At 40.2% G+C, this 57,671-nt stretch carries 47 protein-coding genes and 1 pseudogene (1 of these 48 only partly in view); 25 read left to right on the forward strand and 23 right to left on the reverse strand.

The genetic code is table 11. The features are described 5' to 3' along the window. Positions 1-269: 269 nt before the first annotated feature. From C2M25_RS02100 to C2M25_RS02110, 3 genes are all read left to right on the forward strand, one after another. Positions 270-1,379 (forward strand): arginase family protein, encoded by a 1,110-nt coding sequence (locus C2M25_RS02100; protein WP_063703628.1) that lies wholly within the window; start codon positions 270-272, stop codon positions 1,377-1,379. 124 nt (positions 1,380-1,503) lie between these two features. Beyond that, positions 1,504-2,196, forward strand: a complete 693-nt coding sequence (locus C2M25_RS02105) for a substrate-binding periplasmic protein (protein ID WP_105180275.1) — start codon at positions 1,504-1,506, stop codon at positions 2,194-2,196. A gap of 139 nt (positions 2,197-2,335) precedes the next feature. Next, the gene (locus tag C2M25_RS02110) at positions 2,336-3,622 is read left to right on the forward strand and encodes a hemolysin family protein (protein WP_063703632.1); all 1,287 of its coding nucleotides are present in this window, start codon (positions 2,336-2,338) and stop codon (positions 3,620-3,622) included. Positions 3,623-3,651: 29 nt separating this feature from the next. Here the strand turns inward: C2M25_RS02110 and iadA are convergent, their stop codons facing one another. The 3 genes and pseudogenes from iadA to C2M25_RS02125 all read right to left on the reverse strand — a co-directional run bounded on the left by iadA (position 3,652) and on the right by C2M25_RS02125 (position 9,313). Next, on the reverse strand, positions 3,652-4,818 hold the full coding sequence (iadA, locus tag C2M25_RS02115) for a beta-aspartyl-peptidase (RefSeq protein ID WP_105180276.1): 1,167 nt from the start codon (positions 4,816-4,818) through the stop codon (positions 3,652-3,654). 11 nt (positions 4,819-4,829) lie between these two features. Continuing rightward, a complete protein-coding gene (yfcC, locus tag C2M25_RS02120) occupies positions 4,830-6,239 on the reverse strand; it encodes a putative basic amino acid antiporter YfcC (RefSeq protein ID WP_105180277.1) in 1,410 nt (469 codons plus the stop codon). Positions 6,240-6,385: 146 nt separating this feature from the next. After that, positions 6,386-9,313: pseudogene (locus tag C2M25_RS02125) on the reverse strand (TonB-dependent receptor domain-containing protein). A 343-nt stretch (positions 9,314-9,656) separates the two neighbouring features. Between C2M25_RS02125 and C2M25_RS02130 the strand changes: the two are divergent. The 7 genes from C2M25_RS02130 (at position 9,657) to C2M25_RS02160 (ending at position 19,679) form a co-directional block, all read left to right on the forward strand. Beyond that, complete coding sequence (locus C2M25_RS02130; RefSeq protein WP_105180324.1) at positions 9,657-11,351, forward strand: cyanophycinase; 1,695 nt, start codon at positions 9,657-9,659, stop codon at positions 11,349-11,351. A gap of 86 nt (positions 11,352-11,437) precedes the next feature. Beyond that, positions 11,438-11,881, forward strand: a complete 444-nt coding sequence (locus tag C2M25_RS02135) for a hypothetical protein (protein WP_105173392.1) — start codon at positions 11,438-11,440, stop codon at positions 11,879-11,881. Between the two features lie 40 nt (positions 11,882-11,921). Then, on the forward strand, positions 11,922-13,010 hold the full coding sequence (locus tag C2M25_RS02140) for a 6-phosphofructokinase (RefSeq protein ID WP_105173391.1): 1,089 nt from the start codon (positions 11,922-11,924) through the stop codon (positions 13,008-13,010). 213 nt (positions 13,011-13,223) lie between these two features. Next, on the forward strand, positions 13,224-14,387 hold the full coding sequence (locus C2M25_RS02145; RefSeq protein WP_063703647.1) for an efflux RND transporter periplasmic adaptor subunit: 1,164 nt from the start codon (positions 13,224-13,226) through the stop codon (positions 14,385-14,387). 12 nt (positions 14,388-14,399) lie between these two features. Further along, positions 14,400-17,531, forward strand: coding sequence for an efflux RND transporter permease subunit (locus C2M25_RS02150; protein WP_105180278.1), 3,132 nt, complete (start codon positions 14,400-14,402; stop codon positions 17,529-17,531). Further along, complete coding sequence (locus C2M25_RS02155) at positions 17,531-18,934, forward strand: efflux transporter outer membrane subunit (RefSeq protein WP_105180279.1); 1,404 nt, start codon at positions 17,531-17,533, stop codon at positions 18,932-18,934. Before C2M25_RS02150 ends, C2M25_RS02155 begins: the two co-directional genes overlap by 1 nt. Positions 18,935-19,061: 127 nt before the next feature. Next, positions 19,062-19,679, forward strand: coding sequence for a TetR/AcrR family transcriptional regulator (locus C2M25_RS02160; protein WP_105180280.1), 618 nt, complete (start codon positions 19,062-19,064; stop codon positions 19,677-19,679). Positions 19,680-19,687: 8 nt separating this feature from the next. Here C2M25_RS02160 and C2M25_RS02165 read toward each other — a convergent pair whose 3' ends face one another. From C2M25_RS02165 to C2M25_RS02190, 6 genes are all read right to left on the reverse strand, one after another. Then, the gene (locus tag C2M25_RS02165; RefSeq protein WP_105180281.1) at positions 19,688-20,785 is read right to left on the reverse strand and encodes a HupE/UreJ family protein; all 1,098 of its coding nucleotides are present in this window, start codon (positions 20,783-20,785) and stop codon (positions 19,688-19,690) included. A gap of 8 nt (positions 20,786-20,793) precedes the next feature. Further along, entirely contained in the window at positions 20,794-21,786 is a 993-nt protein-coding gene (locus tag C2M25_RS02170) for a tetratricopeptide repeat protein (protein ID WP_105180282.1), read from the reverse strand. A 39-nt stretch (positions 21,787-21,825) separates the two neighbouring features. Then, entirely contained in the window at positions 21,826-22,344 is a 519-nt protein-coding gene (locus tag C2M25_RS02175; RefSeq protein ID WP_105180283.1) for an Ig-like domain-containing protein, read from the reverse strand. Positions 22,345-22,358: 14 nt separating this feature from the next. Next, entirely contained in the window at positions 22,359-23,951 is a 1,593-nt protein-coding gene (locus C2M25_RS02180) for a DUF4331 domain-containing protein (protein WP_105180284.1), read from the reverse strand. Positions 23,952-24,071: 120 nt separating this feature from the next. Then, entirely contained in the window at positions 24,072-24,758 is a 687-nt protein-coding gene (locus tag C2M25_RS02185) for an anti-sigma factor (RefSeq protein ID WP_105180285.1), read from the reverse strand. Then, positions 24,755-25,285 (reverse strand): sigma-70 family RNA polymerase sigma factor, encoded by a 531-nt coding sequence (locus tag C2M25_RS02190; RefSeq protein WP_105180286.1) that lies wholly within the window; start codon positions 25,283-25,285, stop codon positions 24,755-24,757. Before C2M25_RS02190 ends, C2M25_RS02185 begins: the two co-directional genes overlap by 4 nt. Positions 25,286-25,616: 331 nt before the next feature. Between C2M25_RS02190 and C2M25_RS02195 the strand changes: the two genes are divergently transcribed. After that, positions 25,617-27,236: a diacylglycerol kinase family protein gene (locus C2M25_RS02195; protein WP_105180287.1), complete on the forward strand. Its 1,620-nt coding sequence runs from the start codon at positions 25,617-25,619 to the stop codon at positions 27,234-27,236. 3 nt (positions 27,237-27,239) lie between these two features. Here C2M25_RS02195 and C2M25_RS02200 read toward each other — a convergent pair whose 3' ends face one another. Continuing rightward, positions 27,240-27,506, reverse strand: coding sequence for a VF530 family DNA-binding protein (locus C2M25_RS02200; RefSeq protein ID WP_105180288.1), 267 nt, complete (start codon positions 27,504-27,506; stop codon positions 27,240-27,242). 57 nt (positions 27,507-27,563) lie between these two features. Continuing rightward, positions 27,564-27,863, reverse strand: a complete 300-nt coding sequence (locus C2M25_RS02205; protein WP_105180289.1) for a DUF1496 domain-containing protein — start codon at positions 27,861-27,863, stop codon at positions 27,564-27,566. A gap of 95 nt (positions 27,864-27,958) precedes the next feature. On the opposite strand from C2M25_RS02205, the gene C2M25_RS02210 reads away from it, so the two are divergent. Then, the gene (locus C2M25_RS02210; RefSeq protein WP_105180290.1) at positions 27,959-28,189 is read left to right on the forward strand and encodes a TIGR02647 family protein; all 231 of its coding nucleotides are present in this window, start codon (positions 27,959-27,961) and stop codon (positions 28,187-28,189) included. Between the two features lie 57 nt (positions 28,190-28,246). Here the strand turns inward: C2M25_RS02210 and maiA are convergent, their stop codons facing one another. Next, positions 28,247-28,876: a maleylacetoacetate isomerase gene (gene maiA / locus C2M25_RS02215; protein ID WP_105180291.1), complete on the reverse strand. Its 630-nt coding sequence runs from the start codon at positions 28,874-28,876 to the stop codon at positions 28,247-28,249. Continuing rightward, on the reverse strand, positions 28,876-30,180 hold the full coding sequence (hmgA, locus tag C2M25_RS02220) for a homogentisate 1,2-dioxygenase (RefSeq protein WP_105180292.1): 1,305 nt from the start codon (positions 30,178-30,180) through the stop codon (positions 28,876-28,878). The genes maiA and hmgA overlap by 1 nt, the downstream gene beginning before the upstream one ends. Before the next feature lie 103 nt (positions 30,181-30,283). Here hmgA and C2M25_RS02225 point away from each other — a divergent pair, with 103 nt between their 5' ends. The 5 genes from C2M25_RS02225 to C2M25_RS02245 all read left to right on the forward strand — a co-directional run bounded on the left by C2M25_RS02225 (position 30,284) and on the right by C2M25_RS02245 (position 35,209). Continuing rightward, positions 30,284-30,739 carry a MarR family winged helix-turn-helix transcriptional regulator gene (locus C2M25_RS02225; protein ID WP_105180293.1) on the forward strand — a complete coding sequence of 152 codons (456 nt, stop codon included), beginning with the start codon at positions 30,284-30,286 and terminating at the stop codon, positions 30,737-30,739. A 96-nt stretch (positions 30,740-30,835) separates the two neighbouring features. Next, positions 30,836-31,648, forward strand: coding sequence for a hypothetical protein (locus C2M25_RS02230; RefSeq protein WP_105173378.1), 813 nt, complete (start codon positions 30,836-30,838; stop codon positions 31,646-31,648). Continuing rightward, entirely contained in the window at positions 31,648-32,688 is a 1,041-nt protein-coding gene (locus C2M25_RS02235; protein ID WP_063703675.1) for an extracellular solute-binding protein, read from the forward strand. Before C2M25_RS02230 ends, C2M25_RS02235 begins: the two co-directional genes overlap by 1 nt. Beyond that, positions 32,688-34,187: an ABC transporter permease gene (locus C2M25_RS02240; protein WP_105180294.1), complete on the forward strand. Its 1,500-nt coding sequence runs from the start codon at positions 32,688-32,690 to the stop codon at positions 34,185-34,187. Before C2M25_RS02235 ends, C2M25_RS02240 begins: the two co-directional genes overlap by 1 nt. A gap of 11 nt (positions 34,188-34,198) precedes the next feature. After that, a complete protein-coding gene (locus C2M25_RS02245; protein WP_105180295.1) occupies positions 34,199-35,209 on the forward strand; it encodes an ABC transporter ATP-binding protein in 1,011 nt (336 codons plus the stop codon). Positions 35,210-35,568: 359 nt separating this feature from the next. Here the strand turns inward: C2M25_RS02245 and C2M25_RS02250 are convergent, their stop codons facing one another. Together C2M25_RS02250 and C2M25_RS02255 are read right to left on the reverse strand one after the other, a co-directional pair. Beyond that, positions 35,569-38,685 carry a TonB-dependent receptor gene (locus tag C2M25_RS02250; RefSeq protein WP_105180296.1) on the reverse strand — a complete coding sequence of 1,039 codons (3,117 nt, stop codon included), beginning with the start codon at positions 38,683-38,685 and terminating at the stop codon, positions 35,569-35,571. 34 nt (positions 38,686-38,719) lie between these two features. Further along, the gene (locus C2M25_RS02255; RefSeq protein ID WP_105180297.1) at positions 38,720-39,583 is read right to left on the reverse strand and encodes a S1/P1 nuclease; all 864 of its coding nucleotides are present in this window, start codon (positions 39,581-39,583) and stop codon (positions 38,720-38,722) included. Positions 39,584-39,888: 305 nt separating this feature from the next. Between C2M25_RS02255 and C2M25_RS02260 the strand changes: the two genes are divergently transcribed. Then, entirely contained in the window at positions 39,889-40,659 is a 771-nt protein-coding gene (locus C2M25_RS02260; RefSeq protein WP_442792899.1) for a hypothetical protein, read from the forward strand. Positions 40,660-40,689: 30 nt separating this feature from the next. Further along, positions 40,690-41,637: a hypothetical protein gene (locus C2M25_RS02265; RefSeq protein ID WP_234003516.1), complete on the forward strand. Its 948-nt coding sequence runs from the start codon at positions 40,690-40,692 to the stop codon at positions 41,635-41,637. 68 nt (positions 41,638-41,705) lie between these two features. Here C2M25_RS02265 and ushA read toward each other — a convergent pair whose 3' ends face one another. Both ushA and C2M25_RS02275 read right to left on the reverse strand, forming a co-directional pair. Continuing rightward, entirely contained in the window at positions 41,706-43,319 is a 1,614-nt protein-coding gene (ushA, locus tag C2M25_RS02270; protein ID WP_105180298.1) for a bifunctional UDP-sugar hydrolase/5'-nucleotidase UshA, read from the reverse strand. Between the two features lie 75 nt (positions 43,320-43,394). Beyond that, positions 43,395-43,592, reverse strand: coding sequence for a hypothetical protein (locus C2M25_RS02275; RefSeq protein WP_063703692.1), 198 nt, complete (start codon positions 43,590-43,592; stop codon positions 43,395-43,397). Between the two features lie 247 nt (positions 43,593-43,839). On the opposite strand from C2M25_RS02275, the gene C2M25_RS02280 reads away from it, so the two are divergent. Then, entirely contained in the window at positions 43,840-44,577 is a 738-nt protein-coding gene (locus C2M25_RS02280) for a peptidylprolyl isomerase (protein ID WP_105180299.1), read from the forward strand. 314 nt (positions 44,578-44,891) lie between these two features. On the opposite strand, the gene C2M25_RS02285 is transcribed toward C2M25_RS02280, so the two are convergent. After that, positions 44,892-45,305 (reverse strand): MAPEG family protein, encoded by a 414-nt coding sequence (locus tag C2M25_RS02285; protein ID WP_105180300.1) that lies wholly within the window; start codon positions 45,303-45,305, stop codon positions 44,892-44,894. A 166-nt stretch (positions 45,306-45,471) separates the two neighbouring features. On the opposite strand from C2M25_RS02285, the gene C2M25_RS02290 reads away from it, so the two are divergent. Beyond that, a complete protein-coding gene (locus tag C2M25_RS02290) occupies positions 45,472-48,357 on the forward strand; it encodes an insulinase family protein (protein ID WP_105180301.1) in 2,886 nt (961 codons plus the stop codon). 49 nt (positions 48,358-48,406) lie between these two features. Here C2M25_RS02290 and C2M25_RS02295 read toward each other — a convergent pair whose 3' ends face one another. Further along, a complete protein-coding gene (locus C2M25_RS02295) occupies positions 48,407-49,789 on the reverse strand; it encodes a Na+/H+ antiporter NhaC family protein (RefSeq protein ID WP_105180302.1) in 1,383 nt (460 codons plus the stop codon). Positions 49,790-50,076: 287 nt separating this feature from the next. Here C2M25_RS02295 and C2M25_RS02300 point away from each other — a divergent pair, with 287 nt between their 5' ends. Both C2M25_RS02300 and C2M25_RS02305 read left to right on the forward strand, forming a co-directional pair. Then, positions 50,077-50,481 carry an NUDIX hydrolase gene (locus C2M25_RS02300; RefSeq protein WP_105180303.1) on the forward strand — a complete coding sequence of 135 codons (405 nt, stop codon included), beginning with the start codon at positions 50,077-50,079 and terminating at the stop codon, positions 50,479-50,481. Between the two features lie 3 nt (positions 50,482-50,484). Then, the gene (locus C2M25_RS02305; RefSeq protein ID WP_105180304.1) at positions 50,485-50,976 is read left to right on the forward strand and encodes a GNAT family N-acetyltransferase; all 492 of its coding nucleotides are present in this window, start codon (positions 50,485-50,487) and stop codon (positions 50,974-50,976) included. Here the strand turns inward: C2M25_RS02305 and C2M25_RS02310 are convergent. Genes C2M25_RS02310 through C2M25_RS02320 form a run of 3 tightly spaced genes read right to left on the reverse strand, consistent with a single transcriptional unit; the run spans position 50,959 to position 54,460 of the window. Next, a complete protein-coding gene (locus C2M25_RS02310) occupies positions 50,959-51,570 on the reverse strand; it encodes a PqiC family protein (protein WP_105180305.1) in 612 nt (203 codons plus the stop codon). The two genes, C2M25_RS02305 and C2M25_RS02310, sit on opposite strands and share 18 nt — an antisense overlap. Further along, complete coding sequence (pqiB, locus tag C2M25_RS02315; protein WP_105173366.1) at positions 51,570-53,225, reverse strand: intermembrane transport protein PqiB; 1,656 nt, start codon at positions 53,223-53,225, stop codon at positions 51,570-51,572. Before pqiB ends, C2M25_RS02310 begins: the two co-directional genes overlap by 1 nt. Next, complete coding sequence (locus tag C2M25_RS02320; protein WP_105180306.1) at positions 53,222-54,460, reverse strand: PqiA/YebS family transporter subunit; 1,239 nt, start codon at positions 54,458-54,460, stop codon at positions 53,222-53,224. The genes pqiB and C2M25_RS02320 overlap by 4 nt, the downstream gene beginning before the upstream one ends. A gap of 140 nt (positions 54,461-54,600) precedes the next feature. Between C2M25_RS02320 and C2M25_RS02325 the strand changes: the two genes are divergently transcribed. Beyond that, on the forward strand, positions 54,601-55,377 hold the full coding sequence (locus C2M25_RS02325; protein ID WP_234003517.1) for a substrate-binding periplasmic protein: 777 nt from the start codon (positions 54,601-54,603) through the stop codon (positions 55,375-55,377). Here the strand turns inward: C2M25_RS02325 and C2M25_RS02330 are convergent. Continuing rightward, positions 55,366-56,166, reverse strand: coding sequence for a thioesterase family protein (locus C2M25_RS02330; protein WP_105180307.1), 801 nt, complete (start codon positions 56,164-56,166; stop codon positions 55,366-55,368). The genes C2M25_RS02325 and C2M25_RS02330 overlap by 12 nt on opposite strands. A gap of 239 nt (positions 56,167-56,405) precedes the next feature. Between C2M25_RS02330 and dnaK the strand changes: the two genes are divergently transcribed. Beyond that, on the forward strand, positions 56,406-57,671 hold the 5' portion of the coding sequence (gene dnaK / locus C2M25_RS02335; RefSeq protein WP_063703719.1) for a molecular chaperone DnaK. Its footprint extends 654 nt past the window's final position; the window shows 1,266 of its 1,920 coding nt (coding positions 1-1,266); the start codon lies at positions 56,406-56,408; its stop codon lies off the right edge, out of view.

Raw genomic sequence — 57,671 nt, forward strand, 5'->3', positions numbered from 1 at the left:
ATATAAATCTAATGCGGCAACCGAGTGGGTTGCCGTAAAATTTGACTTTCTTTTCGCGCATGTTATACCTGCCAAAATACAGCGCTCTTATTTAACTAGAGCAGTTTAAATTCTTCTGCATTAAAATTATAACTCTTTAATATCAGTATGTTATATGTTTTGTTTGTTAGGTGTTTATTGAGACACAACGAACTAAACACAATACAATCCTGATTGCGTAAGTTTTTTGCTTACGCATGAATATGCAGACAATGATCAGCGGAGTAGAGATGAGTAACACACAAAAAGCATTCCACGAAAAACTAAGTCAGTGTCTTTGTCCTCCAGGAGATGGCGTATTTACTGTAAATACAGCAAAAGAGCGTAAAGATGCATTACGTACTAAATTATATGGTCAAACAGATAATGTTGATGTGCTGTGGAAAGAGTCTCTCAAAACACTGGCTGACTCTGAGCACAAAGCGGTGATTTTAGGTATTAGCTCTGACTGTGGTGGTGGTATTTTACGTGGTGCTAACTGGGGCCCACTATTTTTACGCTCTACTTTAATTGATCAGCAGCCACAAGCGCGTGCCTTTGATTTAGGCGATGTACGTGTGATCCCACATTTACTGCATGATAAATACCTTAACGATGCGACCATCACAAACTGTCAAAAAGCACTCTATGCTGATGAAAACAGCGAATACCATGTATCGCCTTTGTCTATCACTGAAGATGTATGTGATGGCTTTTATGCAAATTACCCAGAAAAGGGCATTTTCGGCATTGGTGGTGACCATTCAATAAGCTACCCGCTGACTAAAGCCTACTTAAAAGCAAAGCGTGATGCGGGCAAACGCACAGCCATCATTCATTTTGATGCTCATACCGATTTATTAGTAGAGCGTTTAGGTATCGATTTATGCTTTGGTTCGTGGTGTACACATATTCTTGAATACTTACCAGCACCACGTAACTTGATTCAATTTGGTATCCGCTCAAGTGGCAAACCAAAGCAACATTGGGAAGATACCTTTGGTGTTAAGCAACATTGGGCACACGAAATTATCGAGCGTGGTGCTAAAGCGGTTGCCGAAGAAGTCATTGCACAGCTTAAAGCTGATAACGTTGATGAGCTTTATGTGAGTTTTGACATTGATGCACTTGATGAAAGCTTTGCTTCAGCGACTGGCACACCAGAAGCAGGAGGTTTAACACCAGAGCATGCCTTAGACATTTTAGTTGCATTGGCTGACGAGTTCCCAATTACAGGTGCTGATATGATGGAAATTGCGCCATTTACGGACAGTTCATTAATTGGTCAAACAAGTTCTGAAACAACGCTAAGAGAAGGTGCTAAAATCTCAGCGTTTTTAATTAATGCAATGAATAAGTAATTGACTGTAGAGCGGAAACAGCCCGTTTTCGCTCATTCCTTTTCACTAAATAATATTTCAATATCCACAACTTCGAGCTATATTATTATAAAAAATAATTATAATTTATTTGGTATCGCTCACTATGCGCACAATTTTAGCCCTGTCATTGCTGCTTTTTCTGCATCCATGTTTTGCAGCAATTACTGTAGTGACCGAAAACTTCCCTAATTTTCAATACCTAGATGAAAACGGTGTATTAACCGGCAATGTGGTTGATAAAGTAAAATCAGGTTTAGCTAAAAGTGGCGTGGAATATGAGATTTCAGTAAACACTTGGTCAATTTCGTACAACGCAGCATTAAGAGACAGCAGTACCTGTATCTTTTCTATGGCAAGGCTTCCTGCGCGCGAGGATAAATTCTCTTGGGTAGCGCAAATTGGTGGTTTTTCGGCGTCATTCTATTCATTTAAATCTGATCAAGTAAAAATAGCTAACTTAGATGAAGCTAAAAAATACCGAATTGCAGTTTTAAAAAATAACTATTCACACATCTATTTAAAAGACAATGGCTTTGATGAGCGTAATCAGCTGATCTTACTTGATAGCTTTGACAACATTTACGATGTACTTAAAAGCAGACGCTCAAGCATTGATTTAGTCATCCTCAGTGATGAACAGTTTAAACATGAACGTGATGGCGATAAAACGCTTGAAGATTTAAAACCTATATTAAAACTGCCCGTTGGGACACCACAGTTATACTTTGCGTGTAATAAAAACATCAATCCCTCTATCCTTGAAAAGTTAATCAAAGGCTTTGCTGATAACGATTAAAAATAGCACTTGTTGAATGTTATAAAGCGGCTATAATCAGCTGCTTTTTGTCCATTCTCGCCAAACTCTAGCCAGCCTAAACGAGCAAAAAGTTGTTTGCATTCAACACTCTGAATGCGGTTAATTTTTAGGAGCTACAATGAGTGACTTACTCATTATTATGATTTTAATTTTGATTAGTGCGTTGTTTGCTATGAGTGAAATAGCCATAGCGGCATCACGTAAGATCAAATTACGAGTGATGGTGGACGAGGGCAATAAAAAAGCCCAAGCGGTGCTGACATTGCAAGAACAGCCTGGGGCTTTTTTTGCCATGATTCAAATTGCCCTCAACGCAATTGCCATTTTGGGTGGTATTGTTGGTGAGCAGGCTTTATCGCCTTATATTGAACAGATCCTAGGGATGATTTATCAAGGCCCATTACTGAGTCAAATCAGTTTTCTAATTTCGTTTTTTAGTATTACTTCGTTATTTATCTTATTTGCTGACTTATTACCAAAACGGTTAGCGATGATAATGCCAGAAGCTGTTGCAGTTAACGTGGTGTCTATTATGCGTTGGGTGACCTTTGCGTTAACTCCTTTTGTGGTCTTTTTTAATGGCATTACCAATTTGGTACTTAGAGCATTTAAAGTACCCGCAGAGCGAGAAGACATTGTTACGACAGAAGATATTGTCGCGATGATGGATGCAGGGGCAGAATACGGCAGCTTACAGCAACAAGAATATGAATTAATTGGGAATGTGTTCGACTTAGAAGCGCGTTTCTTATCAAGTGTGATGACGCCACGCGATCAAATTGTGTTTTTTGACGTAAAAGCCGATGCACAAGAAGTGGCGACTAAGATTATTGAGCACCCTCATAACCACTTTTTAGTGTGTGATGGTAGCTTAGATAAATTAATTGGCTCGGTTGAATCAAAAGATATCCTTCGCAAGGTGCTAAAAGGGCAAACCGCTGAAATAGATAACGAATTGATCAGCCGCGACATTTTTTATTTGCCAGAAACATTAAGCCTTTCTGAAGCGTTAAACACCTTTAAAAAAGCGGCAGAGCCGTTTGCCGTAGTGGTTAATGAATATGCGCTTATGGTGGGTATTGTTACTGTTAAAGATTTAATGAAAGGATTTATGGGTGATTTAATTACCCATCAGGGTGAAGAATTAATCATTAAACGTGACAATTCATCGTGGTTAGTTGACGGTTTAACCCCAGTTGTTGAGCTTGCCAAGGTACTCGAAATTGAAGAGTTCCCAGATCAATCTCATTATGAAACAGTCGCCGGGTTTTTAATTTACACCATGAAACGCCTGCCAAAACGTGCTGAGTTTATTAATTACGGTGGCTATAAGTTTGAAGTGGTCGATGTTGAAGGAGTGAAAGTCGAGCAACTACTCGTTACTCGTATTTCTGAATCTGTTTAGGTTAGTGTTTAAGGCTGCATATTGCGGCCTTATTCAAATGCCCCTTTAACAATTGCTTTGCCTTTACTCACCATATGAATACCCTTTGACCAGCATTCTGTTGGCGCAAGCGTTGTTTTATCAAGTAACACAAGATCGGCGTCTGCATTTTGCTTAATAACACCTTTATTAATACCCAGTACCTGTGCAGGGTTTGATGTAATCGCCATTAAAGCGTGTTCAATCGAAACGTTATACTTTTGCACCGCTTCTACAAATGAGCCATGCAATGTAGACTCTTTTCCGACTTCAAGACCAAGCAGATTAAAGCTTTTGTCAAAAATAGGAAGGCTTGCATGGCCATCAGAGCTCATGGTGAGCTTTGTAGGGTCGACTTTATTTTCAAGGCAATAGGCAAGTGCGTGTGCGGCAGAGTATTCGCCATGGGCAAGATCATACTCAGTTGTACTTGTTGTAAAATCGATAGTGCCACCGGCTTTGCAAAATTGTATGCCTGCATTTAGCAAATCAATATTACGATTCATGTGAGTTGGATAAAATTGTGCCAGCGAAATATCGGTAAGCTTATCAACTTCGTGTAGTAACGATAAATGCGTTTCAACAGGGCCAACATGGATGCTGACAGTGCCTTTTTTACCACTTAACATGCCAGCCACTTTTGCCTCTGCAGCCAGCTCTGCCAGCTGTTGTACTGTTGGTTGACTACTGCGATGATCAGATATGGCCACTTCACCCACACCAATAAACTCATCTATATACATTAAGTCGCTGGTGATTGAATCTGTGAGTGTTTTAGCAGGTAAATGATAGGAACCTGTATGGCAATAAACATTGAGCCCATGCTCTTTCAATGCCTTTGCTTTAGCAATAAGATTACTATGAGTTCGGCTACTTGAGTCAGTGCCAAGGGCTGCAATAACCGTTGTTGTGCCATATTGTGTTGCATCAGTAAGGTTCATTTCGGGTGTTCTGCTGGCAAATCCTGCTTCGCCACCTCCGCCAGTTATATGAACGAGTGAATCCACAAACCCCGGGGCCAAAATACAATGAGTGCCATCGACCGTAGTAATCCCTTGGTAAGTATCGATAGTGATTTCAGGCTGTATATCAACTATTTTTGTGCCAGCAATAAGAATATCTTGAATGCCTAAAGGAGAGGGGGCGAAAACGTCTGCGCCTTTTATAAGTGTTAACATAATAAATTCTTTTACTGATAGTTAATAAAATGTGCGAGAAAAATAAAGCAGCTAGCAAGGCCAAATAAAGCTAAAGTAAAACGCCAAATAAAACCAGCCCACTCACTCCAATCAAGTTTAACAATACCCAAACAGCCAATGAGGCTTGCTGAGGTTGGAATAAAAATATTCGTCAATCCATCTCCCAATTGAAACGCTAAAACCACAATTTGTCGCGAGATATTTAATAAATCACCGAGTGGTGACATGAGCGGCATCGTTATCGCTGCTTGACCAGAACCTGACGAAACAAAGAAATTAAAAATACTTTGAAATAATAGCATGCCCCATGCAGCGATATAATCGGGCACAACCGAAATACTGCTTGCGCTATAGTATAACAAGGTATTCAGGGTAGAAGGTGACGTTAAGTCGCTACCGCCAAGAATCAAAATAACCCCTTTAGCAAGTGCCACTAAAAGCGCTGCAGGTAAAAGCTCTTGCGCACCTACTTTAAATGCGTTTGCGCTCTCATTTGCCGTTTGTTTTTTGAATAGGCCGGCGATTACAGCACAAGCAATACCTAGGCAAAAGAATTGCGCTGCTAATTCAGGAATATAATACTGCCTCGCCATTACGCCCCAAATAACCCAAACAATGCCTGCAATAAAAGTTAGTAAGATTAGTTTATCTGCAGTATCTAAACTAATAGAGCTGTCTTGGTGTTGCTTAGTTTGTTGTTTTGTGGCTCGGATTGAATTGGCATATTTAATAGTAAATAGAAGGCCAAATGAGGTAAAAACAAGCCAAGCAAACATTCTGAAGCCAGCGCCAGAAAAGACAGGTATCTCTGCAATGGATTGGGCAATAGCGATGCTAAAGGGGTTCATCCACGACGTTGCAAAACCGATTTGTGTGGCAACATAGGTTGTTAACACGGTAACTTTTGCATCATAGCCAAGCTGTTTCATAATCGGAAATAACACGATACAAAAGGCAATCGCTTCTTCTCCCATGCCGAAAACAGCGCCGCCTAATGAGAACAGTATGAACAGCAGAGGGATAAATACCCATTCAATATGCTGTGTTTTATTAATCAATGCCATGATGCCATTATTAATAGCACCTGTTTTTAAGATAATACCAAATGCACCGCCAGTAATTAAAATAAACGCCATCACGCCAATTGCAGCGCCATACTTATCACCTGAGACTAAACCTTCAAATAAAACGTTAGCGAGGCCTATGTCTCCACCTTCTGCAAAAAGCGCTGGCGGGGTATGGTCAGAAACTGTTTGATATTGAGATAACTCAACACTATGACTGTCTTTTTCGGCATTAAAGACACCGGGGGTGATAAATAAACTGGCAAAATAGGCGATAACGGCGACGCACAACAAAATGATGCTGGCATCAGGCATCGCAAACTGTTTGTTTTTCATAAAATCACTTAAGTTAATTCGGGTTTTTAGATAAGCAAGGTATTGTATCCCTTGCTAATAAAGAAAAACACTGAGTGTAGTAAGATTGAGTCGTATTGTTTAATGAATTGCATATTGTGGGCGGTATTTAACCGCCCACAGTAGGTTTAAAAACGATAACTCAAACTTAATGTATAGCGACTACCGTAGGCATTATGGTTAATAGAATCAAATCCTCGACTTGAACCATACAGTTTAGGGGGTTCTTTATCGAAGATATTATCGATACGAGCACGGATTGATAATGCATCATTGATAAAATATCCAGCTGATATATCCCACACCAGCCAATCATCAACGTCGCGTTTTAACTCATCATTAAGCTCACCAAGCTCTTCTAACTCGTCTATTTCACGGCCTCGGAGCCCTTCAATATCATCCTCATAGCTACTGGTATAATTGGCGCCAAGGTTTAAATAATAACTATCGGCATCCCAATCGATAGAGAATCTGCCTATATTTTCAGGGTAACGATAAGTGCCGATTAGCTTTTCGATTGCATCTGAACCTGGTTTATTTCTCTCAAACTCTAAATAATGTGTACCATCGAAAGCGAGTGTTAAACTACCTTTTGCAAAAAGAAAACGATGATCGAACTTAAAGTCGATACCCGCTAAGGTTTGCGTGCCGGTATTTTCAAGAGGAATAACATGATCTCTAAATAGTGGCAGGAATAGCTCATCTTCTCGCGGATTAAACTCACTAATATAGTTTGTTAGGATCTCTGAGAGATTAGCGCCATCACTTTCAATATTAAGGACTGCATTATCGGTTACTTCACACAGCTGCTCTTCGTACGAAATACCTTGTTGGCCTTGTGGTACTAACCCACAATGACGAAGAGAAGCGTCCGTGATTGCTCTATCTAGCACTGCAGTCATATTGGTATCGATGACTTGTTCATGATCAAAATGCCAATAATCGACGGTTAGATTGGTATTTACAGACGGGCTCCATGCAAAGCCAATGCTAAGCGCTTCAGATTCCTCAGCTTTAAGTGCTTGATTACCAAGCTCTAGGCTGTTAACACTGATTTCTGAGCCATCACCCATACAGTATAAATCTGCAACAGCTTGGTTTGCACTGCAATCAAAGCTTGATTGTGTGGTACGTAATTTTACGCCAGCTTGAGTTAATGAAGGTGCTCTAAACGATGTTGACCAAGAGCTTCTAATGATCAGAGAATCTGATGGGCGATAACTTAAACCTATTTTAGGATTGAATGTTCCACCAAAATCATCGTAATGATCGTAACGACCAGCAAGTTGCAGTTCTAGCTGCTCAGTGACTGGCATGCTCAATTCTAAAAATGCAGCGTACTGGGTACGATCGGCCTCTGATAGACTCGAGCCAAATCCAAAAACATCGACTAAATACCCATTTTCAGGACGTGCTTGTGAGTCTAACGACGGAATATCTTTTAATTCTTCTCGGCGAGCTTCAATACCAAATGCAGCATAAAATGGGTAACTCATTAAACGTAAATAAATCGCCATTAAAGTTTAAATCCCAACCGTAGACTGTACTTTCACCGCTTCTACTTGGGTTTGCTTTTGCAAGCTCAAGCACGCATCATTATTAGCATCACCCTGTAAAAAAGGGTTGTAGAACGGCATTAGCTGACCTTGCGCACAATTAAGCTGTGTTCCATCATATGTAGCTAATGATCCGTTAGAGCATAATTCTCCGGTGATTGCTGCATGAAATTGGTAACGGTTGTAAATTCCATCAATTGCTTGTTGTTCTGACTTAGAACGAGAAAAGGTAACACCAGACTCCCAACTCCAATCACCAATGTAACCGGCTAGGCTACTGACTAAGCGAAAGTTTTTAGTTTCAACTTCAACAGTTCGTGGTGAATTAAAACGTGCATCAAATGCAAAACCATACACATCTCGACCAGCTTGAGTAGTAAATGGATCAATATAAAGCTGGTCCATCAGGTCGTTGCTGCCATCAGCGTTATCATAAATGAATAACGCATCTTCTATGATATACGGACCATCATCGTCGTTTATTTGATTGATTGGTGCAGGTGATGAATATGCCTTTGATTTAGTTTGGCTATAGAAGAAATCGGTATGCCAATCTAAATCAGCGAGGTTACTGTTAAACATAAAGCCAGTTGAAAGGCTTTCAAATGGGGTTTCAAGGTAATCATCTTGGTTAGCATAATAAGCACAAATTTGCTCACCATACTCAGTCGTGACAAGCTCTGTTTTACAGTTTGGCGCTGGTAGTTCATTGCCATCTCGGCTACTGTAGTAATAAATGTTCGGCGTGTTCTCAAGTTTCGGTAAGTATGAGTAACCATTCACTAAATTAGGTGTTGCGGTATAGCTTCTGTCGGTTGCTTTAAAGGCATTGCGGTCGTAAATATCAGCAAATACCGTTAAGTTACTTTCACCTATATTCGTGCCGTAGACCAAGTTAAGTTGCTTCTTACCTTCGTCATGACTGTCAAAACTATTGGTGTAAGAAGTGTTTACTTCAGCTCCTTGAAAGTCATCTTTGAGAATATAGTTAATAACACCGGCGACAGCATCAGCCCCATAAATTGCCGATGCACCAGTGGCTAAAATATCAATTCGCTCAATTGCAGCAAGTGGAATTGAGTTCACATCGACAAAGTTTTCAGTGCCTGCTGCGAATGAGCTAGGTGCTACACGTCGGCCATTAATGAGTGTTAATGTGGCAGAAGGCCCCATACCTCTGAGGCTAGCCGCTGATTGACCCGCTGGTGTTGAGGTTGATGTACCACCACTTTCAGATGTTGAAAAGGTACCTGAACCGCCTTTGAAAACGGATAAATCTTTTAACAACTCATGAATGGTGTTCGCTCCTGAGCGCTTGATTGCATCTTGGTCAAGCACGGTAAGCGGGATGGTTCCTTCTAAATCAACCCCTTTAATTCGTGATCCTGTTACTTCTACTCGTTCAATTTTTTCTGGTTGTTGGTCGTTTTGAGCATACACAGTTTGTACTGGACACAGCACAGCACTGATTGCTACAGCAATTGATAGCTGACGAAACATATTGATTTACCTTTGCCTTAAAAAACACACGGCAAAACCGTGACGTTTTGAATAATTGTTATAATTTTTTAGACAGGGCAGTAGGTTATAGACACAACTAGCCCCTCACAGGAAGTGAGGTGTGGCTACTCGTCAAACCACTCCGAAAGGTAGTGTGGAGAGTAGAAATATGTGCAAAGCGATAATGCGTTTTTCAACATAATTCCAATCCGTAAGGTCTTTTGACAAAGCTAGCGATACAGTGCTAGCTTACTCGCGTTTTTAAATGTTCCTTTTTTTTATAGCAAGCAACAAAAAGCTGCGCAAGCAATTTTCTAATATTTTTTTACAAGAGTGTAACAATATGAACATCCTTAAGGAGCAAAAGACTAAATATCAAACTTCAGCTTTTTCTTTGGTATTTGGTTTGTTTTTCGCGTCATTTGGCAGCAAAGTTTATGCAAATGATCAACAGCAAACGTTGGTCTTAGTCGGCGGTGCCTTGACCACTTGCTCAAGTATGAGCCCTAAAAATTGCCTTTCGAATAAACAGATCAGTGGTAAACAGAATAATCAATATCGATTAAATAATGATGCCTTAAGTGAAATTAAGACAAACTGGCCAACCAAGAATAAAAAAAATCGTCAGCAAACGCTCAAGGTTTTAGCACAAATTGCACGTCAAAACTCAGGTGTGATCACTAAAAGTGATATTTTATGGGCATGGCGTGATTTAGATAACAAGCTACTAAACGAACTCACTGATTCAGAATACAACTTTGTCATAGATTCACTTGAAGTTGCTGTATTAAATACAGATTCGACCCGTCAAAAAGAGCAGGTTAGTACAAGCGATAATAACGAAAGTGCAGCTAATGATATTTTAGACTTCGTTGCTGCTTCTTTAAAAACAACCACCAAATCACCAGCAATTTTGGCTGTTACAGCTTCAAGCAGAGACCCATATGAATCAGCTGACTTTTATGAAGGGTTATTAAACTTTAATGGTGTTGAATCAAGCTGGTTACCTCTTACTCCTGCCTTAGCAAAAGCGATAACCAGTAAGCAATGTGAGAGTTTGGATTCTTTACGTAGTGACTCCATGGGCGTTTTTAATCGTGAGACAATTTACCCTGATCGAACTAAGGCCGAAAAAGCGCTTTGTGATAAAGGGGTAGATCATTTAGTTGAGCTAATTGAAAATGCCACGGGGATTATGTTTAACGGGGGCGATCAAAGTTTAACCAGAAAAGTTCTTTTTGATGAAGAGGGTAAGCAATACCCTTGGACGCGTGCAATTTTACAAAGGCCATTACTTGTAGGTACTAGCGCAGGCACTGCGGTGCAAAGTGGTGGTAAAAATGCCTTTGGCTCAGTACCAATGATCACAAACGGCACAAGTTTAGCTGCAATGAGAGAAGGTGCGTTTGCGGTATCACCGCCAAGTGAACGTTGTGATAATGAATGTGGTGATAAGCTTTCAGCAGATTCACTCACTTATGAAAAACAAGGTGGACTAGGCAGTTTTCCGTACGGTGTTCTTGATACACACTTTAGCGAGCGTAACAGAACAATGCGTTTGGCTAGATTATTGGCAGATACAAAGCAAAAGCATGGTTTTGGCATTGATGAAACCACAGCACTTGTATCAATACGAGCAGGTAAAACCTCATTAATGACGGTGATTGGTAAAAGCGGTGTCGTGCATGTTCAATCAGACGCTAAAAACAGTGGAGCAATTAGTTATTGGCCTGCAGGTGCAGTTATTGATGTAACAAAGGATGGCTTTAATCTCGCTAAACGAACTGTTGATAATGCACTCCCTAATATTAAAATTCCGCCACTGCCTATGCAGCGTTTTGGCACTATTTTTTCAGATGCTAAATTGCGTTCGCTTGTACAAGCTATGTGTTTAACCCAAGAACAACAGGCAGTAGCCCAGCACGATGAGTTTTTATTGGATTTAAATGCCACTGACAATACTCATTATTACCGTGTAAATACGAGTAGTACAGGCTGTGCAGTAGAAAACCTAGCATTTAAAGTTAAGACCTTTTAGCAGTTAAGGTACTGAAAAAGTAGTGGATTATTTGTTCATTATTAGTTAGCGTAAAACTAATAATGAACAAACCATGGAATGGAGTTATGAAATATAACGTACTACTTTTATTTATTTTTGGCTGTTTATTTGCCTATTTATCTATACCAGTCATAGGTTATGGTGCAGCTATAGCGATACCTACAGTAGTACTTTCCCCGCTTTATGGATTGTCACCTAACTTTGCTTTATCAATGGTTGATATCGTTACTTTAGGTCTTCCTTTATTAGCGTTACTTTTGGTGTTTTTATTAATAAGTAAGTCGCTGTATCTCAAAGACAAAGCGTATTCATATTTTATATTGCTGACACCATTTTTAGCGCTGCATTTATATTTTGCTGTTAACACCTTTTCTGCAAATATTAATAACACCACTTTACTGACTAGTCTGCCTAAGTATGTATTACTAGTGCTATTTGTTGCGCTTTTTTCTACGCATAAAAAACCAGTTTTAGTTGATGTAAGTCATACGCGAAAGTTCAACATATAAGCTAATCTCTAATTAATCAGTGAACGAAGTTGGTAACACAATGAAAAAATTACTGCTATTAACAAGTGGGGGTGATTGCCCTGGGCTTAATGGGGTGATCAGAGCGGTGGTTAAAGCAGCCGAGCATGATGGTAATTGGCAGGTGTATGGTAGCCGAAGAGCTTACTGTGGTGTGCTTGAAAAGCCAAACGATATTATACACTTAACCAGTGAAGTGGTGGCTGGTATTCATGTTCGTGGTGGAACAATTCTAGAAACTGTTAATAAAGGGAATCCTACCGCATTTCCTGCTGAAATAGCTGGCGAACAAGTGTTTATTGACCGCTCTGATGAGCTGATCAGTACGATAAAGCAACTTGGTTTTGATGCGGTAATAAATATAGGTGGTGATGGTTCGCACAGAGTGTCTCAGCATTTATTTGAGCATGGCTTAAATATCGTAGGCGTACCAAAAACCATTGATAATGATTTATATGGCACTGATTACACAATTGGTTTTCAGACTGCCGTCGATACAGCTACCGAAGCCATTGATCGGTTAATACCAACAGCGCAAAGTCATAATCGGGTGATTGTGACAGAAGTAATGGGGCGCGATGCCGGTTGGATTTGTTTGCACTCTGCTATTGCTGCCGGTGCTGAGGTCGCACTTATTCCAGAAATTCCTTACGATATTGAAGCGATTAAAACCAAATTAACGTCACGTTTTGATAAAGGTCATGGATTTGCCAATATCGTCATTTCAGAAGGAGCTAAACCTATTGCTGGTGGTGTTGTTAGTAAACAATCAAATGAACGTGGCTACGAAAACCCTGTACTAGGTGGCATTGCTGAGCAACTTGCTTCGCAGATACGTGTTGCGCTTGATCTTGATGTAAGAGTCACTGTGTTAGGGCATATTCAGCGGGGTGGTACACCGAATGCGTTCGATAGGGTACTTGCAGCAGAGTTTGGTGTTCAGGCATTCGAGCTAGTAAAGAAAGGTCAGTTTGGTTTTATCCCTGTCAGTAAAGACGGTGAAATTAAACCAATCAGTTTAAAAGAAGCTACTTCAGAATATCGCGTCATTCCTTTAGATCATTCTTTAATAACAAGTGCCCGCGCTATGGGCATGTGTTTAGGCGAATAATCTGCGAATTGATATACTTTCAATTCGCATAACTAATAGTTTTAAAACAACTTTCTCAGTAATCTTCGCAATAATTCAATTAGCAATTTATGTATTGCACAAAATTCATGCGTTAAAGCAAGCTTTTTATTTAATGTAAAGTTCTTTAAAGATGGTTGATCTGTGCCTTTTTTAGTTTAGAATGATCGTTCACTCTAAACTAAGGAACTACACATGCAGCGCTCTCGCATTCCATTTTTTGCACTGTCAGCTTTGGCTGGTGCTGTTTTATTATCAGGCTGCGGCCAATCTGAATCGGCTCAAGGGCAAACGCAGGCAGCACAAGCTGTACCTGTTGGCGTTATTGAGATGCAAAGCAAACCTCTTACGCTAACTAAAGAATTGCCAGGCCGTGTGGCTGCTTCACGTATCGCGCAAATTCGCCCACAGGTTAACGGTATTATTCAATCACGTATGTTCGTTGAAGGTGCTGAAGTAGAAAAGGGCCAAGCCTTATATCAAATCGATCCATCTACTTTTGAAGCTGAAGTAGCGACTAGCAAAGCGGCTATCACAAAAGCACAAGCAAGTATTGCTAATGCAAAAGCAAAAGCTGAACGCTATAAAGAACTATTGAGTATCAAAGCAGTAAGCCAACAAGATTACGACGAAGCAGATGCAGCATACAAAGGTGCAAAAGCAGACTTACTAACAGCTCAAGCGCAGCTTAAAACTGCTGAAATCAATTTAAACTACAGCAAAGTGTTAGCACCAATTAGTGGTCAAATTGGTAAATCAGATGTCACTGCCGGTGCACTTGTTAGCGCTAATCAAGCTACAGCATTAGCAACCATTACTCAATTAGACCCTATTTATGTTGATTTAACCCAGTCGAGCAGTGAACTAACACGTTTAAAAAAAGCCATTGCTGCGGGTGAGCTTGATAAAGATGCTGCTTTACATTCAAAAGTTGAATTAAAGATGGAAGATGGCAGCACTTATCAACATAAAGGCACATTGCAATTTTCTGAAGTAACCGTTGATCCAAGCACAGGCTCAGTAACGTTACGTGCTGAATTTCCTAACCCTGAAAAATTACTACTGCCTGGTATGTATGTTCGTGCAGTGATTGTTGAAGGTGTGAAAAGTGATGCGATTTTAGCACCGCAACGTGGCGTAAGCAGAAACACCAAAGGTGAGCCTACTGCCATGGTTGTAAGCAAAGACAATACCGTAGAAGCACGCGTGCTTAAAACAGATCGTACTGTGGGCTCAAACTGGTTAGTGACAGATGGCCTTAACAGTGGCGATAAGCTAATTGTTGAAGGTTTACAGAAAATCCGCCCAGGTGCACCAGTCAATGCCATGCCTGCAGAATCAGCAGCTAATAGCCAGTAACGGAGAAACTTAATGTCACGATTTTTTATTGATCGGCCCATATTTGCATGGGTACTTGCTATCGTTGTGATGCTGGCAGGTATCTTAGCAATTAGAAGTTTGCCAGTTGCGCAGTATCCATCAATTGCACCACCTGCAATTAGTATTCAAGCCACATACCCTGGTGCGTCGGCCCGTACTCTTGAAGATACGGTTACACAGGTTATTGAACAAAAAATGAAAGGGCTAGATGGCTTGCTTTACATGTCATCAACCTCTGAGTCAAATGGCTCAGCGACGTTAACCTTAACATTTAGTGCAGATACAGACCCTGATATCGCACAGGTTCAAGTACAAAACAAACTGTCGCTTGCAACACCGTTATTACCTGAAGAAGTACAACGTCAAGGTGTCTCGGTTGCAAAATCTGCTCGAAACTTCTTAATGGTTGTAGGCTTTGTCTCTGAAGACGGCAGTATGAATAACATCGATATCGGTGATTATGTTTCATCAAACGTGCTTGATATTATTTCGCGTGTAAATGGTGTCGGTGAAGTACAGCTGTTTGGCTCTCAATATGCAATGCGTATTTGGTTAGACCCAGCTAAGTTACTTAAATACTCGTTAACTCCTGCAGATATTAGCGCTGCAATCAGTGCTCAAAATGCGCAAGTGTCGGCAGGTCAACTAGGTGCCTTGCCAGCAGTAAGTGGCCAACAATTAAATGCAACGGTGACTGCACAAAGCCGTTTACAAACACCTGAGCAATTTAGAAATATTTTTGTAAAAACCAATGCTGATGGTTCAGTTGTTCGCCTAAGTGACGTTGCGAATGTTGAATTAGGTGGTGAAAACTACGGTGTTGTTGCGCGCTTTAACGGCAAACCTGCATCGGGTTTAGGTGTTAAGCTTGCCAGTGGTGCCAACGCACTTGATACCGCAGACGGCGTAAAAGCCGCGCTTGCTGAACTTGAGCCTTTCTTCCCTGAAGGTTTAACTACGGTTGTTCCTTACGATACGACGCCATTCGTATCACTTTCAATTGAGAAAGTAGTAAGCACTCTAATTGAAGCTGTTGTACTGGTGTTCTTAGTAATGTACTTATTCTTACAGAACTTCAGAGCAACACTTATTCCGACCATTGCAGTACCTGTTGTATTGCTAGGTACGTTTGCCATTTTACAAGTGTTTGGTTTCTCAATTAATACCCTCACTATGTTTGCGATGGTACTTGCCATTGGTCTACTGGTAGATGATGCCATCGTTGTTGTTGAAAACGTTGAACGTGTAATGACTGAAGAAAACTTATCGCCATTACAAGCAACACGTAAATCGATGGATGAAATCAAAGGCGCACTTGTCGGTATTGCGATGGTGCTGTCGGCTGTATTTGTGCCTATGGCGTTCTTCCCAGGCTCTACAGGTGTAATTTACCGTCAGTTCTCAATCACTTTAGTAACAGCTATGAGTCTATCTGTGCTAGTTGCGTTGATTTTAACACCAGCGCTTTGTGCGACTATTTTAAAACCAAGTCATGTTCACAATAACAAGTCATTCATTGGTCGTTTCTTCCTTGGTTTTAATCGTGGTTTTGACAAAACAAACTCGGGTGCGCAAGGTTTTGTGTCTCGCATGATCAAACACAGTAAACGCTACTTACTTATTTACGGTTTAATCGTGGGTGGTATGGTGTTTATTTTCTCACAATTACCATCGGCATTTTTACCAGATGAAGACCAAGGTATTTTGTTTAACCAAGTGAGCTTACCTGCGGGTGCGACAACAGAGCAAACGTTAAAAGTTGTTGAAAAGATGGAACACCACTTCTTAGAAGATCAATCAGAAGCAGTTAAATCTATCTTTACGGTAACAGGTTTTAGCTTTGCAGGCTCTGGTCAAAATGCGGCAATCGGCTTTGTTGGCTTAAAACACTGGGATGAACGTCAACGCCATGATCTATCAGTCGGTGCAGTTGCGGGTAAAGCCATGGGTTACTTTTCAACCATTAAAGAAGCGTTCGTATTTGCTTTCCCACCACCTGCTGTTGTTGAACTTGGTACTGCAAACGGTTTCACCTTGTTCTTACAAGATAGGGTTGGCCTAGGTCACGAAAAACTACTTGAAGCACGTAACATGTTTTTAGGTATGGCTGCGCAGAACCCTGTGCTATCGGGTGTGCGCCCGAATGGTCAAGAAGATAAGCCAGAGCTTGAACTTGATATTGATTTAGCAAAAGCTGAAGCATTAGGTCTTACTCAAGCTGATATCAATAATACGTTATCGACAGCGTGGGGTAGTAGCTATGTAAATGACTTTATCGACCGTGGCCGTGTGAAAAAAGTGTACTTACAAGGCACACCTGAATCACGCATGGTGCCAGAAGACTTAGATGAATGGTATGTACGTAACGCAAGTGGTGACATGGTGCCATTTACGGCGTTTGCTCATTCGTATTGGACTTATGGCTCACCGCGTCTTGAGCGTTATAACGGCTTCTCAGCGATGGAAATCCAAGGTGCTGCTGCTCCAGGCTACAGTACTGGTCAAGCGATGGCTGAAGTTGAGAAAATGGTTAAGAAGTTACCACCGGGTGTATCGTTCGAATGGACAGGTATTTCATATGAAGAACGTTTAAGTGGTGGTCAAGCGCCATTACTTTATGCACTTTCATTATTGGTTGTATTCCTATGTTTAGCGGCGTTATATGAAAGCTGGTCAGTTCCTGCTGCAGTTATGCTCATTGTACCGCTTGGTGTATTTGGTGCGTCGATTGCGTCATTTGTATTTAATTTATCAAACGATATTTATCTCCAAGTGGGTCTATTAACCACCATAGGTCTGGCATCAAAAAATGCCATCTTAATTGTAGAGTTTGCTATTCATAAAATGGATGAAGGTATGAAACTTGTCGATGCCGCGGTAGCAGCTATTCGTCTACGTTTACGTCCAATCTTTATGACATCAATGGCATTTGTGTGTGGTGTACTACCACTGGCAATTGCATCAAGTGCAGGCTCAGGTGCACAAAACGCACTAGGTATTGCTGTTATTGGCGGTACTCTTGCGTCATCGACCATTGTGGTAATCTTTGTGCCGCTGTTCTTTGTACTGGTGCGCAGAGTATTCCCAGGCAAAACAAAATCAACTAATGAGGAGCAGGCATAATGAAAGCTAAACTTATCTCAGTGTCTGTTGCTGCACTTATGTTATCTGCATGTAATATGGCGCCAGATATGGAGCAACGTGAATTACCCGTTGCTCAAAACTATGATATCCAAGGTACAGCGGGCGATATCAATGCGCTGAATTGGCAGTCATTTTTCAGTAATGCGCAGCTGCAACAGCTGATTGCGCTAACGCTGGAAAACAACAAAGATATTAAAACTGCTGCACTGAATGTGCAGCAGGTAAGAGCAATGTATCAGATTGAAGATTCAGCGCTTTACCCAAGCATAGACCTAAATGCATCGGGTACTCGTCAGCGTCTTCCGGCAGATTTATCTGGTACTGGTCAAGCAACTATTTCTGAAAATTATTCAGCGACTGTTGGCTTAACCGCTTACGAAATTGATCTTTGGGGCAAAGTACGCAACCAATCAGAGCAAGCATTACAAAACCTATATTCTGCCGAGTACAGTTTAACCAGTGTGCGCATTAGTTTGATCTCCGAATTAGTGAATGCATGGCTTAACTATGCGACGGACAAAGAGCTTTTGGCACTTGCAAACGAGACTTTAAAGTCTCAGCAGGAGTCTTTAGAGCTAACTCGTAAGACATTTGCTCTAGGTGCTGCTTCTCAGTTAACGCTATCGCAACTTGAAAGCACAGTAGCAACCGCTAAGGTCGATATTGCAAACTATCAGCGTTTACTTAAGCGCGATAAAAATGCCCTCGATTTTCTAGTAGGTAAAACCGTCACTGCAGATTTATTACCAAGTGAAAGTATAGATGATGTACTGAACTTACCGGATGTGCCTGTGGGGTTGCCGTCAGAGTTACTGACGCAACGACCAGACATTAAGGCCGCTGAGCATGATTTACTGGCAGCTAATGCAAATATTGGTGTGGCAAAAGCGGCATTCTATCCGAGTATAAGTTTAACCGCCAATGCAGGAACGGCCTCTGCTGATTTGAGTAATCTTTTTGATTCGGGCTCAGGTACATGGAGTTTTGTACCATCGATTAACTTACCTATCTTTAATATGGGTCGTAATCAAGCCAATCTCGATGTTGCAAAGGCACAACAAGAAATGGCGCTTAATAGCTATGAGCAAACCATACAACAAGCATTTAAAGAAGTATCTGATGCCCTTGCTGATCGAGAAGGTTATATGCATCAGCTAGATGCACTCAGTGATTTGTACCAAAGTAATGAGTTATCTTTTACTTTATCAGATGCGCGTTTTCAAAAAGGAGCAGACAGTTACTTGCAAGTGTTGGATGCGCAACGAAATTGGTACAGTGCTGGGCAACAGTTAATTTTGGGTAAACAAGCGTATCTTGCTAGCCAAATTAATTTGTATAAAGCACTGGGTGGCGGCTGGAATGCGCAAAAAAATGTGCATTAAAACAGCAAAAGCATAATTTATTTAAGGTTTTGCAGGATCTTAGTTGTTTTGACTCTCCTGTGATATTAAGATCCTGTAAACCTTGTTTAAGTAAAAGTTAACCATTTCAAAAGAGCTTGGAGAAACCATGACGCAAAAAACGAAAAGACACAATGACCCTGCGCTTGCTGAGGCAAGACGTAATCAAGTGCTTTGTGCTGCAGCGGATTGTTTTCGACGTAAGGGCTATCATGGCGCGGGAATGGCTGAAATTTCTAAAACAGCAGGCATGAGTGCAGGCCATATCTATAATTATTTCGCTAGTAAAGAAGCGATTATAGAATCGATTGTTGAGCGTGATATGGAAGAAATGTTCTCAATCTTTAAAGAGTTTGCAGATAAGCCGGGCGATCGTGTCACCGTGTTGCTAGATGGACTCGATAGAGGTGTTGAGCGCCATACCGATTTAAATCAAGGTGCGCTTGATTTAGAAATGCTCGCAGAAGCTGCGCGCAATGAAAAAGTCGCTAACTTACTGCGTGAGTCAGATAGCCACGCCCGTGATTCTATGCGCGAATTGTTAGTTGGTGAAAGAGGGCCGTTACAAGGTACCGCACTTGAAGAAGTGAATGCCCGTATTGAAGTGATGTTTTCTGTGATGGGGGGGCTCTTGTTGCGTAAGATGTTAAACCCAGATCTTAATATCAATGAGTTACATAAAGCGTTGCGTCCAGCGATGAAAACCTTATTGTTACCCTTTGAATAAAGCGCTTATTAAAAGCGCTCTATAGACCATTGGATTGCCATAATGGCAATTAGCACTGAGCCTGCTGGCATAATAGCTTTTTTGTACCAGGAGTTATTTCTAAGTAGCATTAGTAGTGGTAAACAAATTGCTAAAATAACCAGTTGACCAATCTCAACCCCTAAATTAAAGGCTAAAATACTCATTAGCTGGTATTCATTTGATAAACCAAGCTCACCTAACACACTCGCAAACCCCATACCGTGTAATAGACCAAAACAGAATGTGATCCAGCCTAAGCGCACAATCATTGGCCAAATATTATTTATTGCAGCAAATAATACAGAAAGCGCGATACCTAATTCTACCCATCGGGTGTTTGGCGATATGATATTCATAGCAGTCGCTGTTAGGGTAATTGAGTGAGCAAGTGTAAAAGCGGTGATGATCCAAGCTGTATCAATTAGAATTTGTTTTTTAGACTCGACACGTTGCCACTGTCCTTGCTTACGAACTAACACACAGCCCAGCAATAGGGCAATTAAGAACAAAATATGATCGGTGCCCATCCAAATATGTAATATGCCTTGATGCACATATTCAATAAACGTTTCTGAATAGCTCGTTTCATCAAAACTAAAAATTTGAGTTTGTTCATTTAAAGTAAAAACCCGGCTTATATTTCCAATTGCAGAAATGGCTTTGTGATTCGCATCGACTTCGAACAATGCACTGTAATTTATAGAAAAGCTTTGGCTATTTGGGCAGCTAATTTGTATAGGGGTAACGATATATGATTCATTAAAATGTGAGTCAATCTTTAAATCACCCTCACTGTTAATTGCACATAATTCATTATTTTGCTGTGCGCTAATCTTTTCAACTAGGTATTGATGAATAGCTCCTTTTTGATTTTTAATTTCTTGCCAAGTGATCACGTCATCTGCATTTTTATCAAATTCGACAACGTGTTCTAAGTCCATCACAGCCACTTTCCATTGACCATTTAAAGTTAATTGTTCATTTTCGGACTTCGTTAATTCTAAGTATGCCGTACTAAGTTGATGAGCGTTTAGTTCAAAACTATAGACCAAAAGAATTAAAAAGACAGATGATAAGATTTTCATATATTTCCTCAATTAATGAGCCCTGTGAGTTCAAGCAGACGTTTATCGCTTTGTAGTTTCGCTTGTTGCCAATTTATTCGAGCCCAATACTTGGCCTTGGTCATATTCCTATTTATAGTTAAATAATACCAAGCTAAATCACTTGCGTGATAGGTGTCTTGTCTCAATTCTCTGAGTGTTACTCGCTTTGCCATCTGTTCTTGCCATTTAGTCGATTGGCTTTTAACTTTTTCAGCTTGTGCTAAACGCAGTAAAATAGCATCTTCAAGGTTGGCATTTTCAGATGTTAAAACGGCTAAAGTAGAAAGCACTGCCGAGCCATTTTTTTGAGCTAATTTTGCATCAGCCCAAAGAACCACTAGACTTACAGGTGCCGTTTTTAAATCAACGTTACTAAGATATGATAAAGCTTGTTCTGTGTAGCCTAATCGATATGCCATTTCAGCGAGTACATGACGAGTATTAATACTCATAGATGAAGAGCTCGCTATTTTTTGAAGCCCTTCATAGCTTTGTTTCAGTTCTCCATTTTGACTTTTAACATCTAGAGAACATGTCGATATTGTTTCAATGCTTGCCAAGCCAAACAATGATAAACACTGACCTAGCGCTTCATTAAATTTACCCTTTACCATCAATAAATTAGCTTTAAGTAAAATAGCATTAACGTGCTGAGGAGCTTGATCGGTTACATCACTGAGGATCCGAATTGCCTCGTCAAATTGATGTTCACGTTGTAATAGTCGTGCATAAAAGTAATGTATATCAGGATCATCGGACTGTGTAACTTTATGCTCTAAGTAACGCTTTAAAATACCTTGATTCCTTTCAGTGTTACCAACATGTTGGCTTTCTGAAAAAAGCTTGTTCAGCTGTGCTTTAGTAAAGTCGGTTTTGATCTTCTTGCTGGAAACGGCTATGACATCTGAATCTTTTGGAGTATAAGGTTCAGCATGAACAAAAACACTAATAACCATCGCAATGTAAAATAAATATTTCATGATTTCTCCAAAGAAAAGCCATCCGTGGCCAAGATTTAACTAATTCCCGTTCACTAAATCATCAAAATTTGCATCATTACCCGTATTTATAAATTCACGCCCATTGAGTCTTAAGGGCTGTGCGCTTGGGTCTTGATTAAATGCGGCCCGTCCTATGGTTGAAAAATCAACTTGCAATGTTTCTATGGTGATACTAACAGTCGCTGTAGCCTGACTATTAACGCCATCACTAACTGCAAATTGAAAACTATCCGAACCTACGGTCTCAGGGTTAGGTGTGTAGCTATAGCTGCCATCAGAATTTACATTTACGGTGCCTAAATTTGGTTCACTGACTAAACTGTACGTTAATTCATCGCCATCGGGGTCTGAGCCTTCAAGCATATCGTTAATAACGACTTCAGTTTGGGTTGTAACCATTGCATCAACAGCGCTTGGTGCATTATTGACAGGTTCAGGCTTCATCATATTTTTGTCATCTTTGTCATTATCACTACAAGCTGTTAATAATCCTGTGATAATAATGAGTGTGATGCTTGAGAGTTTTAAATTACGCATCATTAATTTCCTCATTACTTAGAGCCAGCAATCGGGGTAGCAAGATAAGGAAAACTGCTATCCATCATACTTGCATCAAGTGGTGCACCATCTGTAAATGGAACATTACCTACACTTGCATCCTCTGCTGTACACAAGCCAAGATCAGTATCTGTGCCATTCACTGGGATTGGGTAACATAAACGACCCATTACTACACGTAATGCAATGTCGACTACGTCATCTCCAGGTCGACGACCATTTGGGAAACCTGCTAAATCATCACCAGCTACACCAAAAGCTGATTGCTCATTTTGTGGAGTTGCAGCGATCGCTGTATTTAAACGCAGCATTTCAGATGGCGTAACAGTTGAAAGTTGATTAACACCAGGGAAACCCGTTAAAAATGCTGTAACTAAATCATTTCTTGGGAAGTTAGTAGGTGCCAATGTTTCAATATTGGCACCCAACGTTGAATTCACAGCATCTTTAAATAAGATATTTAAAAGCTCAGGTAGTGAAGGGTGGGTTACATAATCAGCAAATTGCGTATCATCAGATGGCGCTGATGTTGAAAATGTATCTTTGTCTTTCAAGCCAATAACTAACTCATTGACCAATGGGCTACCAAGGCGAGAAACCTGTGTTAACGCACCGCCATTTACTGCTGGTTTAGCAAATGATGCATTTGGGTTTAATATACGTGCTTGTGGCAAGCTTGCAGTTGTCCAACTACCAATTGTGCCATTACCTTCACCTGTTACACAGGCTTTTGGTACTTCGACAGCAATTGAAGTGACATTTTTCATTGCTAAATCATCATTATCGGCTGATTGAGTGATACCTCCAGGGAACCCTTCACCATCGCCTGCGCCAGGCGAACTGTCACCTTCGACTGGAACATAATTAACAAGGTCAAATGTTTTGCCTAGATTCACAACAAATGGGTCTTTTCTTTGACCTACAAACACTTTACCCATGCCATCACAACCTGGAAGTGCGACATTATAAATAAATTGATCAGCGTATTCTTGGTATGAAGCCATTGATGAGAATGTCTTATTACCAATGTAATCTAGTGGTTTATAAAAATCATTGCTGCTATTGGAGGTGTTAGTCAGCATGCTTTTTGTGCCAGAACGTTGTGGCCCAGAAATAACACTCACAGTATATGACTCACTGAAATTAACGGCAGAATTATTACCTGCAGAAACACCACCGACATTTTTTAGAGGAACTGCAACTGTTCTTTGATTACCTTCAGGTCCAACAGTAAGTGCTACACCCATATTATTGTTTGGCAACATACTTTTGAAATTAAATGCAAATGTCATGTCTTCAATAGCATCACCATCGTTATCAATATGGATGCTATAAGTAGCGTCTGGGTCCATAGCAAAGTAGTTAGGACCACCATAAGCATCTTGCAATGGGATGTAGTTAGCAATAAATGTTACGTAGTCACCTCGGCCTTCTTCGTAACTGTTAAATGCATAAAAGTCTGTCGAATCTAACGTTGGAAAGCGCGTAATATTTGGCGCTTCACGATGGCTAGATGCTTCAGATATAGAAGTAAATAAGGTACTACAAACTGCAATCGTAATTAGGGATGGTATTACTTTCTTCATGACTTTTTCCTTAGTTTTAATTTAAGTCATAATGAAAACGTTTACCTAATAAGATTGGATGCAAAAAAATTGAATTATATTTTAAAAAGTTTAAAAGCCGAGTTAAACACGGCTTTTATATTAAAGGATTACTAAATTTGTAGTGTAGAGTACTTCAGTTGGTGAGCCATTAGGGGAGCCACCTAATGGCTCTAAGCTGACTGCTAGAATAGAAATGTCGTCCGCATTAAATTGACTATTTTTTATCAGTTCTATGTTGCCACTTTTAGGTAGTAAACCTAATGAAATTGGTGCTTCTTGTCCTTTTAAAATCATCCAAAGCTCATAGTCTTTATCAGATCTTGGGCTAAGAACATTTGATGCTTTGACAGATAAGGTTTTATCTTTCACATCAATAAACCACAGTGGCTGCTCAGTTTCATTTTTAAATAATGCAATTTGTTGTGATCCAGTAGCAAGCTCTTGCTGTGGCTGCCAAATAATCAATGCTAAGACTATACATGCAGCTGAGGCAATTAATGACCATGCTTGGAGTAATGACCTATTTGTTTTCTTTGGTTTATTTATAGGGATAACATTAGGGTCAATGCGATTGATAATTTTTTCCCACACATGATCATCTGGTGGAACAGATTCAATTGAACTTGCAAGATTATTTAAATGTTGCTCCCACACCCAAGTTGCTTCTCTGGCACGTGTAGAGGTCAGCATTAAGCGAGCAAAACGGTCGCGTGCAGGACCTCGCAATGTACCTAGTACGTATTCGGCGGCTAACATGTCTATAAGCTTTTGGTTTTCATAATTCATAACGTTAAGCACCTCTGTAATTGCTGTAAACCACGTCTGATCCAGCTTTTAACTGTACCAAGAGGGGAAGCAATATGATCTACAAGCTCATGATGAGTCAGTCCTTTATAATAAGCTAAGTGAATAGCTTGCTTTTGTTGTGGATCAAGTTGTTCTATGCAATCTACTAATTTAGAGTCATCTTCATAGCTGATTTGAAGTGATGAACCATCCCCTAAGTCATGTTCATCTGTGAGGCTTTGCTCTTTACGTACTTTGTTGTGACGAATAAGGTCAAGGCTTCGATATCTCACTATGCTGATCATCCAGGACATAACAGCCCCTTTGGATACTTGATATTCACTAGCATTGTGCCAAATCTTAACAAATGAATCTTGCAAAACCTCTTCCGCTTGTGCTCGATTACCGAGCATCTTGAGGCTGATTGCAAATAGTTTGGCACTCGTATTTTGGTACAAATTTGCAAAGGCATTTTTATTACCTTTTGCTGTTGCACTCAAAAGCGCTAAAAGTTCATCGTTGTCCATATAATTCCTGTTATGTTATTAGTAACGCTTTAAAGGTGGTTTTAGATGCAAAAGAATTTTTAATAAAAAATAACCAGTGAATTTAAAACTCAAAGCATTTTTCTACTGGTTATCCTAGCAGTCTTGTTTAGGTTAGCAACCTACATGTAAATTATTTGTAAGTTAGTGTAAGTTATTCATAAAGTTGTGAAAAAATGTCCTAAACTTAAAGTGTAGGTTTTTAAGTGAACGCTAAGTTACTGATTTTAAATAGTCACCAAGTTTAAATAAGGCGGTTTTACTGGAGTGAAATTTGCAACGTACTATGTAATTAGAATAACAAGGAGTGATTATGTGGGCAGCATTTAGCTATCTTGCGCTGGCAATTATTTTTATAATCGTGGCAATTCGAGTTGAGCTCGTTTATTTTGCGCTATTTTTTTATTGGGCTGCATTGTCGCTACTACTAGTCAGTGGCGCTTATTTTTTTAACATTGCGCGAATTTTCAGAAAGCGTGAAAACGGTGTAATACCAATTTACATTCGTTGGGCGTTTATTCCCTTTTTACTTGGGGCTCAAATATACAATGCTTGGTCTCGTAAGCATGATAAAGTGCCTCCCTTACAACAAATAAATGAACATCTGTTTTTAGCTTGCAGGCTCTTTCCATCAGATATTGACACCATGAAAGAGTTAGGGATTACAGCAATCTTAGATGTTACCTGTGAGTTTGATGGCCTTGAATGGTCATCGACCCAAGAAAATATTCGCTATTTAAATATTCCCGTTTTAGACCACAGTGTGCCAACTCGTGCGCAATTACATCAAGCAATTAACTGGATCCACCATCAAGTAAAGGCTGATAGACGTGTTGTTGTACATTGCGCATTAGGTCGCGGACGTTCAGTGTTTGTTATGGCTGCATACTTACTAAGCCAAGATAAAGATGCAGATGTTCATACTGTTTTGGAGCAAATCAAAGAAACTCGAGAAACTGCTAATTTAAACAAGCGCCAACTTCGTCACTTAATAAAACGTCATCGTCGAGGCGATTTACTAATTAAAAACAAAGCTGTATTAATTGCTAATCCAGTCTCTGGTACAAAGCTGTGGCAAGAAAAGAAAAAGCAGATAACCGCAAGGTTAAGTGAATATTATGATTTAACAGTACACACTACAACGGAAGATGTGGACGGTATTCAATTAGCTAAAGAGGCTATAGAAACAAATCCCGATGTTGTTATCGCATGTGGTGGTGACGGTACAGTGACAGAAGTAGCCAGTGTGTTAGTCAATACCGACTGTAAGTTAGGCATTATTCCTTTAGGCACTGCTAATGCATTAGCTCATGTATTAATGGGGCTCCAATCTAAGTTAATCCCAGTCGAACAAGCTTGTGAACTTATTATTGAGGGACAGGCAAGTCGGATCGATACCGCTTTGTGTAATGGCGAGCGAATGCTGTTATTAGCAGGAATTGGGTTTGAGCAGAAAATGATTGAAAAGGCGCATCGAGATGCTAAAAATGAGTCCGGCCAACTAGCTTATTTACAAGGATTTTGGCAGGCACTAAGCGAACATGAAGCGCAAGATTATACAGTTACATTAGACGACAATGAACCTCAGTCTATAAATACCAATAGTTTAATCATTGCAAATGCAGCGCCGTTTACTACATTGTTGGCTCAATCAGCAGGTCAGCCAGATCATAATGATGGTTTACTTGATGTTAATTGGTTAACGCCTAACTCAGAGGCGAAAGCCAGTACGTTAAGTATTGCTGAATTAGTATTTTCAAGCATAACGCAAACAAGCTTTGCCATTAATAGCCATCATACAAATGCTAAACGAGTTTCAGTAAGTGCAGAAAAAGACATAAGTTATGTGATTGATGGTGAGATTAAAACAGCAGAAAAGCTGGTGGTAGAGGTATCACCGAAGTCACTTTCGGTGATAATGGCCGAAACCTAACAGTTATTTTTTAATACTTTTCCATTCAAAAGGTGCGTCATCATCGGCCTTTTGAGAGGAGAAAGTATCAATGTATAGTTGTTCAACTTTTTCACGGGCCCAAGGTGTTTTACGTAAAAATTTTAAGCTTGATTTAACACTTGGGTCATTTTGAAAACAGCGCACATCAACATGCTCAGCTAGGCCTTCCCAGCCAAGTTTTTCTTCAAGTTGGGTTACGATGTCGGCAAGCTTGATGCCGTGCAAAGGGTTATTTGGTTGATTGTCCATGCTTAATCTTTGGTTATTTCTAAACTGAGTAATAGTAACGTATCTAGCGTCTTTAAGCTAATTGACGTTTATACTCTTGTCTCGTTTTGGATAGACAATATCGCCGTTTTTATCCAGTCTTAACCATGCTAAGTCGCTGTTTGAAAAATTTGGCTGTTTGGCTGCACAAATTAACGTTATATCGCCAACAGCAATATAAGCGCCTTCGGTGTAACGCTTATTTTCATACCAACACACTTTGTGGTTGTTAAGTGCTTCTTGGCCATCTAGCACAACTAATGCTTTATCCTTTGCTAAAACGAACTGTGAAAACAATAAAATAAACAAGGTAGTTAAGATTAAAATCTTTCTAAACAAAATACACCTCTCATTGTGCAGTTTTTTGTATCTACACTAAGCTTATGACTGTATTCTATAAAAGCACAATGACGTGATAATAAAAAGGTGAACACATGCAATTTAATAAAAATATGATTGACGAATTAACCCTGCTTGCTAAGTTTCCCCGCGACTCACAAATGCAAGGCATTAAAATCCACTCTGATGCAGAAGAAACAGTAAAAAATGCTGCAAAACGTCTTTATGACAAAGGCATTACTGATAGCCCTGATGGCGGCTATTTAACGGATTTAGGGCTAGATTTGATCAATCACGTGAGTGTTATTAATTCCGCACTGAGATAAAAATTAGATAATAAAAAGGCCCAAAATGATTGGGCCTTTAGTTTTAATAACAACGAATTAGATTGCGTCAGGTTGGTTCTGAGGAGCCGCATCAATAAAGGCATCTAGCTTATTACAATGCTCATAAACTGTGGCGATTTTTGGGTACTTACACATATCAACGTTAAAGCGTAAGGCATTAAATACTTGCGGCACTAAACAGACATCAGCAAGTGTTGGTTTGTCGCCAACGCAAAAAGTGTTCGCTTCATCTAGTAACTTTTCGATACTCTCAAAGCCAACTTCTACCCAATGCTTATACCAAGCCGTTTTTGCTTCTTCATCAACACCAAGATCATTAGCTAAGTACTTTAATACTCGCAAATTATCGATAGGATGGATATCGCACGCAACGGCATAACATATATTGCGGATCTGGGCTTTTTGCCATGCATCACCTATTAAAAGCGGTGTTTCTGGGTGCGTTTCTTCAAGCCACTCTAAAATAGCTAGCGATTGTGCAAGCACACCTTGATCAGTTTCTAGTGCCGGTAATAATCCTTGTGGGTTTTTTGCTAGGTACTGATCACTTTGCTGCTCTGATTTTAATAAATTAACGGTGACCAACTCGTGATCAATGTTCTTTAAATTAAGAGCAATGCGAACTCTGTAAGCGGCTGATGAACGAAAATAGCTATAAAGTTTCATTATGCGTCCTGTTTACCTGTGAAATGTTTTTTAATAGTGCGCCAACAGTCAGTATAGTTAGGCTGACGCTCTTTACCTTCAAGAGCATATTTAGTTGGTGAAATAACGTAACGCGATTCGAACATAAATGCCAAGGTGTTTTCGTAGCGTTGTGGTTTAAGTTCGGCATTTGATGCTTTTTCAAATACATCTGCTTCTGGACCATGTGGCGACATGCAATTATGTAAACTTGAACCCCCAGGCACAAAACCATGCTCTTTTGCATCGTATACGCCTTCGATAAGCCCCATGAATTCACTCATAATATTACGGTGGTAATAAGGTGGACGGAATGTGTTTTCAGCCACCATCCAACGAGGAGGGAAGATAGCAAAGTCGATATTTGCGACACCTTCTGTACCCGATGGTGACGTTAGTACGGTGAAGATTGAAGGATCCGGGTGATCATAACTCACGGTATTCATAACATTGAAACGAGCAAGGTCATACTTGTATGGCGCACTATTACCTGTCCATGCAACGACATCTAATGGAGAATGACCAATATCGCAGCGGAACATATTGCCATTAAACTTTGCAACTAGTTCAAAGTCACCTTCTACATCCTCATAAGCCGCAACAGGGTAGTGGAAGTCACGGTCATTGGCGTAACCATTAGCTCCTACAGGGCCGCGCTCTGGTAAAATATAGGCATGGCCATAGTTTTCACAAATATAGCCGCGGGCTGTGTCCGTTAATAAATCAACAGCAAATTTAATCCCGCGAGGAATTACGGCAATTTCACCAGCTCGGACTGTTAGTTTTCCACACTCGGTTCTTAGTAATAGTTCACCTTGTTGTGGTACGAACAGCATTTCACCATCAGCATTATAAAAGTAACGGTGTTGCATTGATTTATTGGCTACATAGATATGAATACCTATACCTGTTTGTGCATTAGCACTGCCATTAGCAGCCATGGTAATTAAACCATCAATAAAATCTGTTGGCTGCTCAGGAATTTCAATTGGATCCCAACGTAGCATTGTCGGTGGCGTTGGGACTTCTGTAATAGGAGCGGTACGAATAAGGCCATTGTCTATAGGTGTATAATCACCTTGTACTACTGACGGGCGAATACGATAAAACCAAGTACGGCGGTTATCAGCACGCGGCGCTGTAAATGCTGTTGTGCTGAACTGTTCAGCATATAAATCGTATTTTACTTTTTGAGGGCTGAATTGACCGATAGGTAATGCACCGGGTAATGCTTCGGTTTCGAACTCATTACCAAAGCCTGTCATATATTGTAATTCGTTATTCATCACTAGACTCCTGAAAGGTTTTAGGTAAGATACTCTCATGTGAGACTAAATTCAAACTGCACTGAATTTACTTGTGTAAATAATTTTTGACAGTAGTGAAGCAATGACAACAAACAAACACCCAACGCTCGATTTACAGCAGTTCTTACCTTACTCATTAACAAATATTGCAATGCAGATGAGTGAGCAATTTAGTGAGCTATATCAAAAGCAGTTTGATTTAACCGTGCCACAATGGCGAGTAATCGCGAACCTAGCTCAATACGGTGAATGCACTGCTAAACAATTGTGTGATATGGCACAAATGGATAAATCAACGGTGTCCCGTGCAGTAAAGTCGTTATTAACAAGAAACCTTATTGCAGCAAAAGCGAACCCAACTGATAAACGCGCAAACTTGTTATCGTTATCAGAGGCAGGAGTAGGTTTGCATAAACAAATTGTTCCGTTAGCAAACGAATGGCAAGCACGTCTAGTGAGTGGCTTAGATAGCCAAGCACTTCAACAATTTATGGACACGCTGAGTACACTTTCTGAGCAATTAAATAAAAATGTTTAAATCTGTAATCAAGGCTTTATAGCAATTGATTTAGACAATCGATACATATATGATAATGGCTATCATTTACAATTAGAAACTTGGATGTCCCCTCTTATGAAATTAGCGTTAAACACCGTGAAAACACTAGGTCTAAGCCTAGTATTAGCATCTACTTTTATTGCCCAACCTGTATTGGCAAATGGCCCAATTGGTGAGCACGTTAATCATCTAAAAGAAAATTTAAAAGATTATTCTGAAGACGTTGAATGGATGATCGGTAAAGTCGACACCATGGTTACCGATTACGAAACTAAAGGCGCAAAGGCTGTTAAAAGCGATGACTTAATTGAATTCTGGGAATCAGTAAAGTTTCACAGCGCAATTGAAACAAACTACGTACCGGTTTATGCATCAATCTGGCAAGGTATTTATGGTGTTAAAATGGCCATTGATGATAAAAAACCAGCAAGCGAAGTACGTGAGCATCAAAAGGCCTTAAATGCTGCCTTGTGGCAGGGTCTTGGAGCTGTTAAACTTGCTGCCGACTTCCAGCAAAAAGGCTTATTAAAAGCTGTAAAAGCAACTGCTTCTGAAACAATGACGCAAAGTGCTACTATCGATGAAATCAAACACAAATTAGACCGCGTTGTTGCAAAATACGCAGAGCGTTTAAGCGATGAAGCGACGCAAATCGTACATGATACTTACCTTCACTTATTCGAAGGTGTTGAAGGTACGCTTATCGAAAAAGATGCGAAGTTAGTAGAAGTTCTAGAAAAAGATTTTAACGTAACCCTGCCAAAAGCTATTTCTGATAAAAGTACTGTTGACCAAGTACGTGCAGTGGTTGTTGATATGCAAGAAAAATTAGATCGCGCTAAGGTGTTACTAGAAGAAGCCGAAAAAGCACGTAAGGATGTATTTTAGTGAAGCGTAGGACCTTTATTCAAGGCCTGGCTGCGTTTGGGGTAGTGGGCGCAATGCCACTACCTCTTTCACGTGCCTTTGCAGCAACAGCTGCAAGCCCAATTTCAGTGAATGACTTACCCGCCCTTGAGGGTGACCTAACATTATACCTAGGCCGTGGTGAAGGTGGTTTGTACGAAAACGTACTGCAATCTATCCAAAAGAAAAACCCAAAACTTAACTTATCAATTCGACGTGGCCCGACTGCAGCACTTGCCAACATGATAGTGGCAGAAGCTAAAGCAGGTGTTAAACGTGCTGATTTATTTTGGGCTGTTGACTCTGGTGCGATTGGTCTAGTCACCGACGCAGGTTTAGCTAAAGCCTTACCATCTGACTTAGAAGCGCAATTACAACCGCAGTTCCGCTATCCGGGCTGGGCACCTGTAACAGGTCGTATTCGTACATTGCCTTATAATACTAAGCGTTTAAGTAAAGATCAGATCCCAGATAGTATCATGGCAATTGCAGATAGCGATTTATCAATTGGTTGGGCACCGGCTTATGCATCATTCCAATCATTTGTCACAGCAATGCGCATTCTTGAAGGGGATGATAAAACCGCTAAATGGCTGAAGAAAGTTCAAAAACGTTCGAAAACCTATGCTGGTGAGCTTGGCGTAGTGATGGCCGTTGAACGTGGCGAAGTGGATATTGGTTTTGCAAACCATTATTACACATTACGCCTTAAGTCAGGCAAACCAGATGCTAACCTTGATCTTGCTTTCACCAATCAAGATGCAGGTTGCTTAGTTAATGCATCAGGTGTGTTATCGCTAACAGATAACCCGAATGCAATGAACTTTATGCGTTACTTACTTAGTGCTGAAGTACAAAGTTACTTAGCACGTGAAGCGTACGAAATTCCATTGATCCAAGGCATTGACCAGCCAGCTGGGTTACCAGCGTTAACGGATGTGTCACCGCCGAAAATAGATTTAACTCAATTGGCAGATTTAAGGCCAACACTCGACCTTATGCGCAGTAGCGGTGTTTTATAATGCGCATACCTGCTTCTTATCCGATGGCGCTGCTTGCAGCGCTTTTGGCGTTAGTGCCAGTTTATATATTGATCACTTTAGCGAGTGATGCGACGGCTGTTTTTGATAGTCACAATTTAAAAATTCTTGGTAACACCTTGTCACTTATGGTGTTAACAGTAATCGGCTCTATTTTAATTGGCGTGCCTCTGGCGTTTATTAGTGCCTATGTTCAACTTCCTTTTAAAAAAATTTGGCTTGTATTGTTTGCCGCTCCTCTGGCAATTCCAAGCTATATTGGTGCGTTTACCTTGTATGCAGCATTTGGCCCCGGTGGTGAGATAAATCAGCTGTTGGGCTTTGAAACGCCGCCTATGTATGGCTTAACGGGTGCTGCCATTGTAATGACGCTATACACGTTTCCGTTTGTTATGCTTACGACGCGTTCATCTTTACTCAGTCTAGATGCCAGCATGGTAAATGCAGCTCGTACTTTAGGTATGTCGATGACAATGAGCGTGTTTAAAGTAATCTTGCCCCGTGTTATCAACGGTATTGCGGCGGGTTCATTGCTGGTTGCGCTTTATACCTTATCAGATTTTGGTACACCGGCGATGATGCGCTTAGACACCTTTACTCGGGTGATCTATGTTGAATACAACGCCTTTGGCTTAAGTCGTGCCGCGATGTTATCGTTACAATTAATGGTGATAGTAGGTTTTTTACTGTTCATTGAATCGCAAATTAAAACGGCTTCAGAGCGCCACGGTAGACCGCTGATGTTATTCCCATCGAACAGCCAGAAATTAGCCATGCTAGTGACTTTTCTACCTGTTTTATTACTGGCTATTTGTTTGCCGCTAGCTATTTTTACCCTGTGGCTTGCCCGTGATGGTATTGCTGATTTTGATTTCAGCATTGCGTGGAATTCGGCTTATGCGTCTGGCATTGCAGCTATTGTCGCTGTTGTTGTTGCAGTACCTGTAGCGCATGCTGCCTTAAGCGGTAAATTAGGGCGCATTATGGAGCGGGTGACTTATTTCGGGTTTGGTATTCCGGGTATCGTGATGGGTACAGCACTTGTTTATGGTGGCCTGCAATTACCACTTTTATACCAAACTCTGGCATTATTAGTGATTGCCTACGTGCTGCGCTTTTTACCGCTAGCTGTTGGCTCTGTGCGTACCAGCACTGAACACTTAGATTCGAGTTTAATCAAATCGGCACGTGTATTAGGTGCCAGCCCCCGCGAAGCATTTATGCGTATTACCTTACCTTTAACACTGCGCGGTATTATTGCTGGTGCAGCTTTGGTATTTTTAGAATCAATGCGTGAGCTTGAAGCGACATTGTTACTTGGTCCAACAGGGTTTGAAACCCTTTCAACCTATTTATGGCGTGTTTATGAAGCCGGTTACTTTGGACGCGCTGCTATACCTGGCTTATTGTTAGTAGTGATATCAGCATGCGGCTTAGCTATAATGCTCTCAGGTGAAAAGCGCAGTCAATTAGAACATTAAGGATCAGTTTAATGCTATCAGTTAGTAAGCTGTCTATCGATTATGGTAGCAATCGTGTGGTAAGTGAACTCAACTTATCACTTGGGGAAAGTGAGATCCTCATGCTAGTTGGTCCAACTGGCTGTGGTAAAAGTACAATCTTACAAGCGTTAGCTGGACTTATTCCTATCAGCGAAGGCGAAATTAATTTAGGCTCATGGCGGGCAACACCTAAATTAAAAGTACCACCAGAAAAACGAAAAGTAGGAATGGTATTTCAAGACTTTGCGTTATTTCCGCATTTAACGGTACAGCAAAATATTTGCTTTAGATTAACCGATACCTCGAAAGCAGATCATTGGATTAAGTTATTGGGTCTTGAAGCATTTCGTGATAAAAAGCCTGCCACCTTATCGGGTGGTCAAAAGCAGCGTGTAGCGCTTGCCCGTACACTTGCTCACGAACCAGACTTTGTATTGCTTGACGAGCCTTTATCAAACCTAGATGCGGCTTTAAAAGACACCCTACGTTGGGATATTCGTAATGCATTAAAAGATGCAGGCGTTCCAGCTATTTGGGTAACCCATGATCAAGAAGAAGCCTTATCTGTCGGTGACCGTGTTGGCGTACTGAAAGAAGGCATAATTCAGCAAATAGATACCCCTGAACGCTGCTTTAGCTTACCAAGCAATCGCTTTGTGGCACGCTTCTTAGGTGAAGCAAGTTTCATTGCTGGCAACTGTGAAGGTGATATCGCCACCACTGATTTAGGCAATGCCCCAGCTATTAAGGTTGATCATGATACCGCGAAGGTTGATGTATTACTTCGCCCTGATGATATTCACCTTATTCAAAATGCTAATACCAGCAATGGTAAAGTGACATGGGTACGTTACGAAGGTGGCAGTCGCTTATGCGCGGTTAAATTAGCGTGTGATACTGTGGTGACAAGCCGAGTAAGCCATGAAGTGATGGTTCGCCCAGGTGATGCAGTGCATGTTTCTATCAATACAACACACCCACTTGCGGTTTACGCAGCTTAAATAAAAATATCTGTGCAGGTCTCACTGGCCTGCATTTTTTAGAAAGCGTTCAGCTGTCAGCCCTCAGACGCTATGTAAAATCGCTGCGACTTCTTAACTTGCTAACTTTATTCTTGAAACTCGTAACTCATATCTACAACCATTCCCGGCTAAAGCCAGTCCTACGAAAGAATTTATCAGGTATTAGGTTCTAGGCTTTAGTTACAATGACGCGATGTAAAATCGCTGCTACTAGTAACTTTCTAACTTTACCCTTGCTCACTTTCCCCTAGTAGCTTTACTCTTGCAAACTTCCACCAAAACGTAAAAAGCCCGCCAGTAGGGGCGGGCTTTTGCTTTATAACAAGGTTAACTCGTTATTAGAATGTGTAACGTACACCTACACGCATTTCCCAAACTGATGCACCGCTTTGAGTTGCAGTTTTACCATTGTTAGGGCTGAAGTCAGAGTATACGTAACGACCTTGGTCATCGATTGATGTTTTAATCATACGGTTACCAACGAAGTTACCTTTCTTAAGTACGCCCCAGTCATCATTTAACATGTTTGTTAAGTTATCGATAACGAAGAATACTTCACCTTTGTGACCAGGCATGAAACCAGGTAACTCTTGAGTCATCTTGAAGTTAACTTTAGTGAACCAATCAGCATTTTGGCTATTACGACCAACGATTTCACCACGTTCAAGGCCTTGAGCAGAAATCCACTCGTTAAACTCAGTTACTTCTTCAGGAGTCATGTCGTAAACAACGTTCGGGTCATTCACTTCAGGGATATACATTAGCTGACGGCTACGGTTTGAGTTGCTATCACCCCAAACACTGTCGCTACCGTTATATGTATAGCTGTAAGGAAGGCCTTTGTACGTTTCGCTGAATAGGTTGAAACGTGTGTTGTAACCATCGAACAACTCAGTTGTGTAACCTAATGTCATAGTAAAGCGATGTGGGATTTCGTAATCAGATGTGTGTGCACCTGGATTAGTCGGATCGTATGTCGCCATGTTACCGTAGTTTGAGCTAGCTACAGAGCTTGTCATAGGGTTAACATCTGTTGAGTCAGTGTAAGCGTAAGCTAATTGAACGCTAATACCGTTATCAAAACGCTTACTCATTGCAGCAGAAATGATGTGAGACTCACCGCTATCGCCACTTACATTTGTAAGTAGTAAGTCGCCGCTACGACCTTCGATAGACTCAAGAATTGGACGACCATCAAACGTTGTTTCACCAGAGTCTTGTAACGCGATGTCTTGTAAGATTGCAGCATCTTTACGTTTAGTGAATAAGTAATCTAGTGAGAATACGTACTCATCTTCAGTTGTGTATGTTGCACCTACTGAGTATTTCCACTCTGAAGGCATTTCGAAATCTGGGTCAACAGCATTTACTGAAGAATCACCCGCGCCAATTGTTGTATTAGCAACTTCATCATACATATCTTGTGGTACTTCATAACCTGGAGTGCCACCGTTTACTGTTGGGGTATTGAATAAATCTACACCTGCACGGAAAGTACCAATGTTTGTGATACCGTCGTTTGAGTATGAGTTAGATAACCATACATTCGGGTTACCACCAGAGAATAAACCAACACCTGCGCGTACTTCTAATGCATCCGTTGCGTACCATTCAAAGCCAACACGTGGTTGAATTAAATCGATGCCGTCGAATGTACCTTGGTTGCTGAAACCGTAACGGTTAGTAAAGTTTTCATTGTAGTTAGGTTTGTCATCACTTGTGTATTTGTCGTAACGAAGACCAAACGTTAATGTCGCATCTAAATCTGTGAAGTTGTACTCATCTTGAACATAGAAAGTATGTTGAGCGTATGAGAAGCTTGCAGCCGCATCAGTAGGGTTATTTGTACCTGCAGCGTTGTTGTAGTAGATACGTGCAGCTTGGCCTGCTTCAAAATCATCTACAGAGTTAAAACGCCACTCACCTTGTGTGTGTTGTACGAATTGGTTAAATACGTCTAGATTTTCGTACTCATAACCACCAGTAATTGTGTGTTGATCAAGGTAGTAAGTACCTGCAACTTTTACAGTCGTTGTTTCGTAGTCTAGGTCGTTTGACTGACGAGAGTCATCTGGACCAATGAAAATTGTACCGCCGTCAGCTGTACTAATTTGCATTTCACCGAAGCTGCTCGCTGCATCTAAAGACTGTACTGTTGCATCTAGCTCTGATTTACCAATACGAACTTCAGTAGAGAAGCTGTCTGACCAATCTGAGTAAAGTGAACCGATGATTGATGTAAACTCAGCACCTTGCTTGTAGAAGTGGTTGTCTAAAGCTACTGTATCACTGTATGCATCTGATTGAGATAGTGTGAAAGCGTCATTGTAGTTATAGATCAAGTTTGCACGGTGATCGTCGTTAATGTTCCAGTCAAGTTTAACAAAGATTTTTTCATCTTCAACTGGTGCGCTCGATGGCATGCCACCTGCGTCATAACCGTAAACGTCTTGTGCGATTTGTTGTACACGAGCAACGTCTGCAGCTGAAACACTACCCGTATTTAAACCGCCGTACTCGTACTGCTTAACACCTTCTACTTTTTCATAAGACGTGAATAAGAAAAGATTATCTTTGATTAGTGGTAAACCAACGTTGAAGCCGTAACGTTTTTCAGTGTAATCACCGTTATCGTAGTCTTCGCCTTCGATTTTATCGCCTTTCATTGAATCATTTGTGTAATCGAAGAACATACCACCGTGTACTTCGTTACCACCTGATTTAGTAACAGCATTGATGTTACATGATGTGAAACCACCATATTGAACATCAAAAGGTGCTAGCTCAACTGCAACCTGCTCAATTGAATCAAAAGAGAAAGGAGCGCCGATAGTTGGGTAACCGTTTGAGCTTAGACCGAAGTTATCGTTCATACGAACGCCGTCTAGCGTTAAGCTGTTGAAACGTGGGTTACCACCACCACAGTTGATTGAACCGCGGCTATCATCGATTGTTACACGTGGGTCGATACGAATGATATCTTTTAAGTCACGGTTGATAGCTGGTTGGTTTTCTAAATCTTCAAGTGTGAAAGTCGCAGCAGGACCTGTACCACCAGACATACGGCTGATAGGACGACCAGTAACAACGATTTGCTCGATGTCTGATTGCGGCTCTAACGTAACATTAACAGGGTAGTCAGCACCAACTTGTAGGTTAATGTTGTTGAATGTTTGATCTGCGAAAACGTCAGAATCTACAACAACGCGGTAAGGACCACCTACACGTAGGCCTTTTGCTGTGAAGTAACCCGCATCGTTCGTTTCAGTTTCTTTAGTTGAACCTGAAGGTAAGTGAACGATAGTGATCTTAGTGCCAGCAGCAGGGTTGCCGTTTGGACCTTTGATTTGACCCTTGATAGCAGATGTTGTTTCATTTGCTAACGCTGCACCACTCACACCAACACATGCTGCAATAGCAAGTGATAGAGCTGTTTTGCGGAGTTGGATTTTCATTATGTTATTTCCCGTGTTAGAGGTTATGTTTCATTTATAGTTTGCTGTCAGTTGGCATCTTAAGTGCCTTTACTAACGGTTTTGCTGATTTATCAAATAAGTTATTTAATAAACCAGCCAATCTTATCCCGCCTTGTTGTAGGCGAGTTTTAACAACTGGTAAGTTTTTATAGATATAACTATAACTTACGTTTGTTTCATTTTCTTTATACAGAGAGTTTGCAATGTTATTTGATTCGATTAACCAATCGCTAGGTGAACTGGCAAGATAGTCCGTTATTAACGCTTGATTTGTTGTATTTATAAATTGCGCAAACTCAGTATAGGACAAATTTTCATTTTCAATGAGTTTTGTGTCCCATAAGCTATGTAAATTGGTATCTTGACCGAAAAATGTGACAGAAATATTGTTGCCACCCCGATCTTCACCGCGACCAGCATGAAAAGGTTGGTGGCTATCACCAACAAGGTGAACTAAAAAGCGTAATGCAAATTGCTTTTCACCGAGAGAGGCTTTTGGGTTTTGTAAAACTGATATTGAATATTCCATGCCTTCAAGGATGTCTGACACGGTTTCTTTATTATGGTGGGCATGTGAGTCGTAATGAGGCTTAGCATCGCCTTCTTTGAAATTTATGTAATGCCAGCGTGAAGATTTTTTTTGCCAAAACGTTTCTGGCGCAGAACGCATTTCATCAGCCCATGTTGCAACTTGTGGTAAAGAATCACCATCAAGTAAAGGAACTAATGCTTGCTTAGTGGTGTCAGTAATATGCTTAGATGCAATTTCACCAATAATACGGTGACCATTCTGACCCCATGCATTTGCAGGGTTACTTAACAACACAGAAATAACTGGTGTCGATAACAGCAACATTTTTATTGTTTTTTGTAACATTGACTCAGTGTCCAAAATGAATGTGCCCTGAAGCACGATTTCTTGGTGTGTATTTTCCTGAATTTAAAAACAAATAGAAAGGACTCAATAAGATTCATAATTTCTTGTTCATATATGTTATTTTTCAATGGTTTATAATATTCAGGTAAAATTACCTGTTGTAATAAGTAAGAATAATTGTTCAAATAGAGACAACGGAGCGTTGTTGGCTATTAAAATTGAATTTAAGAACAATACTAATAAAAAAATCGTCGATTGTTACATTTTTGTTTCTGTCACTAATTTTGTTTTTTTATATCGGAATTTTGCAGGGTAAACCGCCTGTTTCTGATATCGATGCATTTATTGAAACATCATTCCAATGTGATACTAAATCAGAGGTTAACCTTAATGAACTGGTGGTGTATTCATCAGGTAAAGTGTTGGCTGAGGATGTTGCTAAAACCCTATGCGCAGATGACATCATTAGTAAACAATATGGCAAGGTCACCTCTTATTGGGGTTATAAAACCTCAGACACAATTGAGTTTTTAGGTAAAGGGATAGCAGATTTGATCCTTGCTAAAGAAAACTTGATTAATGCCTTTATGGCCGAGTCAACCTATAACTATCAAGCGGTTGTTGGCTTCCCAGATTACACTGCTTATTTAATTTCGAGTAAAGAAAAGCCCCGAATTGAAAAAAGTTATTTTTTAGACAAGCGTATTGGCTTACTTGATTATCCAACGAGTCGCTCTGGGCACATTTTACCTAAGCAATTATTTAAAAAATTAGACATCAACCTAGAAAACCTAAATATCACTTATGCCAGTTCACATACAGAATTAAGAGAGTTACTTGCAAGCGGTAAAGTCGATTTAATCTCTTCTTATTGGCAAGATAGTGATCAGCAACGCTTTTCAATCAATTACATTACGCCTATCCGTGACAATATAAGTGGCAGTCGTTGGTATTTAAAAATGCAAGATGAGAACACCGACCTTTTATGTGCTGTTCAAACACGCCTAACTCAGTTAGCCCATATCAGAATTCCCATTACTTTAATCATGTTGAGTCTTTTTGGGAATGTGACTTAAACCAGCAAACAATGAAAGTAGGGGATAGCAATGCTGCCAATTAGAATAAAGCTTGCTTATGGGGCGGTTTTTCTATGCTGTTGTTTGGCTTTATTTGCCACCTTTATAACTGCAAAAGCTTATAAGACAACAACTAATGATGCACTGACTCTAGCAAAAGTTGAAAACCGTATTGCCCTTGATTTAAATCACTTAAATTTACCTGATGATTTTTTAAAGCATTCAGGTAGTAAAGACATGGTACTCAACTATATCGCGCGTCTTAATGCTCAGTTAAAAGACTCAGGCGTGATGGTTTATTCAATTGAAGGGATCTCTGATTATCCAGCCCGTGCAGATTTAATTACTAAACAATTGCATGCACCACAAAAGTCGTTAACGGTAAGCTTTGTTGTCGCATCGTCTTTATTTTCAAAAAATGATATTGCTGTATTAATTCTAGTGAGCTTGGTGTCTGCTGCACTAACGTATTTATTATTTATAAGTGAGCGTACTAAAATTCAAATTGCAAAACATGAGCCTGAGGTTGAAATACAAGCTGTAGAAAAACCTAAATTGATAGTCGATCTTCAAAATAAAACCTTGGCTGCAAGTTGTGCTGTTGATAAAACCGTTGCACTTGCTAATAAGCCGCTGTGCTTTTATCTTGCATTGGTTGAGTTTTGCATTGAGCACCCAGATGTAGTGCTTAATCAAAATAAAGATGTACCAGAAGAATTGCTGACTTTAGCGAATAAGTATTTTTACCGGTTAGTCGAGCTTGGTCATACAATACGTAAGCGCCCAAACTTTACCAATAGTTTAGAAAAAACATTAAGTGAAATTCGTGCTGCACTTGATGAAGTTTGGCAAGATCAGCTAGAGATAAAGGAAACTTATTATCCGCCTAAGGCCCATGGTGAAGGCTCTCGTTCGCGTTTACATCATTACGGATTGAAAGCGATTGAGATTGCCGATATTGAAGTCATAGGCAAATAATCTAGTTTAAAAGTAAAAAGGGAAGTCATTGACTTCCCTTTTGCTTGTTAAAGATTATTGAGTACACCTTATTGTTGTTTAGGCGCATAATCAGCCGCTTTAACAGGGCTATTTTGCTCAAAGAAACGTTTTAATGCCTGTGCATCTGTATCATCTGTACTCACAAAGCCTTTTTTGTCGGTAAGAGTAGGGTAGCCGTCACCACCAGAGGCATTATAACTGTTAATACTCATACGATACGTCTTATCCATATCAAGTGGCTTTCCAGCAATCTTTACATCAGATAAGGCGTCATTGTCGCGTTTAAAACTCAACTTATAATATTGTAAGTAGGCACCTGAATCAGGTGGGAAAGACGTAACCACAGACAAGTAATCAAATAACTCCTGGCCTGTCATATCAATATAAGTGATACGGTTTTTAAAAGGATGAACTTTTAAAATATCTTTATAACTGACATCACCTGCTTGAATGCTATCGCGAATACCGCCACCACTGATCAAACCAAAATCAGCACCCACAGATTGCATTTGAGCAGCAATTATTACGCGTGCTAAGTTAACTTGCTCGTAGCGCACCTTGTTACGGTCACCTTCAAGTTTTGCATCAACGGCGCCAATTTTACCGGCAATTTGAGCAGCGCCTTTTTGCTGATAAACAGCAAGTACGTCTTGTAAGCTTTTGTTTGGTTCGATGTAATCAGCTGCCAACTTCTTATTGCCATTTTCATCATCGATATATAGGTTAACTGGAATAAGTGCGTAATTAAGAAGTGTTAATTTGCCCTTTTCTAATTTGAATTCAGCCTTACCCACATATTTACCCCACTCATGGGCTTGCATGATCCAAGTGCCATTTTGTTGATCTGGTTTACATGCTTTACCTGGCATGAAGCTTTCGTCAGCAATATTTGCCTCTTTCATACAAACAGGTTCTTGTGAATGACCGCCAACAATAATATCAAGCATGCCTTTTGGTAAGTTACGCGCCATGGTTACATCACCCGGCGCATTAATCCCAAAGTTCGCATCAACATAGTGACCCATGTGCGTGACAGCAATGGTGATGTCAGGGTTGTACTGTTTTTCAATTTCTGGGGCTAACTTTGCAGTAACCTCTGTTGGGTCTTTAAATTCTAGGCCACCGATATATTGAGGATTACCTATTTTAGCTGTATCTGTGGTTGTTAAGCCGATTACAGCAATCTTAAGGCCATTTTTTTCAAAGATTTTATAACCTTGATAGCGTGCTTCACCGGTTGTTTTATCGATGATATTGGCTGATAGAAATGGAAAGTTAGACCATCTTTGTTGTTGATCGAGTACTGCTAGAGGATTGTCAAACTCATGGTTACCAATTGCCATTGCGTCATAGCCAATTAAAGACATACCTTTAAAATCGGGCTCTGCGTGTTGTAAGTCTGACTCTGGAATACCGGTATTGATATCGCCGCCTGACAGCAATAACACAGCATGGCCTTTTGCTTTAGCATCGGTTCTTAATTGATCGATTAAAGTTTTACGGGCTGCCATACCATACTCGCCTTGCTCGTTGTGCCAAAAGCGACCGTGGTTATCATTGGTATGAAGTAGAGTTAAATATTGTACTGAATCAGTATTATTCGAAGATGAGCTACATGCGGTTAGGGTAACCAGTAGCGAAGTTAATAAAAAAAAGCGCATAATTGTTTGCCTGATTAGAGCAGTAGGTTAATTAAGCGCTTAGTTTAAACGACTTAAGTTTAAATTAAATGTCTTTTATAAACTTTTGTTGCTATTTTCTGTATTTATTTGTCCTGTTGCAGCGAGTTGCCGGCGTTGCAGTTCTTGTTCTGCGTAATGAGACTTTTGGTGATTATTGCCCACCATCCAATTTAAAAAACTAGCTGGTAACTGGCTGTAAGGCTCACCTTGGTGTAGGCCAAAATCGCATATTGCGTTCTCTTCATTCGCCATGGTTAATTCCTGTGTGTTCATTGTTGTCGTGCAAATACTAACAAACTGAGTCAATTTGATAAGACGATTTTGATTTAGTGTTTATATTTTTTATAACTAAAATGAATACGCGATGTAAATTAATGTAACTGAGTTGTAATTGCTATGGCGTGTTTTGTGTAACTATTTTGTTTGCTATTTATGCATCAACCATTTTTGTTTAAGCTTCGTGCAGTTTTATAATAAAAAGTATCAGGAAAGATAAACAATGAAAAAACATCTACTTGCAACTGCTCTTTTTGCAAGCTGCTTTACAGCCAATGCGACGATTGTAGAAATGCAAACAAATCAAGGCACCATTACCGTTAACCTTTATGATCAACACACACCTATCACAGTGGAAAACTTTCTAAATTATGTAACTGACGGTAGCTATGACGGTAGTGTTATCCATCGTTCTGTTGACGATTTTGTATTGCAAGGGGGTGGTTTTAAGTTTGATACGGACTTTAATTCGATTGAAACAGCTGATGCAATTACCAATGAGCCTGTTTTATCAAACGTTAAAGGCACGATTGCAATGGCGAAAGTTGGTGGCAATGCGAACAGTGCAACAAGCCAATGGTTTTTTAACTTAAAAGATAATAGCGCTAATCTTGATTTACAAAATGGTGGTTTCACCGTGTTTGGTGAAATTACAGCTGATAGCTTTGAAACAATCGAGACAATTACATCATTAGTTCACTGTGGTGAAATTCCAACGGTTGGCTTAAATGAAGATCAATGCCCAACGACCACTAGCGGTTTCAATGCTGAAAACTTAGTGATGATTAATAGTGTTGTTGTGATTGATGATGATCCGAATTCATCTGCCTCTTTATCACCAAAAGAAAATACGCTTATCGACGAAGATAATTCATCCGATAATGGCGGTGGTAGTTCAGGTGGTAGTCTTGCGTGGATGCTATCTTTATTAGCCCTTGCAGGTTTTACTCGTCGTAAATAATTCTGTATACCCAAACCACCTCAAGATGCGAGTTTCAGTTGGAATTAAAAGCGATTTAGGCAAGGCATTGATTGCGAGTAATAGTGGTTCTATTGTTAAAATCAATAACGCAGTATAAATCGCTTTTAAACCAACCCTTTGGGCGCTTCACAGGCACTTACTCTCATCGTTGTTACTTCTTAAAAGGGGATGCCATTCTTGCAAAGTAACGCCTTGATATTATGCTCCTGTGAAACGCTGAATTCTGCATCTTGAGGTGGCTTGGGTATATATAAGGCGCTAAAAAGCGCCTTATTTCTTGGTATTCCTGATTATTAAAAAATTCTTACTAAAATCAGCACCCACATTATTAGCATAATAAAGCTACTGACAACGAAACTATAATAGCGCGCCTTTAAGGTATTTGAAGTTAAGTGTATTACGCTATGAATAATTCTTAATGCAACATAAACCCAAGCAAGGGCAACAAAAACAGTACCCACCGCATTGACCTGCAGAGCTGTTAAACAGCCGATAAAAAACAGCACGGGCATTTCGAATTGATTGATAAAATTGCGATCTGCAACACGCACATCAGTGCCTGCTTTTTCTAAATCCATTGTTAAGAAGTCTTTCATCTCAATGGTTTTTTGTTTTGCCGCACGAAAGCGGCGTTTACCCATAATGTACATCACAATGAATGTCAGTAAGACCTGAGTGAACATTGCTACAATTAGCCACTTTTCCATAGCTCATCCTTTGTTATAGTTATTGCTATTAATCTTAACCGTAAGTACTGCATTTTCACAATGTGTTACAAAGTTTTGCTGTAACTTAGCTCAAAAGCATTGAATTGCGGCGCTCGAAAACACATGATAAATAAAAATTTATTCAATTTCTAATGGATACAAAATAATGAAAAAAATAATGGGACTCAGTGCAATCGCTTTTGCAGTGTTAGCAGGTTGTTCTTCTACTTCTACCACAACGCCTCCATCTGCTAATACTAACCTTATTCCTGACTCGTTGGTGATAAGTCCAAACGATACACGTGAGTACAAAACATTAAAACTTGATAACGAAATTGATGTGATTTTAATTTCAGACCCAAGCGCTGAAAAATCAGCTGCGGCATTGAGTGTCGGTGTTGGTTTATTGCACGACCCTATGTCGCAACAAGGTATGGCACATTATCTAGAGCATATGCTGTTCCTTGGTACAGACCGTTACCCAGACACCAAAGGTTACAGCGATTTTATGACTAAAAATGGTGGGGCGCATAACGCTTACACCTGGTTAGATATCACAAACTACATGTTCAAAGTGAACAATGATGCTTACGATGAAGCACTTGACCGCTTTGCGGATTTCTTTAAATCACCAAAGCTTTACCCTGAATACACAGACAAAGAAAAAAATGCGGTAAATGCAGAATGGTCAATGCGCCGTGAAATGGACTTTTTTGGTCAGTTTAAATTGGCACGCCAAATGATGGGCTCACACCCAGCAAACCGCTTTTTAATTGGTAACCTAGAAACTTTAGGGGATAAAGAAGGTAGCAATCTACACAAAGAAACCGTTGCTTTTTATAACAAATATTATTCATCGAACATTATGAAAGTGGCGATGATTTCTAATCGTCCACTGGCTGAAATGGAAGCTAAAGCTAAACAGTATTTTGCTGACATTGAAAACAAACACATTGAAAAACCAACGGTAACTGATAAGTTAGATTTCTCTGTGGCAGGTGGCAAACGTGTTTACTACTCACCGAATGAAGATGTAAAACAGCTACAGTTAGAGTTCACTATTGCTGATAACAGTTCACAATTTGCGGTAAAACCAAACCGTTTTGTTTCTTACCTTTTAAGCAACGAAATGCAAGGTAGCCCGGCACAAATTTTACGTGATAAAGGCTGGGTGTCACGATTATCTGCTTCTGATGCTCCAACTCAATACGGTAACTACGGCAGCTTAACAGTTAATATTGAATTGACTGATGCGGGCATGCAAAACCGCGAAGAAATTGTCGCTATGGTTATGCAATACATTGCGCTTATCAAAGAGCAGGGTGTTGATAGCAAATACTTTAATGAAATTCGTACCTCTCTAAACAATGAATTTCAATTCCTAGAAAAAGGCGATGAGTTTGGTTATGTCAGTAACTTAACTGATAGCATGCAAAAATTCCCTGTGAACAACGCAATTAACGCACCTTATTATTATGCAAAGTTTGATGCAGATGCGGTGCAAAATGTGCTTTCACAATTAAACGAAGATACGCTACGTATTTGGTATATTTCAAAGCAAGAAGAAACAGATTCACAGCTGCATTTTTACGATGGTAAATACCGCATTGAAGATATCAGCGAAGCAGAAGTTGCAAGCTGGAGCAAACCGAGCGAATACGCTTTAGCATTACCAACAGTAAACCGCTTATTACCAGAAAGCTTTGCAATTAAAACGGCGGAGTTTAAACAACAAGCGCATCCTGAACTGGTATTTGATAAGCAAGGTGTAAAAGTTTGGCGCCAAGCAAGTCAGCAATTTGCTGAGCAACCTAAGGGTCTTGTTGAAGTTTACATTAATACACCTGATGCCCTTGTGAATGTTAAATCACAAGTTCTTTATGCAGTGTGGGCTGATCTTTATAACTTACAACAAAGCAAACTAAGCACAGAAGCAGCCGTTGCAGGTATGAGCTTAGGGCTACAACCAAGTAACGGCCTTGTGTTATCACTAAGTGGTTTTACTGATAAACAAGACGTACTGTTAGCTCAAGCGCTTGAAAATCTAACGTTAGATGTGTCTGAAGAAGGATTTGCCCAAGCAATCGATCGTTTTAAGCGTGATTTACTCAATCAACAAAAGCAGTTCCCGTTCTACCAAGCATTCGGTGAATACTCAAAACTGACTCGTAGTGGTAAATTTGATACTGAAAGCTTAATTGCTGCGGCAGATGCGCTAACTCTTGCCGATTTTGCGGCTATCAAGCAATCAACACTTGCTGCCAATGATCTACGCGTATTCACGTTTGGTAACTATAACCAAAATGATGTTGACTCTATTGCGAGTAAACTAACCGCTATTTTACCTAAAGGCCATAAAACGTCTGAGTTTGCCAGAAGCAAAGCCTGGTTACCTCAGCCTGGTGAGCGTATCGTATTACAAAAAGATATTGATGTAGCGGATGTAGCAATCATTGATATGGTTGTACACCCAACACCTGGCTATAAACAAAAAGCACAGGCGCAAATTTTGCAAAGTCACTTTAGAACCGTAGCGTTTGATAAGTTACGTACTGAAGAGCAGCTGGCTTATGCGGTTGGTGCGTTAGCGCGTCCTATCGAAGACTACTCTGCATTAGGTCTATATATTCAAACACCGGTTAAAGGCCCTAAAGAGATGCAAGCGCGTTTTGATGAGTTCAAAAAGCAATACGCTGTTGAGCTTGATAACATGACAGAAGAAACATTTGCACAACTTAAAAATGCAACGCTTGTGTCTTTAAAAGAGCAGCCTAAAAACTTAAGTGATGAAATGTCACCACTTATCACAGATTGGTATCGTGAGAACTTTAAGTTTGATTCTAAGGAAAAACTTATCGCAGAAGTTGAAAAAGTAACCTTGGCTGATCTTAAAGATTATTACAAGAAAACCATGCTCAACAGTGAGGCACCACGATTAAATATTCAAATGCGTGGTAGTAAGTTTGCGGATAAGCCATTTGCAGACCTTAAAAACCAAACAAAAGTTGAAAACTTAGAGAGTTTTTACAAAGGCATTAAATTCCAAAACTAATTTAATAGCGGATAAACAAAAGCCCAAGCAATTGCTTGGGCTTTTTGATTTATGCGATAAGCAAAAACCCTATAAATGCAGCGCTTGCTGCAAGTAAGGTATAAGGCAGTTGCGTGATAGCATGGCTGACTAAATCACACCCTGAGCCTTGCGCGGCAAGTACCGTGGAATCAGAATAGAAGCACGCCTGACTACCAAATGATGACGCTGACAACAAAGCACCAATCACTAAAGGAATATTGGCATCAATTGCGTAAGCCAGAGGCATTACAATAGGAATCGTTACTGCGAAAATCCCCCAGCTTGAACCTGTTGCAAAAGCAAGTACTGCCATTGCCAAAAACACCACGGCAGGTAGGTACTGGGCCGTCATATAAGGGCTCAAGGTATTAATGACATATTGTGGAAGCATTAATTGGTCACACACATCTTTAAATATAAATGCTGCAACCACAGTCCCAATAGCGGGGATCATACTTTTAAAACCATCAAGCATACGCTCAACGAGTTCTGACAATGTCATCAACTTTTGTAACATATAAAAAGGCAAAACAACGGCAAAGGTCGCAAGCAATCCTTTATATACGTCAATGTCAAAGTAAACAGTAAACGCAACAAGTAAAACTATCGGCACTAAAAAGTTATACAGTTTGCCGTTTGAAGCGGCTGTTTCAAAGTTTTCTTCCGCTGCTTTTACTGCGTATTCATCCGCTGTTTGGACATCTGTGTATTGGCTATTTGAGATCTCGATTTGATTATTCATGGCACGTAGTTGTGCTTTTTTCATCGGACCAAAAGCAGGGATGACATTTAAGCTAACCAGTAATACAACAATGACCGCAAACCAAGCATATAACATGTAAGGGATTGCTTGAATGTAGACGGCAATACCTTGACCTTCTTGTGCAACATTATTATCAACTAACAAGCCACCAAAAAATACGGCCCATGTAGAGAGTGGTACCAGCACACAGATAGGCGCAGCTGTTGAGTCAACAACATAAGCGAGCATTTCACGGCTAATTTTGAACTTATCGGTGATACGTTTCATGGTTTCACCGACGGTTAATGCATTTAAGTAATCATCAATAAAAATAATCACACCTAGCACAAATGTCATCACCAACGATGAGCGCTGGCCTTTGGCAAACTTTAACGCTAATTCGGCGAAGGCACTTGCACCCCCGGTTCTCACTAATAAAGCGATTAATGCACCAAATCCACCACAGACTAAAATTAGCCAGGCAATGGTTTCGTCTTGCATTACTTTTAATGAAATATCAGCAAAATTGGCTAACACAGCGGTTGGTCCTAGCATGGCTAAACCAAACAAAGCACCAATTAGTAAAGATAAAATAGGGCGGCGTAAAAATACGGCCAAAACCACCACCAATACTGGCGGCAGTAAACTTAACGCAGAAGGTTCTTGCATTATATTTTTCACACAGTTAAGCAATGCGAGATTGCTTACAGAAATCAGAAGTCTATAGACTCAAGTAACTGCTTTACGCGAACACACTTTTATGGACCCATTAGGGAAAGTGCCTGCGTTGGCTGGCGCCAGACAGTATAGAGGGTATACTGCTTTTGTTTTGCCCAAAACATCGCAAGAAAAATAATCCTGAATATTAATTTAGTCAATAAGAATTTTTATTGCGATGATAATTATTTTACACTCTTCAACTGTATTACTTTTTTAACTTTATTAAGCTAAGGTTTATGGCATTTTCAGATACATATAGACTCAGTAGTCACGCGGTTATCACTAACAACCAAGGGCAAGTGTTATTACTAAAAGCTAATTATGGTCAAAAAAGTTGGGGATTACCTGGCGGGGCTTTAGATAAAGGAGAAACCATTCATCAAGCATTACTACGTGAATGCCAAGAAGAGCTTAATTGTGACGTAGACATCGCTTATTTAAGTGGCGTTTATTATCACACAGCGTTTAACTCTCATGCGTTTATTTTCCGTGCTCATTTGGCTGAAGATGCTGAAATAATGTTGAGCGATGAGCACACAGAGTATGGCTACTTTGATATTGATGAGTTATCTAAAGTACAAAAAGAGCGTGTTCTCGACTGCCTTAATTTTACCAATGACGTCGTAAGTAAGGTGTTTTAACTCATGTTAGATATATATTTGCGTGCCGGACAGCCAGATGATGCAACCTTTATTGTTGAACTTTTAAACCAAGCAACATTCTTAGAGCATATTGGTAATAAAAACATTAATACGCTCGCACAAGCTGAGCACTATATTCAACAAACGTTTATAAATAGCCACCAGAAATTTGGTTTTGGTAGCTACATTGTTTGTTTAGCAAATGGTACACCGGTTGGTATGGTGGGGCTCTTTCAGCGCGATGCGTTAGCTATCCCCGATTTAGGATTTGCCTTGTTAGCTAAGTATGAAGGCAAGGGGATCATTACAGCTGCTGCTAGGTTATTGATGGCAAAAAAGCACGTATTAGAACTTGGTGTACTTGCAGCCATAACCTCGCAAACAAATATTGGCTCACAGAAAGTATTACAGAAACTTGGCTTTGAATTTCTAGGCGATGTCATCATTAACGATGACAATCAGCCTCTAAAACTCTTATTAAAGAGCAAGCTTTGATACCTCGTTTGCAACTTGTTTGTTGACTTTCAGCCACGTTGACTCAAGTGTTGCGACAAGTCCTTCGTAATCACTGTCTTGTAATGGCGTAAGTTCATTGAAGTAATTGACGGCCTTTAACTTTCGGCCCGACTCAGGGTTTGTATAGTATAAACGCCAAAGCCCAGCAATGTTGGCATTGCCTTGTTCATCGCCGTTAAAGTGATGTAGCTCATATTCTAATTCATAGAAACTTTGCTGATCTAAATCGGTGATCACTGGCAAGCCTTTTATTACCATCCAATTATCAAGTTCAGTGTAAAGTTGTTGATGGGCACTGGCGGTTAACATTAAATCGGGTGATTCGCTCCATAAATGGTAGTTAGCAGCATTGACCCTGTTGTTTTCGAGAACCATTGCAATACCACGATTATTAAGCGCACCTCGTAACTGTACGGTGTTAATTCTGAGCTGTGTTTGTGTATTCTCAGCTAAGCGTTGCATTGCGACTATTGGCTGCGAAAATTGATAATACTCAATGGTCGAGAATGAAGTTTGACTGCAGGCCGAAAGTAACAGCACTGATGCCACTGAAGCACAGAGTTTATAGTTCATTATTGTTTCCTCGGCGTTGGATCGGCAGGTAGCTCTTTATCAAAGATCAACATATTAGGTTGCTGGTTTAAACCTCGAGTGAATGGCTGTAGCTCTTCACTTAAACGTTTAAATTCAGATAAAGTCGTTTGCAACTGTTGGTGGAATGTTGAACCTTGCTCGTAACTTGCCATGGTTTTTTCGAATTGTTTCATAGTTTTATCGAACTGTTGCATGCTCTTTGTCATTTCTGCAAAGTTGCGATTTATATCACCCGGTAAGTCTTGCGTATCTTGTTTATTAAGTAGCTCTCTCATGTCATGAGCAAGCGCTTGGTACTCGGCAAAGGTGGTCTGCATTTGCGCTAAGCTATCTTCAATTTTAAGGTTATTCACTTTATTTAATACATCAGAGACTTGGTCAGCTATGACCGTAATACCGCTTGATACACTGGGGAATACAGTGTAATCGGCAATTGTTTTTAATTCGGCAGGTTCGGCGTTATCGTATATATCTAAGTCAACGTACACGGCACCCGTGAGTAAATTACCTGGCTTTAAAGACGCTCGCAGGCCATTTTTGATCCATCCATCTAAACTTGAATGCCAAAACTCGCGTGCTGCTGTACTGTCGTGGTATAGGCGTCCATATTCAATTTTTATCAGGGCAGGTACTGCGGTGTTATCGGTTCTAAAGTGTGCAGGTTTGCCATCTATAATGACACTTGCAGGTGCTTCAACCACACTACCGATACGCATACCTCGGTATTCGACAGGCGCACCAGCGCGTAAGCCGCGAATTGATTGCTCAAAGTCGATTAAGTAGTAGTCAAAATCATAAAAGCGTTCTTCTAAAGCGGCTTTGTAGCTGTTACTTAAAGAAAAACTATGGCCGTTACTGGCCACTTCACCGGGTGTTTGTTGTTCCGGAATGCCTACTGAAATACCACCTTTGAGCAATTTGCTTAATGAGCCTGTATTAACATTAATACCATCTGCAGAGAGGTCAATTTCGATCCCTGAGTTCACCCAGAAAATAGAGTTTAAGGTGATCAAGTTTTGATAGGGTTCATTGATAAAAATGCCATATTTCATCGCTTGATTCTTCCAATCAAACGTGGCGGTTTCTATTTGGCCTATTTTGTAATCTTTAAAGTAAATACCGGTACTTACATCAAGTACTTCTGCGTTATAGCTTAACAAGGTGAAGCGGCCACCTTTTACATCTTTACCAATTAAAGCCGGTTCATCTTGTAGCTCAAATTTTTCGGCTAGCTTTTTACTTTCACCCGGTGCAAATTCTAAATACACACCAGAGAGTAGGGTACTCATGCCGCTAATACCGGTGTCATCAATCCGTGGTTTTACAACCCAAATTTTCGCATCATCTGTGAGTAAATCATCATAATGCTTATCGATTTGCGCCCGTGCGATGACGCTATTTTGTTTGTCTGATAAACGAACATGGTCGATTTGGCCAATCTTTACACTACGTACTTTTATTTCTGTTTTACCAGCCACAATACCTTCTGCATGAGGCATTTTGATAAAGATGGTAGTGCCTTTATTTGCTTGATACTGGTACAACATCCATGCGCCAATTAATAAGGCAATAACGGGTATGATCCAGATTGCCGATATATTTGGCGCTGTTTTTATTTTAGCGGTTTCGCTCATGCCAAGGTCTCTTGTTTCGCAGTACTTAAGTTATCTGGGTTATCCCACAATAAACGGGGATCAAACGCATGGGCTGCCAACATTTGGCATATAACCATGGTGGTAAAAAATATTGTGCCAATGCCAGGTGTCACTGACATTAGGTTTCCTAGTTGTACTAAGGCTACTAGAATCGCCACAACAAATACATCGATCATTGACCATTTGCCAATAAATTCAGTCAATTGGTAGATGCGTGTATAGCTTTTAGTTTGTCTGTTTGCTGGTCGCATCACCATAAAGCATAAAAAACTTAATATTAGTGCTTTGGCGAGGGGAACAACCACACTCGCTAAAAAGATGATCATCGCGATAGGGTACGAACCACTATTCCATAAAATCATCACGCCACCAATAATTGTCGATGGCGTTTCATCGCCAAGGCTCGTGGTATACATAATAGGATAGACATTGGCAGGGATATAACAGGCCACTGAGGTTAATAACCATGCTGCTGCTTTTTGCACACTAAAAGGGTTACGACTGTAAGTTTTAGAGTCACACCGTGAACAGATTTCGGTTGCACACAGTTGCCCACAAACATGACATGCTCTTAAACCTTGGTCAATGGCCCGTGTGTTAGGCTTTGTTTGCTCAATATATTCTGGTTCTTTTAATTGTTGCCATAAGGTGTGCTTATTTAATTTTGCTGTGGCTGCTACATAACAGATAACAAAAGCGCTATAGGCCCAAAAGCTTACACCAAATTCAATATCAGCCATCGACATGATTTTAACCATACTGACCATCACGCCAATTAAAAAAATCTCAGACATGATCCAAGGTTCTAACGCAAAGGTGGTTTTTAACAGTCTTTTTCCCCATTGATACGGCAGTGCTTTTAGTAAGCCTAAATGCAGAGGAATTATGAGTACTAATAAAAGTAGTGGCAGACCAATAATACTGGTGTCGATGAACAAACCTAAAAAGTCGTTGTCGTAATTAAAGAGAATACGGGCGGCATCGGGTAAGGTAATTGTTTGGGTAATACCACTACTAGAAAAAGATAGAAATGGATAAAACATACTACTGAGTAGCATAACAATAGCACTTAAACTCAGTGCTACGACCATACTATCTTGGTTAGCTTGCGATGCCGAAAGCTTTGTATTGCAATGTGGGCATATTGCCACTTGTTTTGCACTTAGATGTGGGATCTCAATAACAAGATCGCAGCTAGGACAGGCTGTTTGCAAACTTAGGGTCTCTTAAACAAGAACTTAGTTAAGTTTGCATCAAATAGTGTGTAAATACAAATGCACCTTTGTTTAATATAAGCTAATATTTGTACAAAGCGATTACGCTTTTTAATACATTTAATTCTTTAAGGTGAGCAGTGAAGCAATTATTTATCCTTTTAATGTTTTTTGTTAGTGTTAAAGGTGAGTGTTTATCTGAGCCAAATACGCAAAAACCGATTGTTGTTGCTGCAAGCGCCTCTTTGCCTCCTTATGTTATTCAAGACACTAACAGTGGTATTCAACTTGAAATATTGAAAGCTGCTTTTAAATCGCAAGGCATTTCTAATATCGATATCCATTACATGTCTAATAAGCGTGCTGAGCAGCAGCTTATGCAGGGCAAGGTTGATATTGCATTAAATTTTCCACCTGTACTCACGCCGCATGTCTATAAAAGCGACGAATTACTGAGCTACCAAAATGTGGCGGTTAGCCTTGCCAATAAAGAGCTGAAAATTAATAGTATTTATGATTTAGCTGGTAAAAGCGTGCTTGCCTTTCAAAATGCCACTAATTTCATCGAAGCTCCTTTTAAATTGGTTACTAATATTTTGCGTTCTTACGAAGAAGTGGTAAATCAAGAAGCGCAAGTTGATCACCTTATGAAGGGCTGGGTCGATGTCATCATTTTAGAGCGCCGAGTGTTTTTATATTATTTAGAAAAATATAAACAAAGCGCTGAGGTAAAGCCTTTTATTGTGCATGCAATTTTTAAAGAAGCACCAAGACCTGCGTTTTTTTACAGTAAAACGTTAAAAAACACGTTTAATTTGGGTCTTGGTGAGATTATTGAGTCAGGCGAATACCAAGCAATTATTCGCCTTGATGGTACTGAGTACGCACAGCTTTCAGAGCCTGAGTTACGCGAATAACGCGACGGTTTGGCGGCTCAGCGCAATTAGCTTACCGTCTTCACTCCAAATGCAGCCATCTTCTAGCCCATAGCCATCCTTACTATGGTGTGTAACTGCTTCGTAGCCAATCCAAGCATCATGGTTGATCGTAGGCTCTTCTACAAATTCTATATACCACGACATACTGCTTGCTGGAGCTGGTTGTTTATACATTTGTAACAGGGTGGGTGGCCATGCATCTGTTAGGGCAATGATATGCGCTTCACTCATTTGCTCTGGTGCATGTTTGAATTTCATCCAACCACCTAAATGTGATGTGTCAGCGCCAGAGAATGGCATATTGCCGTCTTGTAAGCATAACGCCACATGTTGAAAAAATGCCGGCATTACACCTTCTTTATAAGGTAGTGTGAAACGCTCATCAACCGGTTTTAGCTGCATGGTTTTAGTGACATCTACACGTACATTTGATTGGCGCTCAGCCCCAAAGCACGCTTGGGTGATAACACAGACATCGCCATTTTGAATTACTTTAGCGAGTACCTGTGCACTGTTTTTCCCTTCACGTAATACTTCAACGTCGATTGTAAAATTACAGTCAGCGATTAATGGCCCAACAAAGTTAGTGCTTAAAGATAATAAACGGCGAGAGTTATCGATATGCTGACGAATAGCTTGATACAGTAAAGCGGCTGATAAACCACCAAAGGCAGTACGACCCTGACACCAGTTTTCTGGAAACTGCATTACTTTAGTTTTATCTTTGCCAAGTTCAGCTGCCATGGCGAGTAATTGATCAAAATGCATAATTTTCCTTAACATTTATAATTATGTTGTTTGTTATAGCATAGCTAAAGTCATCAGACCAGTTCGTTTATCCTGCAAGCAGGCTGAGAAAACAGCCTTTATTGAAGAAAAAATGCCCATTTGGAAAATATTTCAAAAAAAAGTAAATTTTTTTCATTTTTACAGTTGAATTCAGTTTCCTGCACCCCTATCTACTAGTCATCGAACGTTTTAACGAATTCTGAAGTTGGAGAAGATTCATGGGTAAAATTATTGGAATCGATTTAGGTACTACTAACTCGTGTGTAGCAGTACTAGACGGTGATAAAGCACGCGTTATCGAGAACGCGGAAGGCGATCGCACAACACCATCGATCATTGCATATACGCAAGACGGTGAAACACTAGTTGGTCAACCAGCAAAACGCCAAGCGGTAACTAACCCAACTAATACATTATTTGCAATCAAGCGTCTAATTGGTCGTCGTTTTGAAGACGAAGAAGTACAACGCGATATCGGTATCATGCCTTTCAAAATTGTAAAAGCTGATAACGGTGATGCATGGGTTGAAGCACGTGGCGAAAAACGTGCGGCACCACAAATTTCAGCAGAAGTGCTGAAAAAAATGAAAAAAACAGCAGAAGACTTCCTAGGTGAGCCTGTAACAGAAGCAGTAATCACAGTACCTGCATACTTCAATGACTCACAACGTCAAGCAACAAAAGATGCTGGTCGTATCGCTGGTCTTGAAGTTAAACGTATCATCAATGAGCCAACAGCCGCTGCACTTGCATACGGCATGGACAAAAATAAAGGTGAAAACGTTGTTGCAGTATACGACTTAGGTGGTGGTACTTTCGATATCTCAATCATCGAAATTGACGAAGTTGAAGGCGAGCACACGTTTGAAGTTCTTGCTACTAACGGTGACACTCACCTAGGTGGTGAAGACTTTGATAACCGCGTTATCAATTACTTAGTTGAAGAGTTCAAGAAAGACCAAGGTATTGACCTTAAAAATGACCCGCTTGCAATGCAACGTGTTAAAGAAGCTGCTGAAAAAGCGAAGATTGAACTTTCTTCTGCACAGCAAACAGAAGTTAACTTACCGTACGTGACTGCTGACGCAACTGGTCCTAAGCACATGAACGTTAAAGTTACTCGTGCAAAACTTGAGTCACTTGTTGAAGACTTAGTCACTAAGTCAATCGAGCCGCTTAAGCGTGCACTAGCTGATGCTGATTTATCAGTAAGCGACGTAAATGACATCATCCTTGTTGGTGGTCAAACACGTATGCCTTTAGTACAAAAAACAGTTGCTGAGTTCTTTGGTAAAGAGCCACGTAAAGATGTTAACCCTGATGAAGCTGTTGCTGTAGGTGCTGCGATTCAAGGTGGTGTACTAGCTGGTGACGTCAAAGACGTACTACTACTTGACGTATCTCCGTTATCACTAGGTATCGAGACTATGGGTCAAGTAATGACAGCATTAATTGAGAAAAACACAACGATTCCTACTAAGAAA

This window comes from Pseudoalteromonas sp. T1lg21 (genome assembly GCF_002964625.1).
Taxonomy (GTDB): domain Bacteria; phylum Pseudomonadota; class Gammaproteobacteria; order Enterobacterales; family Alteromonadaceae; genus Pseudoalteromonas; species Pseudoalteromonas gelatinilytica.

What these genes read in the sequence shown, in the direction of transcription:
- C2M25_RS02240 (WP_105180294.1), top strand. Translation starts at nt 32,688, where the DNA reads ATGCGCATACCTGCTTCTTATCCGATGGCGCTGCTTGCAGCGCTTTTG.
- iadA (WP_105180276.1), bottom strand. Translation starts at nt 4,818, where the DNA reads ATGTTAACACTTATAAAAGGCGCAGACGTTTTCGCCCCCTCTCCTTTA.
- C2M25_RS02310 (WP_105180305.1), bottom strand. Translation starts at nt 51,570, where the DNA reads ATGAACTATAAACTCTGTGCTTCAGTGGCATCAGTGCTGTTACTTTCG.
- C2M25_RS02160 (WP_105180280.1), top strand. Translation starts at nt 19,062, where the DNA reads ATGACGCAAAAAACGAAAAGACACAATGACCCTGCGCTTGCTGAGGCA.
- C2M25_RS02295 (WP_105180302.1), bottom strand. Translation starts at nt 49,789, where the DNA reads ATGCAAGAACCTTCTGCGTTAAGTTTACTGCCGCCAGTATTGGTGGTG.
- hmgA (WP_105180292.1), bottom strand. Translation starts at nt 30,180, where the DNA reads ATGAATAACGAATTACAATATATGACAGGCTTTGGTAATGAGTTCGAA.
- C2M25_RS02175 (WP_105180283.1), bottom strand. Translation starts at nt 22,344, where the DNA reads ATGCGTAATTTAAAACTCTCAAGCATCACACTCATTATTATCACAGGA.
- C2M25_RS02170 (WP_105180282.1), bottom strand. Translation starts at nt 21,786, where the DNA reads ATGAAATATTTATTTTACATTGCGATGGTTATTAGTGTTTTTGTTCAT.
- C2M25_RS02265 (WP_234003516.1), top strand. Translation starts at nt 40,690, where the DNA reads ATGCTGCCAATTAGAATAAAGCTTGCTTATGGGGCGGTTTTTCTATGC.
- C2M25_RS02285 (WP_105180300.1), bottom strand. Translation starts at nt 45,305, where the DNA reads ATGGAAAAGTGGCTAATTGTAGCAATGTTCACTCAGGTCTTACTGACA.
- C2M25_RS02305 (WP_105180304.1), top strand. Translation starts at nt 50,485, where the DNA reads ATGTTAGATATATATTTGCGTGCCGGACAGCCAGATGATGCAACCTTT.
- C2M25_RS02105 (WP_105180275.1), top strand. Translation starts at nt 1,504, where the DNA reads ATGCGCACAATTTTAGCCCTGTCATTGCTGCTTTTTCTGCATCCATGT.
- C2M25_RS02195 (WP_105180287.1), top strand. Translation starts at nt 25,617, where the DNA reads ATGTGGGCAGCATTTAGCTATCTTGCGCTGGCAATTATTTTTATAATC.
- yfcC (WP_105180277.1), bottom strand. Translation starts at nt 6,239, where the DNA reads ATGAAAAACAAACAGTTTGCGATGCCTGATGCCAGCATCATTTTGTTG.
- C2M25_RS02330 (WP_105180307.1), bottom strand. Translation starts at nt 56,166, where the DNA reads ATGCATTTTGATCAATTACTCGCCATGGCAGCTGAACTTGGCAAAGAT.
- C2M25_RS02225 (WP_105180293.1), top strand. Translation starts at nt 30,284, where the DNA reads ATGACAACAAACAAACACCCAACGCTCGATTTACAGCAGTTCTTACCT.
- C2M25_RS02180 (WP_105180284.1), bottom strand. Translation starts at nt 23,951, where the DNA reads ATGAAGAAAGTAATACCATCCCTAATTACGATTGCAGTTTGTAGTACC.
- C2M25_RS02145 (WP_063703647.1), top strand. Translation starts at nt 13,224, where the DNA reads ATGCAGCGCTCTCGCATTCCATTTTTTGCACTGTCAGCTTTGGCTGGT.
- C2M25_RS02165 (WP_105180281.1), bottom strand. Translation starts at nt 20,785, where the DNA reads ATGAAAATCTTATCATCTGTCTTTTTAATTCTTTTGGTCTATAGTTTT.
- C2M25_RS02280 (WP_105180299.1), top strand. Translation starts at nt 43,840, where the DNA reads ATGAAAAAACATCTACTTGCAACTGCTCTTTTTGCAAGCTGCTTTACA.
- C2M25_RS02190 (WP_105180286.1), bottom strand. Translation starts at nt 25,285, where the DNA reads ATGGACAACGATGAACTTTTAGCGCTTTTGAGTGCAACAGCAAAAGGT.
- C2M25_RS02150 (WP_105180278.1), top strand. Translation starts at nt 14,400, where the DNA reads ATGTCACGATTTTTTATTGATCGGCCCATATTTGCATGGGTACTTGCT.
- C2M25_RS02245 (WP_105180295.1), top strand. Translation starts at nt 34,199, where the DNA reads ATGCTATCAGTTAGTAAGCTGTCTATCGATTATGGTAGCAATCGTGTG.
- C2M25_RS02200 (WP_105180288.1), bottom strand. Translation starts at nt 27,506, where the DNA reads ATGGACAATCAACCAAATAACCCTTTGCACGGCATCAAGCTTGCCGAC.
- C2M25_RS02300 (WP_105180303.1), top strand. Translation starts at nt 50,077, where the DNA reads ATGGCATTTTCAGATACATATAGACTCAGTAGTCACGCGGTTATCACT.
- C2M25_RS02130 (WP_105180324.1), top strand. Translation starts at nt 9,657, where the DNA reads ATGAACATCCTTAAGGAGCAAAAGACTAAATATCAAACTTCAGCTTTT.
- maiA (WP_105180291.1), bottom strand. Translation starts at nt 28,876, where the DNA reads ATGAAACTTTATAGCTATTTTCGTTCATCAGCCGCTTACAGAGTTCGC.
- C2M25_RS02255 (WP_105180297.1), bottom strand. Translation starts at nt 39,583, where the DNA reads ATGTTACAAAAAACAATAAAAATGTTGCTGTTATCGACACCAGTTATT.
- C2M25_RS02275 (WP_063703692.1), bottom strand. Translation starts at nt 43,592, where the DNA reads ATGGCGAATGAAGAGAACGCAATATGCGATTTTGGCCTACACCAAGGT.
- C2M25_RS02185 (WP_105180285.1), bottom strand. Translation starts at nt 24,758, where the DNA reads ATGAATTATGAAAACCAAAAGCTTATAGACATGTTAGCCGCCGAATAC.
- C2M25_RS02230 (WP_105173378.1), top strand. Translation starts at nt 30,836, where the DNA reads ATGAAATTAGCGTTAAACACCGTGAAAACACTAGGTCTAAGCCTAGTA.
- C2M25_RS02110 (WP_063703632.1), top strand. Translation starts at nt 2,336, where the DNA reads ATGAGTGACTTACTCATTATTATGATTTTAATTTTGATTAGTGCGTTG.
- C2M25_RS02155 (WP_105180279.1), top strand. Translation starts at nt 17,531, where the DNA reads ATGAAAGCTAAACTTATCTCAGTGTCTGTTGCTGCACTTATGTTATCT.
- C2M25_RS02100 (WP_063703628.1), top strand. Translation starts at nt 270, where the DNA reads ATGAGTAACACACAAAAAGCATTCCACGAAAAACTAAGTCAGTGTCTT.
- C2M25_RS02210 (WP_105180290.1), top strand. Translation starts at nt 27,959, where the DNA reads ATGCAATTTAATAAAAATATGATTGACGAATTAACCCTGCTTGCTAAG.
- C2M25_RS02290 (WP_105180301.1), top strand. Translation starts at nt 45,472, where the DNA reads ATGAAAAAAATAATGGGACTCAGTGCAATCGCTTTTGCAGTGTTAGCA.
- C2M25_RS02250 (WP_105180296.1), bottom strand. Translation starts at nt 38,685, where the DNA reads ATGAAAATCCAACTCCGCAAAACAGCTCTATCACTTGCTATTGCAGCA.
- C2M25_RS02135 (WP_105173392.1), top strand. Translation starts at nt 11,438, where the DNA reads ATGAAATATAACGTACTACTTTTATTTATTTTTGGCTGTTTATTTGCC.
- ushA (WP_105180298.1), bottom strand. Translation starts at nt 43,319, where the DNA reads ATGCGCTTTTTTTTATTAACTTCGCTACTGGTTACCCTAACCGCATGT.
- C2M25_RS02140 (WP_105173391.1), top strand. Translation starts at nt 11,922, where the DNA reads ATGAAAAAATTACTGCTATTAACAAGTGGGGGTGATTGCCCTGGGCTT.
- pqiB (WP_105173366.1), bottom strand. Translation starts at nt 53,225, where the DNA reads ATGAGCGAAACCGCTAAAATAAAAACAGCGCCAAATATATCGGCAATC.